The 55,857-nt window shown below is 70.9% G+C and carries 55 protein-coding genes, 1 pseudogene and 1 riboswitch (2 of these 57 cut by a window edge); of the genes and pseudogenes, 27 read left to right on the top strand and 29 right to left on the bottom strand.

Annotation, left to right across the window (positions count from 1 at the left end):
* Positions 1–480 carry the 5' portion of a DUF2231 domain-containing protein gene (locus tag ACFY1E_RS40945; protein ID WP_389085810.1) on the bottom strand. Its footprint begins 57 nt before the window's first position, so only the first 480 of its 537 coding nucleotides appear in the window; the start codon lies at positions 478–480; its stop codon lies off the left edge, out of view.
* A 187-nt stretch (positions 481–667) separates the two neighbouring features.
* Here ACFY1E_RS40945 and ACFY1E_RS40940 point away from each other — a divergent pair, with 187 nt between their 5' ends.
* From ACFY1E_RS40940 to ACFY1E_RS40915, 6 genes are all read left to right on the top strand, one after another.
* Positions 668–1,318, top strand: a complete 651-nt coding sequence (locus ACFY1E_RS40940) for a helix-turn-helix transcriptional regulator (protein ID WP_389085807.1) — start codon at positions 668–670, stop codon at positions 1,316–1,318.
* 242 nt (positions 1,319–1,560) lie between these two features.
* Entirely contained in the window at positions 1,561–2,172 is a 612-nt protein-coding gene (locus ACFY1E_RS40935; RefSeq protein WP_389085805.1) for a hypothetical protein, read from the top strand.
* Positions 2,169–3,503, top strand: coding sequence for a CopD family protein (locus ACFY1E_RS40930; protein ID WP_389085802.1), 1,335 nt, complete (start codon positions 2,169–2,171; stop codon positions 3,501–3,503). Before ACFY1E_RS40935 ends, ACFY1E_RS40930 begins: the two co-directional genes overlap by 4 nt.
* A 61-nt stretch (positions 3,504–3,564) precedes the next feature.
* Positions 3,565–4,587, top strand: coding sequence for a cupredoxin family copper-binding protein (locus ACFY1E_RS40925; protein ID WP_389085800.1), 1,023 nt, complete (start codon positions 3,565–3,567; stop codon positions 4,585–4,587).
* A 256-nt stretch (positions 4,588–4,843) separates the two neighbouring features.
* Positions 4,844–5,359, top strand: coding sequence for a hypothetical protein (locus ACFY1E_RS40920; protein ID WP_389085797.1), 516 nt, complete (start codon positions 4,844–4,846; stop codon positions 5,357–5,359).
* Entirely contained in the window at positions 5,347–6,027 is a 681-nt protein-coding gene (locus ACFY1E_RS40915; RefSeq protein ID WP_389085795.1) for a plastocyanin/azurin family copper-binding protein, read from the top strand. The genes ACFY1E_RS40920 and ACFY1E_RS40915 overlap by 13 nt, the downstream gene beginning before the upstream one ends.
* Positions 6,028–6,043: 16 nt before the next feature.
* Here the strand turns inward: ACFY1E_RS40915 and ACFY1E_RS40910 are convergent, their stop codons facing one another.
* Entirely contained in the window at positions 6,044–6,454 is a 411-nt protein-coding gene (locus ACFY1E_RS40910; protein WP_389085792.1) for a hypothetical protein, read from the bottom strand.
* Between the two features lie 196 nt (positions 6,455–6,650).
* Between ACFY1E_RS40910 and ACFY1E_RS40905 the strand changes: the two genes are divergently transcribed.
* Together ACFY1E_RS40905 and katG are read left to right on the top strand one after the other, a co-directional pair.
* Positions 6,651–7,088 (top strand): Fur family transcriptional regulator, encoded by a 438-nt coding sequence (locus ACFY1E_RS40905; protein ID WP_389085790.1) that lies wholly within the window; start codon positions 6,651–6,653, stop codon positions 7,086–7,088.
* A 23-nt stretch (positions 7,089–7,111) separates the two neighbouring features.
* On the top strand, positions 7,112–9,307 hold the full coding sequence (katG, locus tag ACFY1E_RS40900) for a catalase/peroxidase HPI (protein WP_389085787.1): 2,196 nt from the start codon (positions 7,112–7,114) through the stop codon (positions 9,305–9,307).
* Positions 9,308–9,328: 21 nt separating this feature from the next.
* Here katG and ACFY1E_RS40895 read toward each other — a convergent pair whose 3' ends face one another.
* The gene (locus ACFY1E_RS40895; RefSeq protein WP_389085785.1) at positions 9,329–10,093 is read right to left on the bottom strand and encodes a restriction endonuclease; all 765 of its coding nucleotides are present in this window, start codon (positions 10,091–10,093) and stop codon (positions 9,329–9,331) included.
* Between the two features lie 318 nt (positions 10,094–10,411).
* Here ACFY1E_RS40895 and ACFY1E_RS40890 point away from each other — a divergent pair, with 318 nt between their 5' ends.
* The 7 genes and pseudogenes from ACFY1E_RS40890 to ACFY1E_RS40860 all read left to right on the top strand — a co-directional run bounded on the left by ACFY1E_RS40890 (position 10,412) and on the right by ACFY1E_RS40860 (position 15,570).
* Complete coding sequence (locus ACFY1E_RS40890) at positions 10,412–10,858, top strand: DUF6153 family protein (RefSeq protein WP_389085782.1); 447 nt, start codon at positions 10,412–10,414, stop codon at positions 10,856–10,858.
* A gap of 96 nt (positions 10,859–10,954) precedes the next feature.
* Positions 10,955–11,875: a hypothetical protein gene (locus ACFY1E_RS40885; RefSeq protein WP_389085780.1), complete on the top strand. Its 921-nt coding sequence runs from the start codon at positions 10,955–10,957 to the stop codon at positions 11,873–11,875.
* 110 nt (positions 11,876–11,985) lie between these two features.
* Positions 11,986–12,675, top strand: coding sequence for a metal-dependent hydrolase (locus tag ACFY1E_RS40880; RefSeq protein ID WP_389085777.1), 690 nt, complete (start codon positions 11,986–11,988; stop codon positions 12,673–12,675).
* Complete coding sequence (locus ACFY1E_RS40875; protein ID WP_389085775.1) at positions 12,675–13,247, top strand: helix-turn-helix domain-containing protein; 573 nt, start codon at positions 12,675–12,677, stop codon at positions 13,245–13,247. Before ACFY1E_RS40880 ends, ACFY1E_RS40875 begins: the two co-directional genes overlap by 1 nt.
* 37 nt (positions 13,248–13,284) lie before the next feature.
* Entirely contained in the window at positions 13,285–14,694 is a 1,410-nt protein-coding gene (locus ACFY1E_RS40870) for an alpha/beta hydrolase (protein WP_389085772.1), read from the top strand.
* Positions 14,691–15,130: pseudogene (locus ACFY1E_RS40865) on the top strand (FAD-dependent monooxygenase); the annotation flags it as partial. The gene ACFY1E_RS40870 and the pseudogene ACFY1E_RS40865, both read left to right, overlap by 4 nt.
* A 14-nt stretch (positions 15,131–15,144) precedes the next feature.
* Positions 15,145–15,570, top strand: a complete 426-nt coding sequence (locus tag ACFY1E_RS40860) for an iron-containing alcohol dehydrogenase (RefSeq protein ID WP_389085770.1) — start codon at positions 15,145–15,147, stop codon at positions 15,568–15,570.
* A gap of 6 nt (positions 15,571–15,576) precedes the next feature.
* Here ACFY1E_RS40860 and ACFY1E_RS40855 read toward each other — a convergent pair whose 3' ends face one another.
* Positions 15,577–16,509 (bottom strand): LysR family transcriptional regulator, encoded by a 933-nt coding sequence (locus ACFY1E_RS40855; protein ID WP_389085767.1) that lies wholly within the window; start codon positions 16,507–16,509, stop codon positions 15,577–15,579.
* A gap of 199 nt (positions 16,510–16,708) precedes the next feature.
* Here ACFY1E_RS40855 and ACFY1E_RS40850 point away from each other — a divergent pair, with 199 nt between their 5' ends.
* Genes ACFY1E_RS40850 through ACFY1E_RS40840 form a run of 3 tightly spaced genes read left to right on the top strand, consistent with a single transcriptional unit; the run spans position 16,709 to position 20,075 of the window.
* Positions 16,709–17,950: an acyl-CoA dehydrogenase gene (locus tag ACFY1E_RS40850; RefSeq protein ID WP_389085765.1), complete on the top strand. Its 1,242-nt coding sequence runs from the start codon at positions 16,709–16,711 to the stop codon at positions 17,948–17,950.
* The gene (locus ACFY1E_RS40845; RefSeq protein WP_389085762.1) at positions 17,947–18,519 is read left to right on the top strand and encodes a flavin reductase family protein; all 573 of its coding nucleotides are present in this window, start codon (positions 17,947–17,949) and stop codon (positions 18,517–18,519) included. Before ACFY1E_RS40850 ends, ACFY1E_RS40845 begins: the two co-directional genes overlap by 4 nt.
* Positions 18,520–18,545: 26 nt before the next feature.
* Entirely contained in the window at positions 18,546–20,075 is a 1,530-nt protein-coding gene (locus ACFY1E_RS40840) for a long-chain fatty acid--CoA ligase (protein ID WP_389085760.1), read from the top strand.
* Between the two features lie 243 nt (positions 20,076–20,318).
* On the opposite strand, the gene ACFY1E_RS40835 is transcribed toward ACFY1E_RS40840, so the two are convergent.
* Together ACFY1E_RS40835 and ACFY1E_RS40830 are read right to left on the bottom strand one after the other, a co-directional pair.
* On the bottom strand, positions 20,319–21,647 hold the full coding sequence (locus tag ACFY1E_RS40835; protein WP_389085757.1) for a class I SAM-dependent RNA methyltransferase: 1,329 nt from the start codon (positions 21,645–21,647) through the stop codon (positions 20,319–20,321).
* A gap of 104 nt (positions 21,648–21,751) precedes the next feature.
* Positions 21,752–23,806 carry an APC family permease gene (locus ACFY1E_RS40830; protein ID WP_389085755.1) on the bottom strand — a complete coding sequence of 685 codons (2,055 nt, stop codon included), beginning with the start codon at positions 23,804–23,806 and terminating at the stop codon, positions 21,752–21,754.
* A 383-nt stretch (positions 23,807–24,189) separates the two neighbouring features.
* Here ACFY1E_RS40830 and ACFY1E_RS40825 point away from each other — a divergent pair, with 383 nt between their 5' ends.
* Both ACFY1E_RS40825 and ACFY1E_RS40820 read left to right on the top strand, forming a co-directional pair.
* On the top strand, positions 24,190–24,861 hold the full coding sequence (locus tag ACFY1E_RS40825; protein ID WP_030939613.1) for a TrkA family potassium uptake protein: 672 nt from the start codon (positions 24,190–24,192) through the stop codon (positions 24,859–24,861).
* Entirely contained in the window at positions 24,861–25,538 is a 678-nt protein-coding gene (locus ACFY1E_RS40820; RefSeq protein WP_389085752.1) for a potassium channel family protein, read from the top strand. The genes ACFY1E_RS40825 and ACFY1E_RS40820 overlap by 1 nt, the downstream gene beginning before the upstream one ends.
* A gap of 159 nt (positions 25,539–25,697) precedes the next feature.
* On the opposite strand, the gene ACFY1E_RS40815 is transcribed toward ACFY1E_RS40820, so the two are convergent.
* From ACFY1E_RS40815 to ACFY1E_RS40775, 9 genes are all read right to left on the bottom strand, one after another.
* The gene (locus ACFY1E_RS40815) at positions 25,698–26,447 is read right to left on the bottom strand and encodes a DUF3159 domain-containing protein (RefSeq protein ID WP_351483070.1); all 750 of its coding nucleotides are present in this window, start codon (positions 26,445–26,447) and stop codon (positions 25,698–25,700) included.
* A gap of 3 nt (positions 26,448–26,450) precedes the next feature.
* Positions 26,451–26,849 (bottom strand): OB-fold nucleic acid binding domain-containing protein, encoded by a 399-nt coding sequence (locus ACFY1E_RS40810; protein ID WP_115909545.1) that lies wholly within the window; start codon positions 26,847–26,849, stop codon positions 26,451–26,453.
* A 68-nt stretch (positions 26,850–26,917) separates the two neighbouring features.
* Positions 26,918–27,604: a response regulator gene (locus tag ACFY1E_RS40805; protein WP_389085749.1), complete on the bottom strand. Its 687-nt coding sequence runs from the start codon at positions 27,602–27,604 to the stop codon at positions 26,918–26,920.
* Complete coding sequence (locus tag ACFY1E_RS40800) at positions 27,601–30,147, bottom strand: ATP-binding protein (protein WP_389085746.1); 2,547 nt, start codon at positions 30,145–30,147, stop codon at positions 27,601–27,603. Before ACFY1E_RS40800 ends, ACFY1E_RS40805 begins: the two co-directional genes overlap by 4 nt.
* Before the next feature lie 121 nt (positions 30,148–30,268).
* Positions 30,269–30,961 (bottom strand): ABC transporter ATP-binding protein, encoded by a 693-nt coding sequence (locus ACFY1E_RS40795; protein ID WP_389085744.1) that lies wholly within the window; start codon positions 30,959–30,961, stop codon positions 30,269–30,271.
* Between the two features lie 71 nt (positions 30,962–31,032).
* Positions 31,033–32,163: an alginate lyase family protein gene (locus ACFY1E_RS40790; RefSeq protein WP_389085741.1), complete on the bottom strand. Its 1,131-nt coding sequence runs from the start codon at positions 32,161–32,163 to the stop codon at positions 31,033–31,035.
* Positions 32,164–32,373: 210 nt separating this feature from the next.
* Complete coding sequence (locus tag ACFY1E_RS40785; RefSeq protein WP_389085739.1) at positions 32,374–33,135, bottom strand: DUF3710 domain-containing protein; 762 nt, start codon at positions 33,133–33,135, stop codon at positions 32,374–32,376.
* Position 33,136: 1 nt separating this feature from the next.
* Positions 33,137–33,688: a dUTP diphosphatase gene (gene dut / locus ACFY1E_RS40780; protein ID WP_389085736.1), complete on the bottom strand. Its 552-nt coding sequence runs from the start codon at positions 33,686–33,688 to the stop codon at positions 33,137–33,139.
* Positions 33,685–34,269 (bottom strand): PaaI family thioesterase, encoded by a 585-nt coding sequence (locus ACFY1E_RS40775; RefSeq protein ID WP_389085734.1) that lies wholly within the window; start codon positions 34,267–34,269, stop codon positions 33,685–33,687. The genes dut and ACFY1E_RS40775 overlap by 4 nt, the downstream gene beginning before the upstream one ends.
* A 58-nt stretch (positions 34,270–34,327) precedes the next feature.
* On the opposite strand from ACFY1E_RS40775, the gene ACFY1E_RS40770 reads away from it, so the two are divergent.
* Positions 34,328–34,792 carry a DUF3093 domain-containing protein gene (locus tag ACFY1E_RS40770; RefSeq protein WP_389085732.1) on the top strand — a complete coding sequence of 155 codons (465 nt, stop codon included), beginning with the start codon at positions 34,328–34,330 and terminating at the stop codon, positions 34,790–34,792.
* Positions 34,793–34,806: 14 nt separating this feature from the next.
* On the opposite strand, the gene ACFY1E_RS40765 is transcribed toward ACFY1E_RS40770, so the two are convergent.
* The 4 genes from ACFY1E_RS40765 to ACFY1E_RS40750 form a co-directional block, all read right to left on the bottom strand.
* Positions 34,807–35,730, bottom strand: a complete 924-nt coding sequence (locus ACFY1E_RS40765) for a hypothetical protein (protein WP_389085729.1) — start codon at positions 35,728–35,730, stop codon at positions 34,807–34,809.
* Between the two features lie 13 nt (positions 35,731–35,743).
* On the bottom strand, positions 35,744–36,040 hold the full coding sequence (locus tag ACFY1E_RS40760) for a DUF4193 domain-containing protein (RefSeq protein WP_005481602.1): 297 nt from the start codon (positions 36,038–36,040) through the stop codon (positions 35,744–35,746).
* 393 nt (positions 36,041–36,433) lie between these two features.
* On the bottom strand, positions 36,434–37,669 hold the full coding sequence (locus ACFY1E_RS40755; RefSeq protein ID WP_389085727.1) for a sensor histidine kinase: 1,236 nt from the start codon (positions 37,667–37,669) through the stop codon (positions 36,434–36,436).
* 6 nt (positions 37,670–37,675) lie between these two features.
* Positions 37,676–38,329, bottom strand: a complete 654-nt coding sequence (locus ACFY1E_RS40750) for a response regulator transcription factor (RefSeq protein ID WP_003993508.1) — start codon at positions 38,327–38,329, stop codon at positions 37,676–37,678.
* Between the two features lie 429 nt (positions 38,330–38,758).
* Between ACFY1E_RS40750 and ACFY1E_RS40745 the strand changes: the two genes are divergently transcribed.
* Positions 38,759–38,923, top strand: coding sequence for a hypothetical protein (locus tag ACFY1E_RS40745; RefSeq protein ID WP_016432180.1), 165 nt, complete (start codon positions 38,759–38,761; stop codon positions 38,921–38,923).
* A 211-nt stretch (positions 38,924–39,134) separates the two neighbouring features.
* Here ACFY1E_RS40745 and ACFY1E_RS40740 read toward each other — a convergent pair whose 3' ends face one another.
* Entirely contained in the window at positions 39,135–39,950 is an 816-nt protein-coding gene (locus ACFY1E_RS40740) for an inositol monophosphatase family protein (protein WP_389085724.1), read from the bottom strand.
* Positions 39,951–39,958: 8 nt separating this feature from the next.
* Entirely contained in the window at positions 39,959–41,086 is a 1,128-nt protein-coding gene (locus ACFY1E_RS40735; RefSeq protein ID WP_389085721.1) for a ferrochelatase, read from the bottom strand.
* A gap of 209 nt (positions 41,087–41,295) precedes the next feature.
* Between ACFY1E_RS40735 and ACFY1E_RS40730 the strand changes: the two genes are divergently transcribed.
* From ACFY1E_RS40730 to sepH, 3 genes are all read left to right on the top strand, one after another.
* The gene (locus ACFY1E_RS40730) at positions 41,296–42,534 is read left to right on the top strand and encodes an MFS transporter (protein WP_389085719.1); all 1,239 of its coding nucleotides are present in this window, start codon (positions 41,296–41,298) and stop codon (positions 42,532–42,534) included.
* Positions 42,494–43,813 (top strand): D-arabinono-1,4-lactone oxidase, encoded by a 1,320-nt coding sequence (locus tag ACFY1E_RS40725; protein ID WP_389085717.1) that lies wholly within the window; start codon positions 42,494–42,496, stop codon positions 43,811–43,813. The genes ACFY1E_RS40730 and ACFY1E_RS40725 overlap by 41 nt, the downstream gene beginning before the upstream one ends.
* A 402-nt stretch (positions 43,814–44,215) precedes the next feature.
* Positions 44,216–45,259, top strand: coding sequence for a septation protein SepH (gene sepH / locus ACFY1E_RS40720; protein WP_389085715.1), 1,044 nt, complete (start codon positions 44,216–44,218; stop codon positions 45,257–45,259).
* A gap of 273 nt (positions 45,260–45,532) precedes the next feature.
* Here the strand turns inward: sepH and ACFY1E_RS40715 are convergent, their stop codons facing one another.
* The gene (locus ACFY1E_RS40715) at positions 45,533–46,384 is read right to left on the bottom strand and encodes a sulfurtransferase (RefSeq protein ID WP_389085713.1); all 852 of its coding nucleotides are present in this window, start codon (positions 46,382–46,384) and stop codon (positions 45,533–45,535) included.
* Positions 46,385–46,669: 285 nt separating this feature from the next.
* On the opposite strand from ACFY1E_RS40715, the gene ACFY1E_RS40710 reads away from it, so the two are divergent.
* On the top strand, positions 46,670–47,473 hold the full coding sequence (locus ACFY1E_RS40710; RefSeq protein ID WP_389085710.1) for a VOC family protein: 804 nt from the start codon (positions 46,670–46,672) through the stop codon (positions 47,471–47,473).
* A gap of 16 nt (positions 47,474–47,489) precedes the next feature.
* Here the strand turns inward: ACFY1E_RS40710 and ACFY1E_RS40705 are convergent, their stop codons facing one another.
* The 4 genes from ACFY1E_RS40705 to ACFY1E_RS40690 are packed head-to-tail and all read right to left on the bottom strand — an operon-like array spanning position 47,490 to position 52,853.
* On the bottom strand, positions 47,490–48,137 hold the full coding sequence (locus ACFY1E_RS40705) for a thymidine kinase (protein WP_389085708.1): 648 nt from the start codon (positions 48,135–48,137) through the stop codon (positions 47,490–47,492).
* 45 nt (positions 48,138–48,182) lie between these two features.
* Positions 48,183–49,376: an alkaline phosphatase family protein gene (locus ACFY1E_RS40700; RefSeq protein WP_389085706.1), complete on the bottom strand. Its 1,194-nt coding sequence runs from the start codon at positions 49,374–49,376 to the stop codon at positions 48,183–48,185.
* Positions 49,376–49,972, bottom strand: coding sequence for a DUF5998 family protein (locus tag ACFY1E_RS40695; protein ID WP_344401760.1), 597 nt, complete (start codon positions 49,970–49,972; stop codon positions 49,376–49,378). Before ACFY1E_RS40695 ends, ACFY1E_RS40700 begins: the two co-directional genes overlap by 1 nt.
* 52 nt (positions 49,973–50,024) lie before the next feature.
* Positions 50,025–52,853 carry a GNAT family N-acetyltransferase gene (locus ACFY1E_RS40690; RefSeq protein ID WP_389085703.1) on the bottom strand — a complete coding sequence of 943 codons (2,829 nt, stop codon included), beginning with the start codon at positions 52,851–52,853 and terminating at the stop codon, positions 50,025–50,027.
* Between the two features lie 208 nt (positions 52,854–53,061).
* Here ACFY1E_RS40690 and ACFY1E_RS40685 point away from each other — a divergent pair, with 208 nt between their 5' ends.
* Entirely contained in the window at positions 53,062–53,343 is a 282-nt protein-coding gene (locus tag ACFY1E_RS40685) for an HPr family phosphocarrier protein (protein ID WP_030605519.1), read from the top strand.
* Between the two features lie 140 nt (positions 53,344–53,483).
* On the opposite strand, the gene ACFY1E_RS40680 is transcribed toward ACFY1E_RS40685, so the two are convergent.
* From ACFY1E_RS40680 to ACFY1E_RS40670, 3 genes are all read right to left on the bottom strand, one after another.
* Positions 53,484–54,176, bottom strand: coding sequence for a GntR family transcriptional regulator (locus ACFY1E_RS40680; RefSeq protein WP_123967956.1), 693 nt, complete (start codon positions 54,174–54,176; stop codon positions 53,484–53,486).
* Between the two features lie 186 nt (positions 54,177–54,362).
* Positions 54,363–55,127, bottom strand: coding sequence for a M23 family metallopeptidase (locus ACFY1E_RS40675; RefSeq protein ID WP_389085700.1), 765 nt, complete (start codon positions 55,125–55,127; stop codon positions 54,363–54,365).
* Positions 55,128–55,139: 12 nt separating this feature from the next.
* A riboswitch (cyclic di-AMP (ydaO/yuaA leader) is annotated at positions 55,140–55,304 on the bottom strand.
* A 203-nt stretch (positions 55,305–55,507) separates the two neighbouring features.
* Positions 55,508–55,857 carry the final stretch of a M16 family metallopeptidase gene (locus ACFY1E_RS40670; RefSeq protein WP_389085697.1) on the bottom strand. 1,039 nt of this gene lie beyond the right edge of the window, so 350 of the gene's 1,389 nt are visible here — the last part of the coding sequence; the start codon falls outside the window, past its right edge; it ends in the stop codon at positions 55,508–55,510.

The raw sequence follows: 55,857 nt of genomic DNA, 5'->3' as shown, positions 1-55,857 counted from the left end.
GCGGACGCCGTAGCGGTAGGCGAGCTTGCCGCCCAGGTATCCGGAGACACCGAGGGCGGCCAGGGCGACGGCGGAGAGTGTCAGCTGCCCGTTGCCGACACTCTGCCCTCCCGCGTAGCCGTCGCCCTGACGCCAGGCGAAACCGGCCGCGTAAGCCGCGGTCACGGCGAGGTTCAGTGCCATGTGCACCAGCGCCGTACGGAAGGCCGGTGTCCCGGTGGGGATGGCGAACAGGTCGAGGAAGCCGACGCTCGCCGCGGCCAGGGCGCCGAGCACACCGATCGCGATCAGCCAGGCCGAGCCATGGGTCAGGAAGCCCGGCGGGTCGACGATCTTGGAGGCGATGTCGAAGACCAGGCTGCACACCCAGGCCCCGATCGGCACGGTGACCAGGATCGGATGGAACGGATGCCCGTACGGGCCTGCCAGCGCACCGCTGACCGGCTGCTTCGCCTGACGTAGCTCACTGTCGACCGTCATGGGGCCACCTCGCACGAGAGGTATTTCACCAACAAGTGTTGGTCTTATTTCGCCGAGGGTCAAGAGAAACCAGCCCGTCCGGCGCTTGAGAACGAGGCCGTTCAGGTCGAAGCGGGGGTCTGGGGGCGGCAGCCCTCAGCGAGGGGCACACCACCGCCGAGTGCCACATCGGCGTTACGGTTACCTCGTGACCGGCTCAGACCCATTCGCCGCACTGGCCGTCCTCGGCGACGAGTCACGGCGCCGGCTGCTGGAGTTCGTGCGGCGGGCCCGGCGGCCGGTGACCCGGGAGGAGGCCTCGGCGGCGGTCGGGATCTCCCGCAAGCTCGCGGCCTTCCACCTCGACAAGCTGGTGGCCTCGGGCCTGCTGCAGTCCCGGCACGGCGGCCACGGCCCGCGCCGGGTCGGCCGCGCCCCGAAGGTGTACGAGCCCACCCCGCACACCCTCTCCCTGAGCCTCCCGCCGCGCCGCCACGACCTGCTGGCCTCGCTCTTGACCGAGGCCCTGACGGCGCAGAAGCAGGGGGAGAGCGCGCAGGAGGCGGCTTTGCGCGTGGCCGGGGAGAGGGGCGAGGCCGTGGGCGCCGAGGCCCGGGACGGCGATCTCATGGCCACCCTGGAATCGCTCGGATTCGAGCCCGCCGAGGAGGGAGCCGGGCGCACGGTGCTGCACAACTGCCCCTTCCATCCGGTCGCCGCCCAGGCCCCGGATCTGATCTGCGGCATGAACCAGGCCTTCCTGCGCGGCTGTCTCGCCGCGTCCGGTCATCCCGAGACGACTGCCGTGCTGACCCCGCAACCCGGTATCTGCTGCGTCGAGTTGCACACCGAGCGATAACAACCGGCAGGAGTCGACAGGGAAATGCCGTGCGCGTTCGAATTCACGGTCCCTTCGTTTTCTCCACGGAATACCACCGGAATGCAATGCGTGCATTGGGGCGGGGAGGTCCGATCTCACAGTGATCCCCCGGCCGGAAATGAGGCAACGAAACGACCGATTAACTGACGCGTAGCGGACGGGAATCGTCACGACGGTGCACTCCTGGTCACCGCCGTTCACGCACAGCGTCAGGAGGGACCATGTCCTTCTTTGCCAGGGGATCCTGGCCAGCAGACCATCGCGACGAGATCGTCGCGGGCGCGCTCGTCGCGGCCGTCGTCGTGGTCCTCGGATACGCCTCGGGCATCGGCGCCCAGGCCCCGACGACCATCGACACCGCGTCCCCGCCCGCATCCGAGACCTCTCCGCAACCGCACCAACCCACGGCCCGCTCCGCAACCGGACCTCCCGACACCGCCGCCGGGAATTACGGCTCCGGTTCGGCGGGCGGCTATTGGCCGGGCGGCAACGACGCCGGAATTCCCGTGGGGGGTGGCATGCCCACCGGCGGGGAAAGCGGCCACGGTCACGGTACGGGCGGATCGCACGGCGGATCCACCGCCGGGCCCTCGCCCTCCCCCACTCCGACGCCCACGCCCTCGGACAACTGCGACGAGGGTGAAGTCCACCTCGTACAGCCCCTGTTGAACGGCGTGGTCACTCCGGTCACCGGCCTGCTGGACGGGCTCCTGACCCCGGCCTCCCCGAGTCCGTCGCCCTCCCCGTCCCCGTCGTCGTCGGCCGGCGCCCTCTCCTCGCTGTGCGTCGGTGTCGCCGCCTCGCCCTCGGTCGTACCGGAGGTGCTGCCGTGAGACGCCGCGCCCCGTCCCTGCTCGCCCTGCTCCTGACCGCGCTCGCGGCCCTGCTGTTCGCGGCACCCCCCGCCTCGGCCCACACGGAGTTGAAGTCCTCCGCGCCGAAGAACGGCGCCCGGCTCCTGCACACCCCCGCCACCGTGCGGCTCACCTTCAGCGAACCGGTCGAACCGGCCGACGTGCACATCAAGGCGGCCGGCAAACCGCTGGCCGTGTCCCGGGACGACCACGGCAAGGACGCCATCGAGGTCACCGTCCCGAAGATCTCGGAGCGGGAACGGAGCAAGGACCGGGGCGATCTCACCCTGGTATGGCAGGTACTTGACATGGAGGACGGCCATCTCACGTCCGGGACGCTCTCCTTCCGCCTCAGCGCGAAGCCGGGCCACCCGGCCGAGGCGGCGGCGAGCCCGGAGCCGTCCGAGGCGGTGCACTCCGCCTGGGTCGCCGTCCGCTGGGCCGGCTATCTCGCCCTCGCCCTGTTCGTCGGCGGTCTGGCGTTCCTCGCACTGCTCTGGCCGCAGGGCGCGTGGGACCGTCGTACCCGCCGCGTCCTCACCCTCTCCTGGGCCGCCGGTCTCGCGGCGAGTCTGCTCGCGCCCGGACTCCAGGGCGCCTACGGAACGATGGGCACGCTCGGCGCCGTGTTCCGGCCCGGAACCTATACCGACCTGTTGAACACCGAGGTCGGGGTCGTGGCCGCGTGCCGGGTGCTGATGTGGGTGCTCGCCGCCATCGCGCTGGCCGCCCTGCTGCAGGGCGGGGACCGGGCCGCACGGTCGCCCGGCTGGCGCGTCGGCGCGCTCGCCGTCGGCCTCGGACTGCTGCGGACGACGAGCATGACCGGCCACAACTCCGAGGGCACGCACCCCGGTTGGGGCGCGGTGGCCGACCTGGTCCATCTGCTCGGCGTCTCGCTGTGGCTCGGCGGTCTGACGGTGCTGCTGTTCGGGGTGCTGCCCCGGCGCCGCCCCGACGAGCTGTCGGCCGTCGTGACCGGCTACTCCACGCTGGCCGGGGTGTCCGTCGCGGCGATCGTGGCGGCGGGGGCGGTGCTGACCTGGCAGGTGGTCGGGTCGTTCGACGCCCTGTTCCACACCGGCTACGGGCGGCTGCTGCTGGTCAAACTCGCCGTACTGGCCGCCGTGTTGCTGATCGCCCAGCGCAGCCGCGGCTGGGTGCGGACGCGGCTCGACATCGCCGTACTGCTGCGCGGCGACCGCGCCACCGTGCGGCCCTTCGTCCACTCGGTCGCGGCCGAGACGGGGCTCGTCCTCGTCGTACTCGCCGCGACGAGTCTGCTGGTCACGTCCGCTCCCGGCCGCTGACCCGCACCCCTGTCCCACCCCTCTCCCCTCACCAGGGAACTCACAAGGGAGAAGCACCACCATGCACACAGAGGAAACCACCGCACCCGCGCCGCACCATGGGCGTTCCCGTGCGGGCAACCGGGTGCTGCTGGCCACCGGTCTCGGCGCCGGTCTCGCCGCCGTCGCGGGCCTGGGGCTGCTGCAGGCGTCCGCCGGGGCCGCGGCCCCGCAGACAGCGGCCCCTGCGGCCGAGGCCAAGTCGATGTCGGACATGGGCCACTCGTCCGGCAAGGCCGCGGCGGCCGACCACACCATCGAGATCAAGAACTACAAGTTCGCCCAGCCCAAGCTGACGGTGAAGGTCGGCGAGACCGTGAAGTGGGTCAACGAGGACTCCGCCCCGCACACCGTCACCACCACCAGCGGCCCGGCCAAGTTCGACTCCGGGACCCTGCAGAAGGGCGACAGCTGGTCGTACACCTTCACCAAGGCCGGGACGTACCAGTACTACTGCGCGGTCCACCCGGACATGACGGCGTCGATCACCGTGGTCGCGAACAGCGGCGGCGGCTCGGGCGGCTCCACCGGGGGCTCGACCGGAGGCAGCACCGGCGGCTCGACCGGAGGATCCACCGGCGGCTCGACGGGCGGTTCCACCGGCGGCTCCACGGGTGGCTCGACCGGTGGCTCCACGGGCGGTTCGACCGGTGGGGGCAGCAGCTCCGGCGGTACCGGTGGCGGCGACGGCGACTGCGTCAGCGTCCAGCAGGTCCTGCTGCCGATCCTGCAGCACATCAACAAGGCACACCTGGAGGAGTCCCCGGGCCAGCAGGTCCAGGACGCGCTCAAGCTGGACAGCTACCTCAAGATGCACACCGTCTGGCTGGAGTCGATCCTCACCCCCGCGGTGAACGGCACCGGCAGCGTCGCCGACGACACCCTCGGGGTCCTCCTGCAGCACATCAACAAGGCGCATCTGGAGGAGTCCCCGGGCCAGCAGCTCGCGGACATCCTCAACCCCGACGCCTACGTGAAGATGCACACGGTCTGGGCCGAGCACCTGCTCGCTCCGACCGAGAACTACGTCACCAACTCCTGCTGAACCGACTCCTGTCGGCTTCCTCCAGCAGGACGCGGCGGGGGGGGGGCGGGGGGGGGGGGGGGGGCCGGCCCCGGGGGGGGGGCGCCCCCCCCCCCCCCCCCCCCACACACCCAAAACCAACAACCCCCCCCCCCACCCCCCTGGGGGCCCCCCCCCGGGGGGGGGGGGGGGGGGCGGGCCGGGCCCCCCCCCCCCCCCCCCGCCGCTCGCTCCATTCTCCCCGCCCGTCACTCCGCTCGCCCATCGAGGTGCCGAGATGACCACCGAGACCCAACCCACCGCCGTCCTGCCCCCGGCCCGCCCGGGCCCCGACTGGCTGCCCGACCCCGGCACCTACGGCGCCGCCCCGGACCGGTGCATCGCCGAACTGACCGCCCGTTTCGGCCCGTTGACCACCCTGCGTCGCCGTCTCACCGCCCTGGACGCGACGCTCACCGTGGCGCCCGACTCCGACGACTGCGTGCTGAGCCTGGAGCTGGCCGGCCGGCCCCTGGGCGGCAGGGTGCTCACCTTCGTCAGCACCAGCCTCACGCCCACGGACGAGGCCACCCGGCTGCACGTCCCCGGCGAACTCGCCCTGGCCGGTGAACCGGCCCAGGCCCTCTTCGGCTTCCGTGTCGTCGAGCGCACCGCCGACCGGCTCCTGGTCCTCGGCACGCTCCGGCTGCCGTACCGCCCCCTGCGCCGTAAGACCGGCCTCGCCCTGCCCCGCATCCGTCCCGCAGACCGCATCCGGCTGCTCGTAGCCGCGGAGTTCACATGCACCGTCTGACCGCCCTCCTCGGCGCCCTCTTCCTGGCGGGCGCCGCGCTCGTCCTGCCCGCCCCCGCGGTGCAGGCGGCCGCCGGCCACCAAGTCCTCATGTCCGGCTACGCGTTCTCGCCCCGCACCCTGACCATCACCGCCGGGGACACGGTCACCTGGACCAACCAGGACCAGGCACCCCATGACGTCAAGACCACCTCCGGGCCCGCCTCCGTCCACTCCCCGATGCTCAACAAGGGCGGCAGCTGGAGCCACACGTTCACCACGCCGGGGACCTACGGCTATCTCTGCACCGTGCATCCGGGCATGACGGCCCAGCTCGTCGTGGAGGCGGCCGCCGCGCCCGCGCCCACCGTCCAGCAGCACCAGCACAAGACGCCCGCCGCACCCACCACCCGGACCGCCGGTGCGATGCCGTCGTCCATGCACATGAGCCACAGCGCCGAGGCCGCCCCCGGAGCCGCCACGAGCCCGTCCCCCTCGCCCACGGCCCCGGCATCCTCCCCCGCGGCGGCACAGCCCGCCGTGGACAACGCGGCCTCCGCCATCCGTCCCCTCAGCCCCCTCCTGCTCCTCACCGGCGTCGTGGCAGGCGTGGCCGTCCTGTGCCTGCTCCTGGTCGGCTCCCGCTCGGCCGCCGCCGCGTCCCGGAACGAGGAGGCGGGGAGGGGCTGACCTCGCACCGGGCCTGTCACGCCCGGCGCAGCACCACCAGCACGACCAGCAGCACGGTTGCGCCCGCGCTCGTCCCGTGGGCGACGACCGCCGTCAGCGGAAAGTGGCGCTCCGCGGTCCGTGCGCCCCGGGAGTGCCGGCCCGAACTGGGCAGCCGGCGCAGCAGCATCATGAAGCCGAACGCGGCGACGACCAGCACCACGGCGCAGGCCGCCCAGGCCGTGCCCCGGACCGCGCCCGCCAGGTAGGCCGTCCAGCAGGCCAGACCGGCGACGGCCGGCACGACATGCCCCACGACGAGCCACAGCGGCAGCCGCGTCACCCCCGGCGTGCGCTGCCGCAGGCCGCCGTGGCGGATCCACACCGAGGCCAGATAGCCGCCGAGCCCCGCGGTCAGCAGCCACGCGCACAGAACGAAGACCCTCACGCGCTCCAGCACAGTGCAGGGGACGAGCACAGAACGGACATCCATTCACTGATTCACCCGTAGGCGTGAACAGTGGTGCGAACCCCTTGCCGGCCATTGATCTGCGTGGGTTCCCCCCGAGGTCATCGGCCGGCCACCAAACCTGTCTCATTCGTTTTCTTGAATCATTCGTGTTTGTGCGGGTAGCTTGGGCGCCATGACTTCACCCCAGACTCCGACCACCGCCGAGGAGCTGCGCGGTGCCGGCCTGCGGGTGACGGCCGCCCGCGTCGCGCTGCTCGAGACCGTCCGCGAGGGTGACCACCTCGGTGTCGAGGCGATCGCCTCGGGCGTGCGGGACCGCGTCGGCCACATATCCCTGCAAGCCGTGTACGAGGCGCTGCACGCCCTCACCACGGCCGGACTCGTACGTCGCATCGAGCCGCCGGGCAGCCCGGCCCGGTTCGAGGGCAGGGTCGGGGACAACCACCACCACCTGGTGTGCCGCTCGTGCGCCGTCGTCCTCGACGTCGACTGCGCGGTCGGTCATGCCCCCTGCCTCACCGCTTCGGACGACCGAGGCTTCGCGATCGACGAGGCCGAGGTCATCTACTGGGGCCTGTGCCCCGACTGTTCCACCGCTCGCACGGCCTGAGCACCAACCCCGGAAGGATTCCCATGTCTGAGAACAACGCCGCTGAAGCGAAGTGCCCGGTGGCGCACGATCGCGCTCTGCACCCGACACAGGGCGGCGGAAACCGCCAGTGGTGGCCTGAGCGGCTCAACCTGAAGATCCTTGCCAAGAACCCTGCCGTGGCGAACCCCCTCGGTGAGGAGTTCGACTACGCCGAGGCGTTCAACAGCCTCGACCTGCCGGCCGTGAAGCAGGACATCGCCGCGATCCTGACGGACTCCAAGGACTGGTGGCCGGCCGACTTCGGTCACTACGGCCCGTTCATGATCCGTATGGCCTGGCACAGCGCGGGCACCTACCGCATCAGCGACGGCCGTGGCGGTGCCGGCGCGGGCCAGCAGCGCTTCGCCCCGCTGAACAGCTGGCCGGACAACGGCAACCTGGACAAGGCCCGCCGTCTGCTGTGGCCGGTGAAGAAGAAGTACGGCAAGAGCCTGTCCTGGGCCGACCTGATGATCCTCGCGGGCAACGTGGCGCTGGAGTCCATGGGCTTCAAGACCTTCGGCTTCGGCGGTGGCCGCGAGGACGTGTGGGAGTCGGAGGAGGACGTCTACTGGGGTCCCGAGAAGGTCTGGCTCGACGACCAGCGCTACACCGGCGACCGTGAGCTGGAGAGCCCGCTCGGCGCCGTCCAGATGGGTCTGATCTACGTCAACCCGGAGGGCCCGAACGGCAACCCGGACCCGATCGCCGCGGCCCGCGACATCCGCGAGACCTTCCGCCGCATGGCGATGGACGACGAGGAGACCGTCGCCCTCATCGCCGGTGGTCACACCTTCGGCAAGACCCACGGCGCGGGCCCGGCCGACCACGTCGGCCCCGACCCCGAGGCCGCCCCGATCGAGGACCAGGGCTTCGGCTGGAAGAGCACCTACGGCTCCGGCAAGGCGGGCGACGCGATCACCTCCGGCCTGGAGGTCACCTGGACCGCCACGCCGACCCAGTGGAGCAACGGGTTCTTCAAGAACCTCTTCGAGTACGAGTACGAGCTCACCGAGAGCCCGGCCGGCGCGAAGCAGTGGGTCGCGAAGGACGCCGAGGCGATCATCCCCGACGCCCACGACGCGTCGAAGAAGAAGCTCCCGACGATGCTCACCACCGACCTCTCGCTGCGCTTCGACCCGGTCTACGGTCCGATCTCGCGCCGCTTCTACGAGAACCCGGAGGAGTTCGCGGACGCCTTCGCCCGCGCCTGGTACAAGCTGACCCACCGTGACATGGGTCCGAAGTCCCTGTACCTCGGCCCGGAGGTCCCGGCGGAGACCCTGCTGTGGCAGGACCCGCTGCCGGAGGCCGAGGGTGAGCCCATCGACGCCGCCGATGTCGCGGCGCTCAAGGCCAAGCTGCTGGAGTCGGGTCTGTCCGTGGCCCAGCTGGTGTCCACGGCGTGGGCGTCGGCCTCGACGTACCGCAACAGCGACAAGCGCGGCGGTGCCAACGGCGCCCGTATCCGCCTGCAGCCGCAGGCCGGCTGGGAGGTCAACCAGCCCGACGAGCTGGCTCAGGTGCTGCGCGTCCTCGAGGGCGTCCAGCAGGAGTTCAACGCGAACTCCGGCGCGAAGAAGGTCTCCCTGGCCGACCTGATCGTCCTCGGTGGTGCCGCCGCCGTGGAGAAGGCCGCCAAGGACGCCGGTCACGACATCGAGGTGCCCTTCACGCCGGGTCGTGTGGACGCCACGGAGGAGCACACCGACGCGGAGTCCTTCGCCGCGCTGGAGCCCACCGCCGACGGCTTCCGCAACTACCTGGGCAAGGGCAACCGCCTGCCGGCCGAGTACCTGCTGCTCGACAAGGCCAACCTGCTGGGTCTGAGCGCCCCCGAGATGACCGTCCTCGTCGGTGGTCTGCGCGTCCTCGGCGCCAACTACCAGCAGACCGCGCACGGCGTCTTCACCGACACCCCCGGCAAGCTGACGAACGACTTCTTCGTCAACCTGCTCGACCTGGGCCACACGTGGTCGCCGGTCACCGAGGACCAGACGGTCTTCGAGTGCCGTGACGACGCGACCGGCGAGGTCAAGTGGACCGGTACCCGTGCCGACCTGGTCTTCGGCTCGAACTCCGAGCTGCGTGCGCTCGCCGAGGTCTACGCGGCCGACGACGCGAAGGAGAAGTTCGTGAACGACTTCGTCGCGGCGTGGGTCAAGGTGTCGAACGCGGACCGCTTCGACATCGCCTGATCCGCGCGGTCACCCACTCGGTCACCGAGCAGGGCCACTGACGTCCGGGCCGTCCCTCAGGGGGCGGCCCGGGCGTCGCCTTTTGCGCCCGTACGTCTTCCGCCACCGCGCCAGGTGACGGGCATCGCCCTGTCCGTGACCGCTGACCCCCATCAGCGAGGGCAACGGGGCACCGCTGTTCCACGCCCCGAGCAGGTCGCGGCTGACGGCGACGATGCCGTTCCTGACCGCGAACTCCATGGCCTGCCTGCTGAACCGGGTCGTCGTCACGAACACCGCGACGTCCGCCCCGAAGTGCACCTTCGACCCGAGCAGATCCCGTACCTCCCGGCCGGCGATGGCGGCACTCGGCGTATACCGCTTGCACTGCACGACCATCGTCCGCCCGTCCGGCAACCGCCCGACCACATCGGCCCCTTGGTCACCCGAGCCGCCGACGCGCCGCACCGCACGGCACCCGTCCCTGCGGCACAGCGCGGCGACCAGCTCCTCGAACTCCGTACCGCTCATGGCGTCCACTTCGGCCAACGACCGATGCCCGGCGGCGACCGCGTCCTGCTGCCGCCACGCCCGGTCCCGGCCGCGCAGGATCCGGTCCGTACGCCACAGCCACCAGCCGAGGCCGCCCAGAGCAGCCGCGACGACGACCCCGACGACGTACATCCAGATCGCCGACCAGAACACGGCCAGCACCAGCAGGCCGGCCAGACCGGCACCCGCCCGGCGCGAGAGCGCGTCCCGTCGCGCCGCCCGCCGCCTCTGCCGTCCCTTGCGCTGCGCGGCCATCCGCATCACCCCCCGATCCCTCACAGGCAGTGTGAACAGGGCCGGGACCGGCGGAAAGACCGCATACCGGCCACGACGGCGGTTGAGCAGTCCGGCCGCGGCGAGCGGAAGGGCGGCGATGTCGTAGGCGAAGGCTCACCGCCTTCCCGCGCCGCCGGCGGCAGCTACCGGGTCTTCGCCGACTTCACGCCCCGCGGCGGCGAGAGCCTCACCCTCGCACCAGGCACGTACCAGCTCGCATCAGGCACGTACCAGCCGGCACCGCTGCCCGCCCCCGCCGACTTCGGCGCGGTGCGCCCGGCTGCGTAAGGTGAACCCGTGATTGCCACGCAGCCCGCCCCGGGCACGGCCGGAGCCCGCCACCGCAGAGTGGTGCGGCCGGCCGTGCTGGTTGCGGTGCTGCTCGGGCTGTTCCTGATGCACGGCGGCCCCGCCGCGGCCGCCGGCGGCTGCCACGGGGCCATGGCGGACACGGCGGTCACGCAACCGGCGCGGACCACCATGGCAGCGCACTGGGCCGACCACTCCAGGACGGCGGGCGACAAGGCGACCACGCGCGCGGACGAGACCATGCGGGGCGCGCTGTGCCTGGCCACCCCGCCCCGCTCGGCGATCCCGCTGCCGCCGCTCGCCGCGGCCGCCTTGATCTTGCCCGTCGCCGCCCTGCTGCCACGAGCCCCGCGGGCGTACACGGGCACCCGCCGCAGGGGACCACCCCTGGGCGGACGCGAACTCCTCCTCCAGGCGTGCATCGCACGGACGTGACGAGCCCCCCGGACACCGGCTCACCGCCGTGGTCCGGCCCGGCTCCCACGTTCGTCATTCGCGCCGCTTCACGGCGCCCACCTGGAAAGACACCTCATGTCCAAGCGCTCTCGGACGCCCCGCCGCCTCCTCATGGCGGCCACCACCACCTCGGTACTCACGCTGGCGCTGGCCGCCTGCGGCTCGGGCACCGGCTCCGGCCACAGCTCCGCCATGCCCGGCATGGACCACGGCAACAGGCCGTCCTCCACCGCACCGGCCGACGCCATGGCGTCGATGCCCGGCATGGACACCGCCGCCACCGGCAACGGCCTGGCCGCCGCCCGGGACGGCTACCGCATGACCTCAGGCACCACCGGCCTCCCCGCCGGCCGGTCGGCCGACTACCGCTTCACCGTCACCGGCCCGGACGGCAGGCCGGTCACCGACTTCACCGTCGACCAGACCAAGCGGATGCACTTCTACGCCGTCCGCACCGACCTCACCGGCTTCCAGCACCTGCACCCCACCATGGCGCAGGACGGCACCTGGACCGCGCCACTCGCCGCGCTGAGGCCGGGCACCTGGCGGCTGTACACCTCCTTCACCCCGGCCACCGGCTCGGGCGAGGGCAAGGACTTCGTCCTCAGCCGCACGGTGAAGGTATCCGGCATGCCGATGCCCACGGCCCTGCCCAAGGCGTCCGGCACCACCACCGTCGACGGCTACACGATCGCGGTGAAGGGCGACCTGACGGCCGGTACGGCCGGCCGGCTGACCGCCACCGTCACCGAGAACGGCAAGCCGGTCACCGACCTCCAGCCCTATCTGGACACCTACGCCCACCTCACCGCCTTCCACCAGGGCGACCTCTCCTTCGCCCACCTCCACCCGGAGACGAAGGTCAACGGTGACCATGGCGGACCGACCCTGACCTTCCACGCCGAGTTCGCCCAGCCCGGAAACTGGCGGCTCTTCCTGCAGTTCCAGACCGCCGGGAAGCTGCACACCGCAGCGCTCACCCTCCACGTGAACTGACCGCCGCACCCGTCGAAGGCCGTCCCGTCTCCCTGCCGGGGGGACGGGACGGCCCCTACAGGATCGTTCGTTATAGTGAACGTAGAGTTCATCAAGATTAGTGAGGTGTCATGCAGGTCGCCGCCTACTACGCGGACACGTACGAGGAACGCGCCCAGACCCGGGTCGCTGCCCTGGGTGAACACGAGGGCACACCGTGGGTGGCCGTCGAGCACTGTCTGTTCCATCCCCAGGGGGGCGGTCAGCCGGCCGACCGCGGTTGGGTGGACGGTCACGAGATCGTCCCCGTACGGGATCACGACTCCGGGCTGGTGGTGTCGGTGGCCTGCGGTGAGACGGTGCTGCCGGTCTTCTCGGTCGGGCAGCCGGTCGCGGTGCGCATCGACCTTCCGACGCGCCTCGCGCATGCCGCCCTGCACACCGCCGGCCACCTGATCGAGGCGGCCGGACGGGCACAGGGCTGGGTGCCGGCCGCCAACAACCACTTCCCCGGCCAGGCCAGGATCGAGTTCACCGCGCCGACGCCGGACGCCCGCCTGGGCACCCCGGCGGGCAGGGAGGAGGCCACCGAGGCCCTGCGGACGGCGGTCGCCAAGGCCATGGCCGAGGACCTTTCCGTGACCTGGGAGAACGACGCCGAGGGGCGCCGCATCGTTCACCTGGGCCAGCTGCACTCGGCTCCGTGCGGTGGAACCCATGTGCGCAGCCTCGGCGACCTCGCCGACGTCGTACTGCCGACACTGAAGGTCAAAAAAGGCCGCATCCGCGTCTCCTACGGCGCCACCCACCGGGAGCTGTGATGACGCCACCGGAGGAGCGCCGGCCCGCCAGCAGCACCGCGATCGCGGTCGGTGCGCAGATCCGCCGGCGCCGCGAGCAGCGCGGTATGAGCAGCGCCGAGCTGGCCCGCAGGGCGGGCCTGGGCAAGGCGACGCTGTCGAAGCTGGAGGCCGGGCGGGGAAACCCGACGATCGAAACCCTCGACGCGCTCGCGATCGCCCTGCGCATCCCGTTGACCGACCTCCTGGCCCGCGACACCGACCCGGGGCCGGTGTTCGTACCCGGCACCGACCTGGCCGACGGCGAAGTGGGACGCGAACTGCTGCGCCGCATCAGCAGCGGCAACAGCCTGGAGATCTGGCGGCTGCGCATGCCCCCGGGCACACACCTGGACGGCGTACCCCACGCGACCGGCACCATCGAGCACCTGCTCGTCTCCTCCGGCCACCTCACGGCCGGGCCCGCCGACGCGCCGACCGACCTGCACCCCGGCGACCTGCTCGCCTTCGCGGGCGATGCCCCGCACGTCTACCGCACGGGCCCCGAACAGGCCGACGTCACGGTCGTCATCGCCTCTCCCCTCATCACCTGAGATCACCAACCGGCACGGAACTGCCGTGCCACGGCCAGTGGCGAGCACACGTCTGCCCTCCCGAGACCACCAGGGGCCCGCCTCGACCAGGTCGGCCCCCGTTGGAGGACGCCTCTCCGACACCGACCCGCAGCACAAACTGCCGGTCGTCGAGCAGTTGAAGGCCGCGCTCTGCACCGACGCCCTGGTCACCCTCGCCGCCACGCGCACCTTCCCGGTGAAGCAGCCGCCCTCGGGGACGCTGATGAGCGCCATGCATCACGGCGTCCCCAACCGGCATTGGACCGCCCCGGAGCCGGTCACCAATAGTGCTGGGCATGGGCGCAGACGCCGTGACGGAGGTTCGACGATGACCATCTCCCCCACACCCGCAACCACCGAGCCGGGCCGTGCCGCCCCGCCGTTGACGATCAGCGAGCAAGGCGCGTTCTGGATCGGTGTCGGGCGCAAGCCGACCGAGGCCGGGACCGCCGCCGAGGCCGCGATGTACGTCCAGTACCAGATCCCGGCCGATCTCCGGCATCCGCTGCCCGTGGTGATGGTCCACGGGGGCGGCGGCCAGGGCACGGACTACCTGTCGACGCCGGACGGACGCCCCGGCTGGGCCACCCGGTTCCTCCAGGCCGGATACGCCGTGTACGTGGTCGACCGTCCAGGTCACGGGCGCTCCCCCTACCACCCCGATGTCCTCGGACCCATCGAGGGCGCGGCGCCGACGTACGAGTTCATCCGCTGGCTGTTCTGCGAGGGGGCGGGACGACCTGGCAGCCAGTGGCCCGGCAGCGGCGAGATCAGCGACGACCCCGCACTGGACCAGTTGATGGCGAGCCAGGGCCCGACGCTGCCCACCTTCGCCGAGAACGAGGAGCAGATGCGGCGCTGCGGGGCCGAGTTGCTGGACCGTATCGGACCGGCCGTGCTGATCACCCACTCCATGGGAGGGCCGTTCGGCTGGCTGGTCGCCGATGCCCGGCCCGGGCAGGTGAAGGCCGTGGTCTCCATCGAGCCGATCGGGCCACCGTTCACCGAACTGCCCGGCCTCGGAAAGCTGGAGTGGGGGCTCACCGCGGCCCCGATCACTTACGAGCCGCCGGTACGGACCCCGGAGGAACTGCACCTCCGGCTGCGCGAGGCGGGGGGCGACGGGCTGCAGGACTGTCTCGTCCAGGACGAAAAGGCAGGCGCCGTGCGGTCCCTGCCGGGGCTCCAGGGCTTCCCGATCGCCGTGGTCGCGGCCGACCACTCGCCGTTCGCGTCGTTCCAGCACGGTGTCGCCGACTACCTCGCACAGGCCGGTGCCGACGTCGAGTTGCTGCGCCTGGCGGACCTGGGGCTCACGGGCAACGGTCACCTGCCCATGGGCGAGAAGAACTCCGACGACGTGGCCGAGGCACTGATGACCTGGCTGGACAAGCGACTGGCGGATGGGGAGGAAACGTCCCGATGACAACCGTGACAACCGTGCCGACCGTCGAGACCGAAGTGCTCGTCGTGGGCAGCGGGCCCGCGGAAGCAAGCGCCGCACTGGCGTTGAGCACCTAGGGCGTGCCGAACGTCATGGTCACCCGCCCGCTGCTCACGCCTCGCGGACACGCACCCGGGCGCACATCACCAACCAGCGCACCATGGAAGTGCTGCGTGACCTGGGTGTCGAAGAGGATGTGACCGCCCAGGCCACGCCGCAGCATCTGATGGGCAACACCGTCTTCTGCACCGCCATCGCGGGCGAGGAGCTCGCTCGGCTGAGGTCCTGGGGCAACGAACCACTCGTGCAGGCCGCGCACGAGCTCGCGAGCCCCACCCGCATGTGCGACATGCCGCAGCACCTCATGGAGCCGGTGCTCGTGAACGCAGCCGTAGCACGCGGAAGCCGACTGCGGTTCGGCCCCCTCGGGGCATGACGCGCAGCCGCGCGCTGTATGGGGCGTGGCTGCGCGGCGCCTGTCTCGGCGCGACCACCATGGGGCTGCACCACAAGCTCTGCCATGTGCTCGGCGGCACCTTCGACCTGCCGCACGCCGAGACACACGCCGTCGTCCTGCCCCATGTGCCGGCCTTCAACGCGCCGGCGGTTCCCGAGGCACTGGCGGCGCTGCGCCGGGCGCTCGATGTCCCGGATCCGGTACGGGAGTTGCACGAGCTGGGCGAGCGTCTTGGCATCCCTCGATCGCTCGCCGACCTGGGCCTGACCGCCGCCGACGTGGACCGTGCGGTCGAGGTCGCTCTCGGGGCGCCGTACGCGAATCCCCGCCCGGCCTCCGCCGACGGTCTGCGCGCCGTCCTGCACGCGGCCTGGGCGGGCGAGCCACCGTACGGCGGCTGACCGCTCCTACCGGGCGAGTTCGGCGTACGGAACGCCGGTCGCGCGTCGGGCCACCCGGCGTGCGACCTCGGCGAACGCCGGGGCGGCGGGCGAGTGGCCCGTCCTCGGATAGGCGACCGCGGCCACCGCGTGGAGGGGCTTTTTCGGAGCGACGGCCTCCACTCCCGGGTGGTGCGGGAACATCCGGGTGCCCGACAGCGGCATCAGTCCCACCATGTGCTGGTAGGCGATCTTCGAGGTCATGTCCAGGACCGAGCGGGCGTGGGAGCCGACTGTCGGGGCGTCGTGGTCCCCGTGGCGTCCCCCCACCCACAAGTCGTCGCCCGGGTGGGGGGTGACCCAGGGCTGGTCGTAGACCTCGGCCATGTCCACCGCGGCGGCCGAGGCCAGCGGGTGCCCCTTCCACAGCGCGAGGGAAACCGGCTCGGTGAAGATCGGTACGCGGGTCAGGCCCGGCATGTCGACGTTCAGACACAACAGCGCCACGTCCCACTCGCCGGCCAGCAGCGGGGCCTGCCCCTGGTGGAAGTCCGCTTCGTGCACCCGGATCGTGGCTCTGGGATACCGCTCGCAGAACGCCTCGATGACCGGATGCGTCAGCTCCGCGAGAGCCACCCCGTAGAGCGCGACCCGCACCTCGTCCCGTCGCCTGGCCCTCATGGCGTCCGCGGCGGCGGCGAGCCGGTCGGCATCGGCCAGTACCTCGCCCGCCCGTTCGAGCAGTTCCGCGCCGTCGGCGGTGAGCGCCACATGCCGTTTGTCGCGGTCGAACAGCTGGACGCCCAGCTCACGCTCAAGGGCGGCGATCGATCGCGTCAGCGCGGGCTGGGTGAGGTGCAGACGCTCGGCAGCGACCCGGTAGTTCAAGGTCTCGGCGAGCGCCGAGAAATGGCGCAGGCTCCGGAGTTCCACTCCGCCCTCCAGAAAGGCGAGGTCCACGGCGTTGTGGTCCGCGCCAGGTTACAGCGCGCTTCCCCGCACGTCACCAGGCGGAAATGTGCGGCATTCCCGCCCCCCTCCGACCTGCTGTGATGCACGGCACTTATCAAGCCCGCCGCTACCGGCATTGGACGGTCCTTCGCCGCGCTGCCAACACTCCCTTCAGGCCGACCCAGAACAGCAGCGGATGGGGTGCGAATTGTCCGAGACAACCGAGGCAGCCGAGAAAATCATCGAGATTCCGCAGCCGGAGCCGGACCTGACACCGGAGGAACTGGTGCGCCGGGCCGCAGGCATGAGGGCCTGGCTGCGTGATCACCAGGACGAGACCGAACAAGGGACCGGTATCTCCGAGGACACGCACAAGGCGTTCCTGGAGGCGGGTTTCTACCGGTCCCTCCAGCCACGCCGCTTCGGCGGCTACGAGTTCGACCTGCGGACCTACTCCCGGATGGTCACCGAGGTGGCCCGCGGCTGCCCGTCCAGCGGCTGGAACCTGTGTCTGGCCGCCTCCCACAGCCTGGTGGTGGCCGGCCGCTTCCCCGAGAGCACCCAGCGCGAGGTGTTCGGGCCGGACGGTGACTTCCGGGCCCCGCTGCCGATCGCCCCGAGCGCCACCGCGACGAGGACCCCCGACGGGTACCTGGTCAAGGGCCGCTGGGACTACGCCTCCGGGGTCAACGTCTCCACGCACTTCCTGGGTGGCGTGCTCATCATCGACGAGGAGGGCGGCATGCCCGTGCCGGGCATGGTGCTCGTGCCCTCCGGCTGGCGGATGCTCGACAACTGGGGCGAGATCCTGGGCTTCCGCGGCAGCGGCTCCAACAGCGTCGTGGCCGAGGACGTCCTCGTACCGTACGAGTACGTGTCCAGGACCCACCTCACGGCGAGCGACGTCACCGACGGGCCGGGTGTGGAACTGCACGGCAACCCGATGTACGCGGGCCGGCTGATGTCGTTCTTCAACATCCAGCTGTGTTCGATCGTGGCGGGCACCGCCTGGGCCGCGGTCGACGAGTACCGGCGGATCATCACCACCAAGAACAGCCCGCTGCCGCCCTTCAAGCCGCGCAGCCACGATCCGGAACACCAGCGCAACCTCGGCCTGGCCACGGCCCTGGCCGACAGCGCGCAGCGGATCATCCTGTCGGTCGCCGACGACTACATCACGTACGCCGCCCGGGGCCTGGCAGGGGGTGAGCCCTTCTCCGAACTGGACGACCAGGCCCTCTCCGTCACGGCCCGGCAGTCCGGCCAACTCGCCTGCCAGGCCGTGGAGATGCTGGCCGCGGCCAGTGGCTCCAGCGCGCTGGCGAACGGCGAGCGCATGCAGCGGTACCTGCGCGACGTCGCCACGTACAAGACCCACATCAACGCGCAACACGGCTCGTGGGCTACGGCGTACGCCCGTTCTCTGCTCGGGCTGGAGACCCGGGCGTGAACCGGCAGACGCCCGCCGCGACGGCGCCCGGCGGTGGCCCGGCGGACGACCCCGGCTTGTTCCGGCACGTGCTCGGCCACTACCCGACGGGTGTCACGGTGGTCACCGCCAAGGAACCCGACGGCACCCCGGTCGGCATGGTGATCGGCTCGTTCACCTCGGTGTCCCTGGACCCTCCGCTCGTCGCGTTCTTCCCCGGCTGCTCCTCCACGACCTGGCCAAGGATCATGGCCGGCGGCGCCTTCTGCGTGAACGTGCTGGCCGCCGGCCAGGAGGGCCTGTGCCGGGAGGTCAGCGCCAAGGCACCCGACGTCTTCGACCGCCACCCGTGGCGCGGCGCGGCCTCGGGCAGCCCCGTCCTGGCGGGCGTCGCCGCCTGGATCGACTGCGACATCGCCGACGTGTGGACCCTCGGCGACCACTACTTCGTCCTCGGCCGCGTCCGGGAACTCGGGGTGGAGAAGACCGGCGCCGCACCGCTGGTCTTCTCCCGGGGGCGGCTCGCGCCTTTGCCACCCCGCCGGGACCACGACGCATCCGCCGACTACACCTGGCCCGACTGGCTCTGAGAGCACTGAGAGAAGAGAGACGCACCATGCGCAATCAGGGGCTCGGCTCGTGGCCCGCGCGGCGCGCCCGCATGGCACCGGAGGCCACCGCCGTCGTGCACGATGGCGGATCCCTGTCCTACGGAGAGCTGGCCGCGCGCGTGACGCGGCTCGCTCACGCTCTGCGTGCCCTGGGGGTCGGACACGGCGACCGGGTGGCCTACCTCGGCGCGAACCATCCGGCCCTGGCGGAGACCCTGTTCGCCGCGAACGCGCTGGGCGCCGTCTTCGTCCCGCTCAACACCCGCCTCGCGGCACCCGAGTTGGCCTTCATCCTGGGCGACTCGGGAGCGTCGGTGCTGGTGTTCGCGACCGAACTCACCGACGTCGTCGACGCGTTCAGGGACGACGTCGAGGTGAAGCACTACGTCGAGGTGGGGAAGGCGTACGAGGAGCTGCTCGCGAGCGCGCCGGACAACCCCCTGGACGAGACGGTCGGCCTCGACGAGGTGTGCATGATCCAGTACACCTCGGGCACCAGCGGCCGTCCCAAGGGCGTGATGCTCACCCACGCCAACATCGCCTGGAACTGCTTCAACATGCTGCTGGACGTGGACATCGCCTCCGACGACGTCGCTCTGGTGGTGGCACCGATGTTCCACACCGCCGCCCTCAACGCCGTCTTCCTGCCGGGCTTCCTCAAAGGAGGGAAGTCGGTGCTGATGCGCGGTTTCGACCCGGAACGGGTGCTGGACGTCATCGCCGAGCGCCGGGTGACGAGGATGTTCGGCGTGCCCGCGATGTACCAGGCCATGGCCCGGTCGTCGCGGTGGGCGACGGCCGACCTGTCGTCGATCCGGATCCTGCAGTGCGCGGCGGCACCCGTACCCAAGGCCCTCATCCACACGTACCAGGACCGTGGCCTGACCTTCCTCCAGGCGTACGGCCTGACCGAGACCGCCCCCGCCGCACTGGGCCTGCGCGCACAGGACAGCATCCGCAAGGCCGGCTCAGCAGGCACACCCTGCTTCTTCACCGACGTACGCGTGGTGCGGCCCGACCTCACCGATGTCGCACCGGGCGAGGTCGGCGAGGTGATCATCGAGGGCCTCAACGTGATGAAGGGCTACTGGCAGTGGCCCGAAGCGACCAAGGACGCCTTCGTCGAAGGAAGTTGGTTCCGCTCCGGAGACGCGGCCACCGTCGACGAGGAGGGGTACGTCACGATCGTCGACCGACTCAAGGACATGTACATCTCCGGTGGGGAGAACGTCTATCCGGCCGAGGTCGAGCAACTCCTCTACCAGCATCCCGCGGTCGCCGAATGCGCGGTGATCGGCGTACCGGACGAACGATGGGGCGAAGTGGGCAGAGCGCTGGTCGTGCCCCGCGCGGGCGCCGACGTGTCGCCCGACGACATCATGGACTCCCTGTCCGGCCGACTCGCCAAGTACAAGCTCCCCAAGTCGCTCGTCCTCGTCGACGCCCTGCCCCGCAACGCCACCGGCAAGATCCTCAAGGCCCGCCTGCGCAGCCAGTACGGCTCAATGCCGGCCCGCGGCGCCGAGGAGGCATGAGGCCAGGGGACCCGAAAACGCCGGGTGGCGGCTGATCCACTTCGACCTCACGGTCGCGAAAGGGGCACGGAGGCCGTTCGCCGACGCGCTTCCCCTCACCGAAGCCCAGCGGCGACGACCTGACGTCCCATCAGAACGTGCGTCAAATGTGCGCCGGAAGAGCCTCGCGTGCGTCAAACATGCGTCGAGACATCGCCCGTAACGCCCACGGCGCACATCACACACACCCGCTGAAACAGCAGGTCAGGAGCCCTTTGCCGCCGGCTCAAGGATGGCAACGCACTCCAGGTGATGCGTCATCGGAAACAGATCGAACGCCCGCAACGTCCGCACCCGGTACCCGCCGTCCCGGAAGTACGCCAGGTCCCGCGCCAGTGCCGCCGGGTCGCAAGCCACGTAGGCGATTCGGCGGGCGCCCAGGGACGACAGGTGGGCGACCGTCTGGCGGCCGGCGCCCGATCGCGGGGGGTCCAGGACGATGAGGTCGACCTCGGTGATTCCGGTGCGCGGCAGTACGGCCTCGACCTTGCCCTGTTCGATCCGCACCCGCTCGAAGTCGGCGAGGTTGTGCCGGGCGTCCTCGACGGCCCGCTTGCCGGACTCGATGCCGAGGACCGCGCCCTTGTCGCCGAGCCGGTCGGCCAGGGCACCCGCGAACAGGCCCACACCGCAGTACAGGTCGAGCGCCATCTCACCCTTGCGCGGCAGCAGACCCTGCATGACCGCGGTCACCAGGGTGTCGGCGGCCTTCGGGTGGACCTGCCAGAAGCCTCCGCTGCCGACCCGGTACGTACGGCCGTCCGCGCGCTCTCGGACGAAGGGACGGCCGTGGACGCGGTGCACCCCGCCGTCCTTCTCCTCCACCCGCATCACGGACACCGGCTTGTCCAGCTCGACGATCGGCAGGCGGGCGCCCGGCTTCGGCGTGAGGATCACCTGGCGGTCCTGCGATCCCGTCGCCGCGATGGCGTCGATCGACGCCATGCCCGCCCAGTCCCGCTTCTCGATGCCCAACTCGCTGACGCCCTCGGCCGCGATCATGCAGTGGTCGATCGCCTCGACCTCGTGCGAGCGGTGCCGGCGCAGACCGGCACGGCCGTCGGCGTCCACCGCGTACTGCACCCGCGTCCGCCAGGCAGGCACCTCGCCCGCGGGCAGCTTGTCGCCCTCGGCCGGCATCACCGTGCCGTCCCAGCCGGCCTCCTCGGGCGTCAGGCCCGCGAGCCGCTGCAACTGCTCGGCGAGCACCTCGCCCTTCAGCCGCCGCTGAGCGCCCGGCTTGGCGTGCTGCCAGTCGCAGCCGCCGCAGCGGCCGGGGCCGGCGTAGGGGCAGGGCGCCTCGATGCGGTCCTTGGAGGCCGAGAGGACCTGGACCGCGTCGGCGCGCAGGAATCGGGCCCCCTCCTCGCCCTCCGTGACCTGGGCCACTACCCGCTCACCGGGGAGCGTGTGCCGGACGAACAGCACCTGGCCGTCGGCGGTACGGGCGATGCAGTGCCCGCCGTGGGCGACGGGGCCGATCTCGACCTCGTACTCCTCCCCGACCAGCGACTTCTTCGGTTCTGCCTGCATGGCGGGGTGACTCCACAACATCGAAAGGGAATTGGCGAAAGGAAACAGCCGGACAACAGCCCACCAGTCTACGTGGGTGCCGTCCGGCCGTTGACCGACGTGTGTCAGCCCTTGGAGCCCGAGGGCTCCTTCGGCCGGCCCTCCTGGGCCGGACCGCGCCGCACCGAGCCCGGCGCGTTCCACTCCTGCCGCTTGCGGGCCCTGCTCTTCGCCGCCTCCGAGGACTGCAGCTGGTAGGGCACGGACGTCACCATGATGCCCGGCGTGAACAGCAGCCGGCCCTTGAGCCTGAGCGCGCTCTGGTTGTGCAGCAGGTGCTCGTACCAGTGGCCGACCACGTACTCGGGGATGATCACGGACACCGCGTCGCGCGGCGACTCCTTGCGCAGGCCCCTGACGTACTCGATGATCGGCCGCGTGATCTCGCGGTACGGCGAGTCGAGCACCTTCAGCGGTACGTCGATGCCGCGCCGCTCCCACTCCTCCTTCAGCGCCTTCGTCTCCGCCGCGTCGACGTTGACGGTGAGCGCCTCCAGGCTGTCGGAGCGCATCAGCTTGGCGTAGGCGAGGGCGCGCAGCGTGGGACGGTGGATCTTCGAGATCAGGACGACCGAGTGGACGCGGGAGGGCCGTACGCTGTCGTCGCTCGGGCCCTCGGGCGCCGCGATCTCCGCGGCCACGCCGTCGTAGTGCTTACGGATCGCGGTCATCGTCGCGTAGAAGATCACCATGCCGAGCAGGGCGACCCAGGCGCCGTGCGTGAACTTGGTGACCAGGACGACGACCAGCACCAGGCCGGTGAAGAAGGCACCGAAGGCGTTGATCGCGCGGGAGCGCACCATGTGGCGGCGGGTGGCGACGTCCTTCTCGACGGCCAGATGGCGGTTCCAGTGCCGGACCATGCCGGTCTGGCTGAGCGTGAAGGACACGAACACGCCGACGATGTAGAGCTGGATCAGCCGGGTCGAGTCGGCGCCGTAGATCACGGTCAGGAGCGTGGCGGCGCCCGCCAGGAGCACGATGCCGTTCGAGAAGGCGAGGCGGTCGCCTCGGGTGTGCAGCTGGCGAGGCAGATAGCGGTCCTGGGCGAGGATCGAGCCGAGCACCGGGAAGCCGTTGTAGGCGGTGTTGGCGGCCAGGAACAGGACCAGGGCGGTGGCCGCGGCGAGCACCACGAACAGGAAGCTGCCTTTACCGAAGACGGCCTCGGCCACCTGGGTGATCACCGGGTTCTGGACATAGCCGGAGCCGATCGCGACGCCGTTCTTGAGCAGGTCGGTGGCCGGGTTCTCGGCCATGCGGACCTTGGTCGTCAGGGCGAGGGCGATGATCCCGCAGAACATGGTGACGGCGAGCAGACCCATCGCGGCCAGCGTGGTCGCCGCGTTCTTCGACTTGGGCTTGCGGAAGGCCGGCACACCGTTGGAGATCGCCTCGACACCGGTGAGCGCGGCACAGCCGGAGGAGAAGGCCCGCAGCATCAGGAAGACCAGCGCGAAACCGGCCAGCCCCTGGTGCTCCGCCTTGATCGTGTACTGCGCTGTCGGCGCCCGCATGGTGTCGTCGAGCACCAGCCCGCGGAACGCACCCCACGCGATCATGATGAACACGCCACCGACGAACACATACGTCGGGATCGCGAAGAGCTTGCCGGACTCCTTCACGCCGCGCAGGTTCATCAGCGTCAGCAGCACGATCACGGAGACGGCGCACAGCACCTTGTGCTCGACCACGAACGGGATCGCGGAGCCGAGGTTCTCGATGCCGGACGCGATCGACACGGCGACGGTGAGGACGTAGTCGACGAGCAGGGCGCTGGCCACGGTCAGGCCCGCCTTGGCACCCAGGTTGGTGGTCGCGACCTCGTAGTCGCCGCCGCCACTGGGGTAGGCATGCACGTTCTGCCGGTAGGAAGCGACCACCGTGAACATCAGCACGACGACCGCGAGGGCGATCCAGGGGCTGAAGTGGTACGCCGACACGCCCGCGATGGACAGGACCAGCAGCACCTCTCCGGGGGCGTAGGCCACGGAGGACAGCGGGTCGGAGGCGAAGACGGGGAGGGCGATGCGCTTCGGCAGGAGCGTTTCGCCCAGCCGGTCACTGCGCAGTGCGCGCCCGATCAGGATCCGTTTGGGCACGTCGGTCAGTTTGGACACAACAGGTAATCGTAGGCGTTCGAACGGGCACCCAACCACCCTCCCCCACCCATCTGCCCTCCGAGTGAAAACAAAGGGGGCTCCGGCGACGGATTCCGCAGGTCGCCACGCCCTCATGCCTATATGACAATCACCGCCCCAGTTGCCGCCCCTTGGAGGTTCCATGCATGCCACCGCAGAGCTGATCGGCGCCGCGGCGGCCCTCGTCGGCCTCGGAATCCTGACTCTTGCCAGCGTCCGCAGCATCAGCCGTCGCTGAGGCCACACGCGGTGCGGCAACCGTGCACGGGGGTGCCGTCGTCCTACCGCGCGTGTGTAGCTTGGGCGTCTGTCTGAGACCCTGATGTGGCTGAGCAGTAACTCTTGACACCGGAAGGACGGTCGTGCACATCGTCATCATGGGCTGCGGAAGAGTGGGTTCCGCGCTTGCCCAGACCCTGGAGCAACAGGGGCACACGGTCGCAGTGATCGACCAGGACCCCACGGCCTTCCGCCGCCTCGGGCCCGGATTCGGCGGCCGTCGGGTCACCGGGATCGGCTTCGACCAGGACACCCTGCGGGAGGCCGGCATCGAGGAGGCCGGTGCCTTCGCCGCCGTGTCCAGCGGAGACAACTCGAACATCATCTCCGCGCGGGTGGCCCGCGAGATGTTCGGCGTGGAGAACGTCGCCGCCCGTATCTACGACCCGCGTCGTGCCGAGGTCTACCAGCGCCTCGGCATCCCCACCGTCGCGACGGTCCGCTGGACGGCCGACCAGATGCTGCGCCGGCTGCTGCCCTCGGGCGCCGAGCCCTTGTGGCGCGACCCCACCGGCGGTGTCCAGCTCGCGGAGGTGCACGCCTCCGCCGCCTGGGTCGGCCACAAGATCAGCAAGTTGCAGGAGGAGACGGGCGTCCGCGTGGCGTTCCTGACCCGGCTCGGTGAGGCGATCCTGCCCAGCTCGCAGACGGTGCTGCAGGAGGGCGACCTGGTGCACGTGATGATGCGCACCGACGAGGTCGACAAGGTCGAGGCGTCCTTCGCCAAGGGTCCCGAAGAGGAGGGCGGTCACTGATGAGGGTCGCCATTGCCGGTGCCGGCGCGGTCGGCCGCTCGATCGCGGGCGAGCTGCTGGAGAACGGTCACGAGGTCCTGCTCGTCGACAAGGCGCCGACCGCCATCTCGGTCGAGCGCGTCCCGCAGGCGGAGTGGCTGCTGGCCGACGCCTGCGAGATCACTTCGCTGGACGAGGCGGCGCTGCAGCGCTGCAACGTGGTGATCGCCGCGACGGGCGACGACAAGGTGAACCTGGTCGTCTCGCTCCTCGCGAAGACGGAGTACGGCGTCCCGCGTGTCGTGGCCCGGGTCAACAACCCCAAGAACGAGTGGCTCTTCAACGAGTCCTGGGGCGTCGACGTGGCGGTCTCGACCCCCCGTCTGATGTCGGCCCTGGTCGAGGAAGCGGTCTCGGTCGGCGACCTGGTACGCCTGCTGCGCTTCAGCCACGGCGACGCGAACCTGGTGGAGCTGACGCTGCCGGAGGAGTCGGCCCTGGCCGGCACCCAGGTCGGGGACGTCGAATGGCCCGAGGACACGTCCCTGGTCACGATCATCCGCGGCACCCGAGTCCTCACCCCGTCCCGCGACGACTCTCTGGAGCCCGGCGACGAGCTCCTGTTCGTAGCCGCGCAGGCGCGGGAGGAGCAGCTGGAGGATCTGCTTTCGGTGCGGCGCGAGGATGCCACAGGCTGACCGCCGCGACACCGAAGGGCGCCCCGAAATTCAAGGGGCGCCCTTTGCATTTCAGCCCGTCCGGCGTTTGAGGACGAGGCCGTCAGGCCGAAAGCGGAGGTCTGGGGGCGCAGCCCCCAGGGTCGGGACGGGAAGGGGCGGCGAGGGCGAAAAACGCCTTTACGCCTCCCGACGGTGCCGCCCACCGCTCGGCTCAGCCCCCGCGGTGGCGGCCCGCTCCTTCTCGGCCTTCTCCTCCGCCTCCATCTCCGCAAACACGTCGATGGGCGCGGGCGCCTTCGCGAGGAACACCCAGGTGAGCCAGACAGCCAGCAGGAACGGCGGGATCTTCAGCGCGACCAGCACCCAGCCCAACTGCGCCGTGTTCGCCCACCAGTACAGCGGAAAGAGAATCGCGCACTTGGCGAGCAGGATGAGGCCCCAGGCCCAACTGGCCTTGGCATACGCCTTCTTGCGACCCGGATTGCGCGTCCGCCAGGAGAGGTTCTCCTTGAACACCGGCCCGAGGATCAGCCCGAGCAGCGGCACCCCGCACAGGGTCGTGACGATGTACGCCAGCGCCAGACCCAGCGTGTAGAGCATGCCGGGGAGGTAGAAGTCCTTGGCGTTGCCCGTCATCATCGCGAAGACGACACCGAAGGCGACACCGAAGACACCGCTGAACGCGTGCTTGACGGTGTCCCGCATGACCAGGCGGACCACCACGAGCAGCAGGGACACCGCGAGGGCGGCGATGGCCGACCAGTGCAGGTCCTTGTTGATCGTGAAGATGGTGACGAAGAGGAGGCCGGGCAGCACCGTCTCGACCATGCCCCGCACTCCGCCGAACGCTTCGAACAGGGCGGCCTCGGTCACCGCCCGGGCGTCGTCGGCTTGAGTGTCTTCGGTCGGCTTGTCGAGCGACGTCACCGGCTACTCCCGTCCGAGGGGTCTCAGTTCGTATTTCGGATTGAACAGCACCCGGCGGCCCCGGCTGAGCGAGACGCGGCCCGATGCGATCAGCCTGCGCCCCGGTTCTATGCCCACGATGGAGCGCCTGCCGAGCCACACCACGTCCAGGGCGGCGGAGCCGTCGAACAGCTCGGCCTCCAGGGCCGGGACGCCCGCGCGCGGCCGCAGGGTGACCGTGCGCAAGGTACCAGTAACCGTCACGATCTGCCGGTCGTGACAGTCACCGATCCGGGTGCATCCGGCGGTCTCGGTGTCCTCCCGCAGCTCCTCGGACTCCAGGTCCTCCTGCGAAGAGGAGAGCCGGTCGAGCATGCGCCGGATCCGGCCCACCGGCTTTTCGGATTGAGGAACAGCACTCATATCTGAAGCGTACCGGGGTGCACTGACAGCTACGTACCCGCGACCTCGGCGCCCGAACCGACCGCCCCTCACGTCTCGAACCGGTACCCCATGCCCGGCTCCGTGATGAAGTGCTCAGGGTGCGAAGGGTCCGCCTCCAGCTTCCTGCGCAGCTGGGCCATGTACACCCTCAGGTAGTTCGTCTCGGTCCCGTATGACGGACCCCACACTTCCTGGAGGAGCTGCTTCTGGCTCACCAGCCGGCCCGTGTTGCGCACCAGCACCTCCAGCAGATGCCACTCGGTGGGCGTGAGCCGTACGTCCTTGCCGCCCCGGTTGACCTTCTTCGCGGCCAGGTCGACGGTGAACTCCTCGGTCTCCACGGTGGTCACGTCGTCCTCACCGGCACCGACCGGCTCGGCGCGGCGGACGGCGGCCCGCAGCCGGGCGAGCAGTTCGTCCATGCCGAAGGGCTTGGTGACGTAGTCGTCGGCACCGGCGTCGAGTGCCTCGACCTTCTCGTCGGAGGTGTGCCGGGCGGACAGCACCAGGATCGGCACGCGGGTCCAGCCGCGCAGCCCGCGGATCACCTCGACGCCGTCCATGTCGGGCAGGCCCAGGTCGAGGACGACCACGTCCGGGTGGCGGGCGGCGGCGAGCTGGAGGGCGGTGGCGCCGTCGTGGGCCGCGTCGACCTCGTACTTGCGCGCCTTGAGGTTGATCACGAGGGCGCGCACGATCTGCGGCTCGTCATCGATGACCAGCACACGGGTCATGTGGCCTGCCTTTCGGGTTCCGCCGGGTGGAGAAGCTCGGGCACGCGCGTTCCCGCCGCGCGCAGGGTGAGGACCATGCTGAGGCCGCCGCCGGGTGTGTCCTCGGCGTTCAGGGTGCCGCCCATGGCCTCGGCGAAACCGCGCGCCACGGCGAGGCCGAGGCCCACGCCGGCCCCGCGCGGGGCGTCGCCGTGGCGCTGGAAGGGCTCGAAGATGCGCTCCTTGGCGTCGTCGGGGACCCCGGGTCCGCGGTCGACCACACGCACCTCGACGCGGTCGGCGATGGCGCTGGCGGCGACCAGTACCGCGCGGTCCGGCGGGCTGTACTTGACGGCGTTCTCGACCAGGTTGGCCACTGCCCGCTCCAGCAGGCCCGGGTCCACGTCGACCATGGGCAGGGTCTCCGGCACGTCCAGCTCGACGCTGTCCTCGGGCACTCCGACCAGTGCCATCGGTACGACCTCGTCGAGGTCGACCTCGCGGATCAGCGGGGTGACCGTGCCGGTCTGCAGCCGGGACATGTCGAGCAGGTTGCCCACAAGGTGGTCGAGCCGGTCGGCGCCCTCCTCGATGCCCTCCAGCAGCTCCGCCTGGTCCTCCTCGGACCACGCCACGTCGTCCGAGCGCAAGGACGACACGGCCGCCTTGATCCCGGCCAGCGGGGTACGCAGGTCATGGCTCACGGCGGCCAGCAGCGCCGTCCGGATCCGGTTGCCCTCGGCCAGCGCCCGGGCCTGTTCGGCCTCCTCCTGGAGGCGCCGGCGGTCCAGTACGACGGCCGCCTGGGCGGCGAACGCGGCCAGCACCCGGCGGTCCTCGGCGGGCAGCACCCGCCCGGTCAGCGCCAGCGCCATGTGCTCTCCGGCCGGCACGTCGACGTCCGCGTCTTCCGGCCGCTGCACCGCGGGCCCGAGGCCCGCGCGGCCCGCGCAGGTCCACGGTTCGTGGTCGCCCGCCCGCTCCAGCAGGGCCGCCGACTCCATGCCGAAGGTCTCACGGACCCGTTCGAGGAGTTCCTCCAGGCCGGTCTCGCCGCGCAGCACGTTGCCCGCGAGGAACGACAGGATCTCCGACTCGGCACGCAGCCGGGCCGCCTGGTGGGTGCGCCGGGCGGCCAGGTCGACCACCGAGGCCACCGAGACGCCGACGCCCACGAAGATCACGATGGCGACGATGTTCTTCGGGTCGGCGATGGTCCAGCGGTGCAGGGGCGGTGTGTAGAAGTAGTTCAGCAGCAGCGAGCCCAGCGCGGCCGAGGCCAGCGCGGGCAGCAGGCCCCCGAGCAGCGCCGCCGCGACCGTCACCGCCAGGAAGAGCAGCATGTCGTTGGCGAGTCCGAGATGGACGGTGTTCAGGAGCACCGCGAGGAGCGTGGGGCCGAGGACGCCGACCAGCCAGCCCGCGATGATCCGCGACCGGCCCAGCCGCGCCCCCCGGGCCACCGGCAGCCCGCGGCCCTTGCCCGCCTCGTCGTGCGTGATCAGGTGGACGTCGAGGTCGGGCCCCGAGTCGCGGGCGACCGTCGCGCCGACGCCGGGCCCGAAGACGTACTGCCAGCTCTTGCGCCGTGAGACGCCGAGCACGATCTGGGTGGCGTTGACCCCGCGAGCGAAGGCGAGCAGCGCCGCCGGTACGTCGTCGCCGACCACGTGGTGGAAGGTGCCGCCGAGGTCCTCCACGAGGGTGCGCTGCACGGCCAGTTCCTTCGGCGAGGCGGCCGTCAGTCCGTCGCTGCTGGCTATGTAGACGGCCAGGACCTCGCCGCCCGCGCCCTTCTCGGCGAGGCGCGCGGCCCGCCGGATGAGGGTGCGGCCCTCGGGTCCGCCGGTCAGACCGACCACGATCCGCTCCCGCGAACCCCATATCCTCGAGACCCGGTGGTCGCTGCGGTACTGCTTCAGATACTCGTCGACCCGATCCGCCACCCACAGCAGGGCCAGCTCGCGCAGGGCGGTCAGGTTGCCGGGCCGGAAGTAGTTCGACAGGGCCGCGTCGACCTTGTCGGGCTGGTAGATGTTGCCGTGCGCCATCCGCCGGCGCAGCGCCTGGGGCGACATGTCGACGAGCTCTATCTGGTCCGCCCGCCGCACCACCTCGTCCGGCACGGTCTCCCGCTGCCGTACACCGGTGATCGACTCGACGACGTCGCCGAGCGACTCCAGGTGCTGGATGTTGACGGTCGAGACGACGTCGATGCCGGCCGCGAGCAGTTCCTCCACGTCCTGCCAGCGCTTGGCGTTGCGGGAGCCGGGGACATTGGTGTGGGCGAGCTCGTCCACCAGGGCCACCTGGGGTTTGCGGGCGAGGACGGCGTCGACGTCCATCTCGGTGAAGGCCGTCTCCCGGTACGCCAGCTCCTTGCGGGCCACCTGCTCCAGGCCGTGCAGCATCACTTCGGTGCGCGGGCGCCCGTGGTGCTCCACAAAGGCCACCACGCAGTCGGTGCCCCGCTCCACCCGCCGGTGCGCCTCGGAGAGCATCGCGTACGTCTTGCCGACGCCCGGTGCCGCACCGAGGTAGATCCGAAGCTTGCCGCGTCCCATGGCCCCATTGTCTTCCGGTCACTGCTGCCCACGCAGCGTCGACCTTACGGCCAGCAATCGCGACAAAAGGTCCCGTCAGCGGCATCGGAGCCGTCTTTGACGGAACTCTGACGCGTGCCCCTCAGGGCTCGGCGATCTCCCCGTCGCGCAGCTCCAGCACCCGGTCGGCGAGGTCCAGCAGGGTCGCGTCGTGGGTGGCGACCAGGGCGGTGACCTGTTCGCTGTCGACGACGGCCCGCAGCAGCTCCATGACGGCATGACCGGTCTCGGCGTCCAGCTGGCCGGTCGGCTCGTCGGCGACGAGGAGCGAGGGGCTGTTGGCGAGCGCGCGGGCGATGGCGACCCGCTGCTGCTGGCCGCCGGACAGCTCGCCGGGCCGCTGTGCCGCGTGGTCGGTGAGACCGACGAGGGCGAGCAGCAGTTCGACGCGCTCCTCGCGCTCGCGCACCTCGGCCCGGCGCAGCCGCATCGGCACGCCGACGTTCTCGGCGGCCGTGAGGATCGGTATGAGCCCGAACGACTGGAACACGAAGCCGACGCGCTCGCGCCGCAGGGCCAGAAGCCCGTCCTCGCCGAGCTGTGACAGGTCGAGGCCGTCGACGCTCACCCGTCCCTCGTCCGGTACGTCGAGTCCGCCGACGATGTTGAGGAGCGTCGTCTTGCCCGACCCCGAGCGTCCCTTGAGGGCCACGAGTTCGCCGCGCGGCACCTCGAAGGAGACGCCGCGCAGGGCGTGCACCGCGGCCGCTCCCTGACCGTAGGACTTGTGGACGTTCTCGACCCGCACCATGGTCCCGGTGACCACCTGGCTCATGTGCCCTCCCCCGTGCAGCCGTCGGCCGGGCGTCAGTATCGTCAGCCGGCGCCCGGTCCTGCAACGGTCGGTCAGCTCGGATTGTCCCCGTGGGTGAGGGTCTCCCAGGCGACGAAGAGGCTGTTGGTGCCGGCCGGGCGCTGCTGCTCGGTCAGCGACTGGGTGTTGCTCATCGCGATGCCGAGGCGGTTGTGCAGGGCGTTGTAGCCGACCTCGGTGACGGGCCCGAGCCCTAGCTTCAGCGAGCCGCCGCACAGCCAGCCCGGGACGGCGGCGCCCAGCTGGTACCTGGCCTGGAACCCGAGCGCCTGCCGCAGCCGTTCGCCGACGTCGGTGCCGTACAGGTCCTGGCCCTGGATCCGGCTGGTCTCGGCGACATGCGAGATCGCGGAGATGCCGTATCCCGTGTGGGTGAAGTCGCGACAGGTCTCCTGGGTGAGCCCGGTGACGAAGGTGGACTGCCCCTGCCAGTAGCTGACGATCTTCGCCTTGGTGTCGAGGTTCTGGCCGGGCACGGTCTTCGGCAGATCACCGTCGGAGGAGAGATAGACGTAGGCGGCGGTACGGGTCCGGAATTTCGCCATGGCCTTGTCGTACGACGCCTTGTCCTCCAGGAAGACGGAGATGCCGACCGCGGCCTCCATCATCGACAGCTCCCAATTGCCGTTGGAGTGGGAGCCGTTGATGATCTCGGGGAGGTAGACGTTGCGGAGCATGGTCGCGAAGCGGCCGGAGTTCGGCCAGCTGCCGGTGTACGTGTACTTGATGATCTCGGCGGCCTTCGGCCAGGAGGAGCCCGCCCAGCCGGTCTGCAGGGGCGCGTTGCTGTTGGTGTGCTCCTTGATCACGGCGGACCAGGCGTCCATCAGCTCGATCGACTTCTTCGCGTACCGGTCGTCGCGGGTGATGTACCAGGCGAGTGCGTCGGTGTACGCGGCGATCGCGTCCTGGCGTTCGTCCGTGCAGCCGTGGTCGGGGTCGGAGTAGGAGCCGCATTCGACGGTCGCGCGGGGTTTCGGCGTGCGGTTCAGGTCGGCGTACTTGCTCGACATCATCTGGTCGAAGGCACCCTTCCAGGGCTGGGCCCCCGCGTTCACCTCGGTACGCGCGAAGTCCAACTGCGCCTTGGAGACGGTGACTCCGGGGTGCACGAAGGCGGTGGGGGCGGCGTCGGCATGGCGGGCCGCGGGCCAGGCGATCATGCACACGACAATCAGGGAGGCGCTTGCGAGGAATGCGGCACGGCGCATGGGAGGCATCCGTTCTCGTATGTGAACGCAAAGCGCCTTCATGAACAGGCGCGTTGAGCGGAGACCGTAGGTACAGACCAATGCGCCGTCAAGGGGTCACGCACGCAAAAGAGCCGCACCCGGAAGGGGTGCGGCTCTCGGACGTCGTGCCCGGCGGAACGCCTAGCGGACCTCGGTGATCTCCGGTCCGCGCTGCAGCTGCCCCATACCGCCGGAGAAGCGCGAGCCCTCCTCCTGCTGGACACCCTCGGGGACCATCTGGGCGTCGTTCGGCAGCTTCAGGACGATCGGGTCGCGGGGCGCCATCGGGCCCTCGCCGCGGACCACGACCGTGTCCCGGAAGATCTGTTCGAGCAGGCCGGCCGCCTGCGGCTGCACCGCGCCCTGGCCGGAGATCACACCGCGCAGGAACCAGCGCGGACCGTCCACACCGACGAACCGCACGACCTGGAAGCCGCCCGTGCCGTCCGGCAGCTGCACCGGCACCTGGGCGCGCAGCTCCCAGCCCAGCGGGCCCTCGACCTCGTCGATGATGCCACCCTGCTGGGTGATGCCGGAGCCGATCTCCTCGCGCACCTCGGCCCAGATGCCCTCGCGCTTGGGGGCGGCGAAGGCCTGCAGCTGGATGGCGCTGTCGCGCAGCACGACGGTCGCCGCGACGATCGCGTCGCCCGCGACCTCGACCCGCAGCTCCATGCCGTCGACGCCGGGCACGAACAGCCCGCCCAGGTCCACCCGGCCCTCGGCCGGGTCGCGCACCTCGGAGGCGTCCCAGGGCCCGTCCGGCCGCGGCTCGGGCTCGAGCCTCACACGCTCGCGCTCGCCCTCTTCGTCGTCCGCCTCAGTGTCGACAAAGTCGACGACCTGCTCGGCCTCGCCGGCCGCGTCCTCGGCGGCACCCTTCTTCTTGCGACGTCCGAACACGTCACTGTCCTTCCCGGTCGGATACGACCGAAGCGTATCGATTCCCACCCGTAGTGCCGCCCACGGCGGCCTGACCGCTTGTGCTGTTCGTTCCGGCCACCGCCGCATGACCTCCGGTGGACCCGAAGCCCCCTTCGGCCCGCGCCGAGCCGGGAAGCTCCGCGACCTCCTGGAAGCGGACCCTCTCGACCTGCTGGACTACCAGTTGGGCAATCCGGTCGAAGCGCTCGAACCGCACGGCCTCGCGCGGGTCGAGATTCACCACGATCACCTTGATCTCCCCACGGTACCCGGCATCAACCGTCCCCGGGGCATTCACCAGGGCGACACCGCAGCGGGCGGCGAGCCCGGACCGCGGGTGCACGAAGGCCGCGTACCCCTCCGGGAGCGCGATCGACACCCCCGTGGGCAGCACGGCCCGCTCGCCCGGCTCCAGTTCACACGCCTCGGTGGTACGCAGATCGGCGCCCGCGTCACCGGGATGTGCGTACGACGGAAGCGGTACGTCCGGGTCGACGCGCCGGATCGCTACGTTCACGGGGTCACGGCTCACGGATTCACCTCGAAGGCGCGGGAGCGCCGGATCTGGTCCGGGTCGTTCATGGCGGCCCGGATCTCCTCCGGGCGGCCGTTGTCGATGAAGTGGTCGACCTTCACCTCGATGAACAGCGCGTCGGCGCGCACGGCCACGGGCCCGTCCGGGCCGCCGATGCGTCCGGTGGCGGACGAGTAGATCTTGCGGCCCGCCACCGCCGTGACCTCGGCCTCCAGGTGCAGCACCGTGCCGACCGGAACGGGCCGCACGAAGTCCGTCTCCAGCCGTCCGGTCACGGCGATCGTCCTGAGCAGCCAGTTCAGCGAGCCGAGGGTCTCGTCCAGGGCGGTGGCCAGCACCCCGCCGTGGGCCAGTCCGGGCGCCCCCTGGTGAGCGGGCTGGACCGTGAACTCGGCGGTGATCGTGACGCCTTCGCCGGCCCGTGCCTCCAGGTGCAGTCCGTGGGGCTGCCCGCCGCCGCATCCGAAACACTGTTCGTAGTGGGCACCGAGCAGCTCACCGGGCGCGGGAGCATCAGGATGCCGCACCGGTTTCACCGCGTCGGCGGGAGGCTGAAGAGCTGGGGAAGTACCACTCACAGCCGCAGACCTTACCCGCGCGTCCACCAAATCCGGACACCATGCCAAGCTTGGCTGCATGCAGCCCTCCGCCACCCCTTACGAAGAACGCCTCACCGCCCCCCGCTCGTGGTGGCTGATCTCCTTCCTGGTGGGCGTCTCCTTCGCCCTGATCCTGCTGCCCTTCGGCACCCTGCCGCTGCTCGGCGGCCTGGTCGGCGGCACGGCGGCGATGGCGGTCGCGGCGAGCGCGTACGGCTCGGTCCGCATCCGGGTGGTGGGCGGCTCGCTGATCGCGGGCGAGGCGAAGATCCCGGTGACGGCACTGGGTGAGGCGGAGGTCCTGGACCCGGAGGAGGCGCGCGCCTGGCGCACCTACAAGGCCGACACCCGCGCCTTCCTGCTGCTGCGCGCCTACATCCCCACGGCCCTGCGCGTGGAGGTCACCGATCCCGAGGACCCGACGCCGTATCTGTACCTGTCGACGCGGGAGCCGGAGCGCCTGGCCCAGGCGCTGAGGACGGCCAGGGAGGCCGTGGCGTGACCCCGCTCAGCCCGCTAGCCCGCTGAGCCGTCCCCCAGCTCCAGCGGCCGCTCCGGGGCCTCCAGGGGCGGGAGTTCGGGGAGTGCGTCCCAGGGCACCTGGACCTTTCTCAGGTCCTTCCGGATCCGCGCCGCGAGCTTCTTGGTGTCCCGGCGGTTCATGACCGCACCCACGGCGGCTCCCACCATGAAGGGCATGAGGTTCGGCAGGTCGCGGACCATCCGTTTCATGATCTGCTGGCGCAGTTCGCGCTTCATGGGGCCGTTCAGCGCGGAGTTCACGGTCGACGGCTTGGTCACGTCGATCCCGCGCTCTCCCGACCAGGAGTTGAGATACGCGGTGCTGCGCTGCTTGAGGTTGCCGGGCGGGCGTACGCCGTAGACCTCGTGGAGTTCGGCGATCAGTTTCAGCTCGATCGCCGCGACCCCCGTGATCTCGGCGGCCAGTTCCGTCGGCATCGCGGGCGGTACGGGCAGCATCGCCGCCGCTCCGATCCCCGCGCCGACCGTCGAGGTGGCGGCCGCCGCACCCGCCACGAGCTTGTCCGCGAGCTGCTCGGGTCCCAGGCCCGGGAACTGCCTGCGGAGCGCCGCGAGGTCCCGTACGGGGATCCGCGGAGCGTTCTCGATGATCCGGTCCGCGATGTACGCCAGGCCCGCCCTGGCGGCGCTGCCGCCCTTGCGGACGCCTTCCCTGGCCTTGTCGCGGATCATCCCGGCGCGTCTGGCGCCGGGCACGCGTGTCCGCGGCGGGGCCGGGAGGTCGACCCGGCCGGCCGTCGGTTCGAGCGAGGCCGATCCTGTGGGCCCTGTCGTACCCGGTGTCGCACCGGATGGGCCCCGCTCGTCGTCACGCGCGCCGTGAGGGCCGCCGGGCGGCCCTTCGTCCGCTCCCTGCAAAAGGGAGCGGCGCTTCCGAGGAGGGGTCGAGCCGGTCACGGCCGACCCGGCCTCAGTCGCAGTCGCGGCAGATCGGCTGACCGTTCTTCTCGCGGGCCAGCTGGCTGCGGTGGTGCACCAGGAAGCAGCTCATGCAGGTGAACTCGTCCTGCTGCTTCGGCAGCACCCGGACGGCCAGCTCCTCGTTCGAGAGGTCCGCGCCGGGCAGCTCCAGGCCTTCGGCGGCCTCGAACTCGTCGACGTCCACAGCGGAGGTCGACTTGTCGTTACGCCTGGCCTTGAGCTCTTCAAGGCTGTCCGAGTCGACGTCGTCGTCGGTCTTGCGTGGGGTGTCGTAATCCGTTGCCATGTCGCTCTCCCCCTCTGGGTGTCTGCGGTGTCTCCAGCGCACGTAACGCGTGAGAGGCCGGACTTGTGCCCGACCCGAGGCGGAGATTTTGCCTCACATCAAGGTCTGTTACTCAATCGACACCCAACCGGACTCCTCAAGAGTGATCGGCTTGGATGGCGAACGGGACCGTACACGGTCCCCCTACCGCACTTCAAAGGCGCCTCACCCTGTACTTCCCGTGATCAGGACACCCGAAAACCCGGATTTTCCCGGCTTTACGGCGGCCCCCATGATCACGGAGAGTAGATGGCTGGAAAATCGCCCTTGTGATCGATCACACATGGGATGCTCCGTTCGGCGGCCAGGAAATTCCGCGCAAAGCGAACATCCCCGTGTGTCGGCGACATGATCTCAGATCGGCAGCGCGACGCGCATCACGAGGCCACCCCCCTCGCGGGGCCGGGCCGAAATGTGGCCGCCGTGGGCCCGGGCCACCGACCGGGCGATGGAAAGACCGAGGCCGACGCCCTTGTCGCTGCCCGTGCGCTCCGTGCGCAGCCGCCGGAAGGGCTCGAAGAGATTGTCGATCTCGTACGCCGGTACCACTGGTCCGGTGTTCGACACCACCAGGACCGCCTGACCGTGCTGGACCTCGGTGGTGACCTCGACCCAGCCGTCCTCCGGCACGTTGTACCGCACGGCGTTCTGTACCAGGTTCAGCGCGATCCGCTCCAGGAGCACGCCGTTGCCCTGCACGACCGCGGGCTTCAGGTCGCCGCGGATCACCACGCCCTTGGCGTCCGCCTCCGAGCGCACCTGGTCGACGGCCTGCTCGGCGACCTCGGAGAGGTCCACCGGCTTGCGCTCGACGATCTGGTTGTCGCTGCGGGCGAGCAGCAGCAGGCCCTCGACGAGCTGCTCACTGCGCTCGTTGGTGGCCAGCAGTGTCTTGCCGAGCTGGTGCAGCTCCGCCGGCGCGTTCGGGTCGGACAGGTGCACCTCGAGGAGCGTGCGGTTGATCGCGAGCGGGGTGCGCAGCTCGTGCGAGGCGTTGCCGACGAAGCGCTGCTGGGCGGTGAACGCGCGCTGCAGGCGCTCCAGCATGTCGTCGAAGGTGTCGGCCAGTTCCTTGATCTCGTCGTCCGGACCGTCCAGCTCGATACGGCGGGACAGGTCCGAGCCGGCCACCGCGCGGGCGGTGCGAAGGATCCGGCCGAGCGGGGAGAGCACCCGGCCGGCCATGGCGTAGCCGAAGGCGAAGGCGATGATCGCGAGGCCGAGCAGGGCGAGCAGGGAGCGGCTGAGCAGGTCGTCGAGGGCGTGCTGGCGCTGGATGGCGTCGCAGTTCTTGAGGATCGAGGCAACCTCGCTCAGCGGTGCCGAGTTCACCGCGGGGCAGGTGGTGCTGGTGATGTCGAAGTTGCCGGACACCGAGAACGCCTGGCCACTGCCCTCATGGAGGGCCTGGGCGGCCAGCAGATAGATGATCGACAGCAGCAGGATGCCGGCGATCAGGAACATGCCGCCGTACAGCAGCGTGAGGCGTATGCGGATGGTCGGGCGCAGCCAGGGGAACGGCGGCTCGGGCTTCCTGGGGTCCCAGGTGGGCTTGGGGGGCGCCGTGGGGACAGCGGGTGTTGCGGCCATCGCGCATCAGATCCGGTAGCCGGAGCCGGGCACGGTGACGATCACGGGCGGCTCGCCCAGCTTGCGGCGCAAGGTCATGACCGTCACCCGCACGACGTTCGTGAACGGGTCGGTGTTCTCGTCCCAGGCCTTCTCCAGGAGCTGCTCGGCGGAGACGACGGCGCCCTCCGAGCGCATCAGAACCTCCAGGACGGCGAACTCCTTGGGCGCGAGCTGCACCTCCTTGCCGTCGCGGAAGACCTCGCGGCGGTTCGGGTCGAGCTTGATGCCCGCCCGCTCCAGGACCGGCGGCAGCGGCACACTGGTGCGCCGGCCGAGGGCACGCACGCGTGCGATGAGCTCGCTGAACGCGAAGGGCTTGGGGAGATAGTCGTCGGCGCCGATCTCCAGGCCCTCGACGCGGTCGCTGACGTCGCCGGAGGCCGTGAGCATCAGCACGCGCGTGGGCATGCCGAGCTCAACGATCTTGCGGCAGACGTCGTCGCCGTGGACGAGCGGGAGGTCGCGGTCGAGGACGACCACGTCGTAGTCGTTGACGCCGATGCGCTCCAGGGCGGCCGCACCGTCGTACACGACGTCGACGGCCATGGCCTCCCGGCGCAGTCCGGTGGCCACCGCATCGGCGAGCAGCTGCTCGTCCTCGACGACGAGTACGCGCACGTCGCTTGTCCTTCCTGTGTCCACCCGCGTAGCGCCTGCAAGGGCATGCGCGGGCAGGGGTCTTCATGAGTGTGTGCCTCCATCCTGCCCTTTTCGGTCATAAGTCGGCGGTAAGGCGGGTGGGCTGAGGATGAGCGCAGGATGAAGGTCAGGTGTGAGACCCGGGAATGCGAGATTTTCTCGCCGGGTTGAGGTTTCCGTGGAAGGAAGCGGGGGGAGGACGGTTCATACCCCGCGATCACGCTCTGCTAGTGCCGCAACACCATGCGGCACGGCGCAATCCGCTTTCCGCAGAGTGGGCGTGGGTGTCCGGCACCGTCGCCACCCCCGGCGCCCGTGTGCCGGGCACCTGATGGAGACGTGATCGCCCCTTCCCAACCGGCACACCCCCGTGCCAACGACCCACGACCCAGGACGAGGGGGCGCAGCATGGACGCATTCACCGCAGGACTTCTGCAGCGCATAAGGACGACCGAGTCCGACCTGACGCGGGCTCGCGACGAGGGCGACGACTTCCTCGTCGAGGTGGAGCAGGGCGAGCTCGACGACCTGCGCCGCCTCGCCGCCGAGCACGGTGTGGAGGTCGGCGCCTAGCGTCTGCGTCTGATCAGCGCGTACGTACGACAGCGAGCCCCCGGCGAATCCAGCGCCGGGGGCTCGCTTGTCTGGTCGTGCGCTTCCGGGGGCGTCTCAGCCGGTGCCGCCTCTTTTGGGTCGGTCGCCTCCGGGGGCGCCTCAGCCGGTGCCGCCTCTTTTGGGTCGGTCGCCTCCGGGGGTGCAGTGGGCGCCAGAGGGCCTGTGCCCCTCAGTCGTGCCAGGCGCCGAAGTCCTCCAGGAGGCGCTGGAGGGGCTCGAAGACGCCCGGGGTGCCGGCGATCGTCAGGGCGTGTGCGGGGCGCTCTCCGGGGCGTCCACCGGTCAGCGCGCCCGCTTCCCGGGCGATGAGGTCGCCGGCCGCGAGGTCCCACGGGTGCAGCCCGCGCTCGTAGTAGCCGTCGAGGCGGCCGGCCGCGACGTCGCACAGGTCGACGGCGGCCGAGCCGCCGCGCCGGATGTCACGCAGCAGCGGAATCAGCCGCTGCGCGACCTCGGCCTGGTGGGTGCGGACCTCGGTGACGTAGTTGAAGCCCGTGGAGACCAGGGCCTGGTCGAGGGGCGGCGCGGGGCGGCACGCCAGCTCGCGCTCCCCCTCCCAGGCGCCCGTGGCGCGCGCTCCGCCGCCGCGGACCGCGTGGAACGTCTCGCCGCGCATCGGGATCGCGACGACCCCGACGACGGTCTCGCCGTCCTGCTCGGCCGCGATGGAGACGGCCCAAGTGGGCAGCCCGTACAGGTAGTTGACCGTGCCGTCGAGCGGGTCGATCACCCAGCGGATCCCGCTGGTGCCCTCGGTGGAGGCACCCTCCTCGCCGAGGAAGCCGTCGTGCGGGCGGTGCTCGGAGATCAGGTCCGTGATCAGCTTCTCCGCCGCGATGTCCATCTCGGTGACCACGTCGATCGGGCTCGACTTGGTCGCGGCGACCGCGAGGTCGGCCGGGCGGCCGTCCCGCAGCAGCGCCCCGGCGCGGCGGGCGGCCTCCTGGGCCAGTGCGAGCAGTTCCTGATGCAGGGGGTCGGTCACGGGGCTCCTCACGCGTAGGGGCTGTCGACGCCCGCGGCGGCCGGGCGGGGGGCACGGGCCGGGCAGCAGCCGACCGGGCAGACGTTGTGGCTCGCGCCGAGCGTGCCCAGGGCGCAGGGCGTGACCTCCTCGCCGCGCTCCACGGACGCCCGCTCCAGGACGAGGTCGCGGATCGCGGCGGCGAAGCGCGGGTCGGCGCCGACGGTGGCCGAGCGGCGCATCGGCAGACCCAGCTCCTCGGCCTTCGCCTTGGCCTCCGTGTCGAGGTCGTAGAGGACCTCCATGTGGTCGGAGACGAAGCCGATGGGGGCGATGACGACGGCCGGGACGCCGGCCGCGTGCCGCTCCTCCAGGTGGTCGCAGATGTCGGGCTCGAGCCACGGGATGTGCGGGGCTCCGGAGCGCGACTGGTAGACGAGCTGCCAGGGGTGGTCGATGCCCGTGCGCTCGCGGACCGCGTCGGCGATCAGCTGAGCGACCTCCAGGTGCTGCTCGACGTACGCGCCGCCCTCGCCGTGGTCCTCGACCGGGCCGGAGGTGTCCGCGGACGCGGTGGGGATCGAGTGCGTCGAGAACGCGATGTGCGCTCCGTCCCGGACGTCCTCGGGCAGGTCGGCCAGGGACTGCAGGACACCCTCGATCATGGGCTCCAGGAAGCCCTCGTGGTTGAAGTAGTGCCGGATCTTGTCGATCTTCGGCAGCTCCAGGCCCTCGGCCGCCAGTTCGGCGAGCGAGTCGGCGAGGTTCTCGCGGTACTGGCGGCAGCCCGAGTACGAGGCGTAGGCGCTGGTGGCGAGGACCAGGATGCGGCGGTGGCCGTCGGCGACCATCTCGCGCAGGGTGTCCGTCAGATAGGGCGCCCAGTTGCGGTTGCCCCAGAAGATCGGCAGGTCCAGGCCGTGGTCCGCGAAGTCCTTGCGGAGGGCGTCCAGCAGGGCGCGGTTCTGGTCGTTGATGGGGCTGACCCCGCCGAACTGGAAGTAGTGCTGCCCGACTTCCTTCAGGCGTTCCTTGGGGATGCCCCGCCCGCGCGTCACGTTCTCCAGGAACGGGACCACGTCGTCCGGGCCCTCCGGGCCGCCGAACGAGAGCAGGAGCAGGGCGTCGTAGGGGGTGGCATCGAGCGCGTCTGACATGGGTCGATCCTGCCACCCGGCACTGACGGCCGGGAAACGGCGGGGTGACGAGCGGGGGCATGCCGCATTCCGGACACGTTCACCCGCCGAAATGCCGGGTGCATCGGGGTCACCTCACCCGTAAGCTGTATCAGCTCCAGTCGCACCTTACTGAGTTCCAGTACCTTCCCTCGCCAGCACCTTTCTGAGCCGTAGCCATCGGAGACCCCGTGCCCAGCCCCTACCGCGCCCTGTTCGCCGCCCCCGGCACCAAGGGTTTCTCCGCCGCGGGCCTCCTCGGCCGGATGCCGCTGTCGATGATGGGCATCGGCGTGGTCACCATGATCTCCCAGCTCACCGGGCGCTACGGGCTCGCGGGTGGCCTGTCGGCGACCATCGCGCTCGCGGCCGCGGCGATCGGGCCGCAGATCTCGCGGCTGGTGGACCAGTACGGGCAGCGCAGGGTGCTGCGGCCCGCGACGCTCGTCGCCCTCGTCTCGGCGGCCGGGCTGCTGCTCGCCGCGCACTTCCGGTGGCCGGACTGGGTGCTGTTCGTGTGCGCCGCAGGCATCGGCTCGGTGCCGAGTCTCGGCGCGATGATCCGCGCCCGCTGGGCCGCCCTGTACCGGGGCACTCCGCAGCTGCACACCGCGTACTCCTTCGAGTCGGTGGTGGACGAGGTGTGCTTCATCTTCGGGCCGATCATCTCCATCGGCCTGTCCACGGCCTGGTTCCCGGAGGCGGGGCCGCTGCTCGCCGGCGGCTTCCTGGCGACCGGCGTCTTCTGGCTGACCGCACAGCGTGCCACCGAGCCCGAGCCGCACCCCAGGGAGAAGCACGGCGGCGGTACGGCACTACGCGCGCGTGGCCTGCAAGTGCTGGTGGCCACCTTCGTGGCGACCGGGACGATCTTCGGATCCGTGGACGTGGTCACCGTGGCCTTCGCCGACGAGCGGGGCCACAAGGCGGCCGCGAGCGTCGTGCTCGCGCTGTACGCAGCGGGTTCCTGCACGGCGGGAGTCGTGTTCGGGCTGCTGCACTTCAAGGGGGCGCCCGCACGCCGCTGGCTGCTGGGCATATGCGCGATGGCCGTGAGTATGATCCCCCTCCTACTGGTCGGAAACTTGCCGTTTCTGGCCGTGGCGCTGTTCGTTGCGGGCATGGCCGTCGCTCCCACGATGATCACCACCATGTCCCTGATCGAAGAGCACGTACCACGCGCACAGTTGACCGAGGGCATGACCTGGGTGAGCACCGGCCTCGCGGTAGGTGTCGCACTCGGCTCCTCGATCGCCGGCTGGGTCATCGACGCGGCCGGCGCACGTGCCGGGTACGGGGTTCCGGCGGTGTCCGGGGCCGTCGCGGTCACGGTCGGTTTCCTGGGGTACCGCCGGCTCAGCAGGCCGGCTCCGCGTCGGGGAGGCACCGTTGAGCAGCACAGCGAGCGGGAAGAACGGCACGTGGCGTAACTGGGGCGGCAACGTCACGGCCCGTCCCGCGCGGGAGGTCGAGCCGGCCTCCGTGGAGGAACTGTCGGCGGCCGTACGGCAGGCCGCCGAGGACGGGCTGACGGTGAAGGCCGTCGGCACCGGGCACTCCTTCACGTCCATCGCCGCCACCGACGGCGTGTTGATCCGCCCTCAACTGTTGACCGGCATCCGCAAGATTGATCGCGACGCCATGACGGTCACGGTGGAGGCCGGCACCCCGCTCAAGAGGCTCAACATGGCTCTGGCCCGCGAGGGTCTGTCGCTGACCAACATGGGCGACATCATGGAGCAGACGGTCTCCGGCGCCACCAGCACCGGCACCCACGGCACCGGCCGCGAGTCGGCCTCGATAGCCGCCCAGATCAAGGGACTTGAGCTGGTCACGGCCGACGGTTCGGTGCTCACCTGCTCCGAGAAGGAAAATTCGGACGTCTTCGCGGCCGCCCGGATCGGCCTCGGCGCCCTCGGCATCGTCACCGCGATCACCTTCGCCGTGGAGCCGATCTTCCTGCTCACCGCGCGCGAAGAACCGATGCCCTTCGACAGGGTGCTCGCCGAGTTCGACCGACTGTGGGCCGAGAACGAGCACTTCGAGTTCTACTGGTTCCCGCACACCGGCTCCACCAACACCAAGCGCAACAACCGCAGCGCCGGCCCCGAGAAGCCGGTGAGCCAGATCGCGGGCTGGTTCGAGGACGAGTTCCTCTCCAACGGCGTCTTCCAGGTCGCCCAGTGGGTCGGTCGCGCGGCACCCGCGACCGTCCCGACGATCGCCCAGATCTCCAGCAAGGCCCTCTCTGCGCGCACTTACACCGACATTCCGTACAAGGTCTTCACTTCGCCGCGCCGGGTGCGCTTCGTGGAGATGGAGTACGCCGTCCCGCGCGAGGCCCTCACCGAGACGCTGCGGGAACTGAAGACGATGGTGGAGCGCTCCGGTCTGCGGATCAGCTTCCCGGTCGAGGTGCGCACGGCGCCCGCCGACGACATCACCCTGTCCACTGCATCGGGCCGCGACAGCGCGTACATCGCCGTCCATATGTTCCGGGGGACGCCCTATCAGGCGTACTTCACCGCCGCCGAACGCATCCTCACCGCGCACGAGGGTCGGCCGCACTGGGGCAAGGTGCACACACGGGACGCCGAGTACTTCTCCGAGGTCTATCCGCGCTTCGGCGAGTTCACCGCGCTGCGGGACCGGCTGGACCCGGACCGGCGCTTCCAGAACGACTACCTGCGGCGGGTGTTGGGGCCGTAGCCATTGGTTCCGTTTCTGTCGATTCCGTGAAGTACGCCACGTTCAAGATCCCGGAAAGCGTGCAACGGGGGGCCGGGTCCGGTCCGTTGCCAGAAGTTGGGCGGCGCGCCAATCCACGCACGTGGCCCGAATGGAGTACTGTTGCGAGCCCTGGGTCCGGTCTCCCGCCAGGGCGTCCGCGACCTTCAAGGACCGCCGGGAGGGGGCTAGTTGCACAGGGTGACGGAGTTGGTCACTTAGCGTTGCGAATAGGTAACCGTGCCATAACGGCGATCCAGGGCCCTGGCCCGACACGCCGGGCAACTCGGCAAGGTTGTGGCAGGCTGCACCCGGGCAGGCCACACTCGACTAGCGGAAGCAGCGACGCACGTGACGTCGGCAGGCACCACCCGGGAGGTCCCCATGCCCGAACTGCGTGTCGTGGCCGTCTCGAATGACGGCACACGGCTGGTGCTGAAGGCTGCCGACGCAACGGAGTACACGCTTCCGATCGACGAACGGCTGCGCGCCGCCGTCCGCGGCGACCGGCCCCGCCTCGGCCAGATCGAGATCGAGGTGGAGAGCCATCTCCGCCCCCGTGACATCCAGGCGCGTATACGCGCCGGTGCCTCCGCGGAAGAAGTCGCCCAGCTCGCCGGCATCCCCGTCGACCGCGTACGGCGCTTCGAGGGCCCGGTGCTCGCGGAGCGCGCGTTCATGGCCGAGCGGGCCCGCAAGACGCCCGTCCGCCGGCCCGGTGAGAACGCCGGACCCCAGCTCGGCGAGGCCGTCCAGGAGCGGCTGCTCCTGCGCGGTGTCGAGAAGGACACCGTGCAGTGGGACTCGTGGCGCCGCGACGACGGCACCTGGGAGGTCCTGCTGGTCTACCGGGTCGCGGGCGAACCGCACTCGGCGAGCTGGACGTACGACCCGCCCCGGCGGCTCGTCCAGGCCGTCGACGAGGAGGCGCGTTCGCTGATCGGCGAGTCCGAGGACCTCGCCGCGCCGGAGCCCAGCTTTCCGTTCGTGCCGCGTATCGCACGGCTGCCGCGCGACCGTCCGCTGGACCGTGCCCTCGACCGGCCGAGCCTGCCGGCGCAGGCCTCCGAGCCCGCAGAGGAGAGCTCGGGTGAACGGGACTCGCTGACCAGCCTGCTGGAGGCGGTACCGAGCTTCCGCGGCGATCTGGTGGTCCCGGAGCGCCCCGCAGAAGCGTCTCCTCCTCCGCCACCGCCGGAGGAGCCCGCCGCCGAACCCGAGGAGGAGGAGCCCCCGGCCCCCGCGGCCTCTGCCGGTTCCGCCTACGCGGACGTTCTCATGCCCCGCTCCGTCACCAGCCACCGCGACCGTCTCGTCGGCGCCACGGACCGCCAGGCCGAGGCCGACGGCGTCCGCCCGGGCCGCCGCGCGGCGGTCCCCAGCTGGGACGAGATCGTGTTCGGGACGCGCCGCAAGAAGCAGGAGTAGTCGGTCGTACGGCCGTGCAGACGGCCGTACGTGCATGGGGGCCGCGCCGACAGCGCGCGGCCCTCACTCATGCACCCTCTACGTAGCCTGCGGGCATGCGTGCCGCCTGGGGCAGCCCCCGACCCTGCGTGGCCTGCGCGCAGTCGTACCACCAGGGGCGGCATCCAACCCTGCACAGCCTGCGGGCATTCGTGCCGCCTAGGGCGGCACGGGTGGGGGCAGGCGGCACCCGGCCAGGGCCGGCGAGCGACACCACCCTGCAGCAACCCAGGGCTACTGAGGATCAGGCCCCACAGCAACAGGGCGAGTCGGGTCCGACGACCACTCCGACCACGAGCCCACGTACAGCGCCGCATCGATCCCTGCGACCGCCAGCGCCAACACCTCGTGCGCTCCGGAGACACCCGAGCCGCAGTACACGCCGACCGGCGAACCGTCGGCCGCGCCGAGTGCCTTGAACCGCTCGGCGAGTTCCTCCGCGGGCAGGAACCGGCCGTCCGCCCCCACGTTCTCGTTCGTGGGCGCCGACACCGCCCCGGGAATGTGTCCGCCGACCCGGTCGATCGGCTCCACCTCCCCGCGATACCGCTCCCCCGCCCGGGCGTCGAACAGCACTCCGGCCCGCGCCAGCGCCGCCGCGCCGTCGGCGTCCAGCAGCCCCGCCGCGCCCGCAACCGGCTCGAAGTCGCCCTCCCTCGGCGCGGGTGCCGACGTCTCCAGCGGCCCTTCCCAGGACGGCAACCCGCCGTCGAGGACCCGCACGTCCGGGTGACCCGTCCAGCGCAGCAGCCACCAGGCACGGGCCGCCGCCCAGCCCTGTCCGCCGTCGTACACGACCACCGGCGTCCCGGACGAGACACCCGCCTGTCGCATCGCCGCGCCGAAGACCCCGAGGTCGGGCAGCGGGTGACGGCCGCGTTCGCCGGGCGCGGAGGCGAGCTCCGAGTCCAGGTCGACATAGACGGCACCGGGGAGGTGCCCGGCCTCGTACTCTGCCCGGCCGTCGAAGGGCGGCTCGCCGGCCGCCTTGGCCACACTGAGCTGCCAGCGGACATCGAGCAGTACGGGCGGGCGCGGCCCTGCAAGCTCGCTCGCGAGTTCGGAAGCGGAGATGATGGCGTTCATGGCCCCCATCCTTGCGCACGGGGTGGCCGCATCGTCCACGTCCGGCTACTCTGCTCGGCCGGACAGGCCCGATCACGAGGCGTACGGGTTCGGGCACATGCTGTACAGCTGATCGACCCCCGTCGGCAATCGCACAGAAACGGACCACAAACCGCACACCAGGCATCCTCCTGGCATGCGGCGCGCCCGGAGCGCGCGGTCGCATCTGTGGTGCGAGCATCTGCACGGAGATCCGGAGTGCGGAAGCGACACGGCGACCGCGAGGGGTCGAGGAGAGAGTTGACGATGACGGAGGCACGGGGGTCCGCCGGCCCGAACAGCGAGACGCACGCTCGGCACGCGCCCGGCACGCCCTGCTGGGTGAGCCTGATGGTGCACGGTCTGGCCGCGACCCAGGACTTCTACGGTGAGCTGTTCGGCTGGGAGTTCCAGCCGGGCCCCCAGCAGCTCGGCCCGTACGCGCGGGCCCTGCTCGACGGCTACGAGGTGGCCGGCATCGGCCAGCTGCCACCGGACCGCCATCTGCCGATCGCCTGGACGCCCTACCTCGCCTCGGACGACGTGGACCTGACCGCGGAGACGGTACGGCTGTGCGGCGGCACCGTCGGGGTGGGGCCCCTGGACGCCGGCGAGGCCGGCCGTCTCGCGATCGGCTCGGACCCCGTCGGTGCCGTCTTCGGCATCTGGCAGGCGGCCGAGCACCTCGGCACGGCTCTCACGGGCGTACCCGGCACCCCGGCCTGGAACGAGCTGCTGACCTTCGAGTCGGTGAGCGTGGCCAAGTTCTACGAGACGGTCTTCGGCTACGAGGAGGAGCCGGTCGTCTCCGCCGACTTCGACTACGTGAGCCTGCACATCGAGGGCCGCCCGGTCGCCGGCATCCACGGCGTGGGCACCGCCCTGCCGCGCGACCGCGGCCCGCACTGGATCACGTACTTCGAAGTCGCCGACACGGACGAAGCCGTCGTCCGCCTGGTGGACCTGGGCGGCCACGTCCTCAAGTCCCCCAGGGACAGCGCCCACGGGCGGGTGGCCACGGTCGCCGACCCGGAGGGCGCCCGCTTCTCACTGATCCAGAGCCCGCAGTAGGGGCCGGGCAGTCCTTCTAGCTCTGCGACACCGGCAGCACGTCCGGGGACAGGGCCGCCGAGCCCGACGTCGCCGCCGTCATGCGGCGGCGGTGGTGGCGGCGGCACAGCACCTCGTAGCCGACGGCCTCCGGCTGGTTGACATCGCCGACGACGACCTGTGCACCCTCGACGACCATGGCGCCGCCCACCGTGCGGGCGTTGTGCGTGGCGCGGGCGCCGCACCAGCACAGGGCCTCCACCTGGAGGACCTCGACGCGGTCGGCCAGTTCCACCAGGCGCTGGGAGCCGGGGAACAGCTTGGTGCGGAAGTCGGTCGTGATGCCGAAGGCGTAGACGTCCAGGCCCAGGTCGTCGACCACGCGCGCGAGTTGGTCTATCTGCTCCGGGGCCAGGAACTGCGCCTCGTCCGCGATGACGTAGTCCGCGCGGCCGCCCTGCGAGAGGTGGTCGACGAGGTAGGCGTACAGGTCCTGTCCGTCCTCGACCTCGACCGCGTCCGTGACCAGGCCGAGGCGGGAGGAGAGCTTGCCCTCGCCCGCGCGGTCGTCACGGGTGAAGATCATCCCTGCCAGGCCGCGCGCCGAGCGGTTGTGCTCGATCTGCAGAGCCAGCGTCGACTTCCCGCAGTCCATGGTTCCGGAGAAGAACACCAGCTCGGGCATGGGGAGTTGAGCACCTTTCGGTGGAGGGGATCGGAGGAGTGGGCCTCAGGAGCGTACTTCGAGCAGGGGGACCAGTTGTTCGGCAGGGGTCATCGAGCCGTGGTTGCCGACCATCGCCGACTCCTTGGGCTCCCGCTCGGAGGCGATGATCAGGACGTCGTCTCGGGCGGCCGCCACCACATCGCCGATGCGGGCGTACACGCGTTCGTCGATGTGCGGTCCGAACCAGCCCGCAGCGATCGCCTCGTCCCGCGAGGCCACCCAGAACTGCTCGCCGAGCACCTCGCGCCAGACGGTGAGTACGTCGTTCCCGGCGCCCGGGACCGCGTACACGTGCCGGGCGCGGCCCTCGCCGCCCAGCAGGGCGACGCCGGCGCGCAGTTCCCAGTCCTCGTCGAAGTCGATGCGGTGCTCTTCGTCGAAGGGGATGTCGACCATGCCGTGGTCGGCGGTGACGTACAGCGCGGTGCGCGGCGGGAGTTGCTCGGCGAGGCGCTGGACGAGGCGGTCGACGTGCATGAGCTGGCCGCGCCAGGTGTCCGACTCGACGCCGTAGCGGTGGCCGGCGCCGTCGAGTTCGGCGTAGTACGTGTAGACCAAGGAGCGGTCGCCGGCGGCCAGTTGCGCGGCTGCGAGGTCCATGCGGTCCTCGCCGGACAGCCGGCCGTGGAACGTTCCGCCGCTGAGGGCGACCTGGGTCAGCGGGGTGTTCTCGAAGGTCGGCGACGTCACCTGGGCCGCGTGCACCCCGGCCTGTTCGGCCAGCTGGAAGACGGTGGGGTACGGCTGCCAGGCGCGCGGTGACGCCCACGGCCGCCAGCGCAGCTGGTTCATCAGCTCGCCGGTCTCCGGATTGCGCACGGTGTAGCCGGGCAGGCCGTGCACACCGGGCGGCAGACCGGTGCCGACGGAGGCGAGGGAGGTCGCGGTGGTCGCCGGGTAGCCGGTGGTCAGGGGGCGGCCGGTGCCGCCGCGCGAGGTGCCGAGGAGCGAGGTCATGAAGGGCGCCTCGTCCGGGTGCGCCTTCAGCTGCTCCCAGCCGAGCCCGTCGATCAGGAACACGCAGTTCCGGTCGGCGGGGGTCAGCTCGGTGATCGCGGCGGTCATGTCCGGTACGGCCATGCCGGCGGCCAGTGTGGGCAGCAGGTCGGCGAGGGAGCCGCTGCCGTACTCGGGCTGTGGCGCGGAGTCGACGGCGAGGGGTTCCGGGTGGGTGTCCCAGGGAGCGGACTGCGACATCAGCGGGTGGTGTCCGCGGTGGCCTCGGAGAGCGACTGGGCGAAGGCGAGCGCCTGGCGGACGGTCTCCGGTCCGTCACCGGCCTCGCTGACGCGCAGGCTGAGGTCGTCCGCCGTCGAGTTGCCCGTGTAGCCGTGGTCGGCCTCGCAGTTGGGGTCGCCGCAGGCGGCCGGCTCGAGGTCGATGCGCGAGACGGCGCCCCAGCCGATGGTGAGGACGACCTCGCGGGGCAGGGTGCCCGGCTGGTACTGCTCCGGGTTGGCGACCACGCGGCTGACCACGACCGAGGAGATCCGGCCGAGCTTCACGGACTCCGTCGAGGTCGTGGCGTAGGGGGTGGGGGAGGTGGTGTCCGCGGCCTGCTCGTCGGTGTGGCTGACGATGAAGCGGTTGCCGGTGAGGACGAGCACCGTGACGTGGCGCCGCACCTCGTTCGCGTCGAACGTGGTCTCCTGGTGGACCAGGTACGACCGGATGGGCTCGCCGCCCACGGCGGCCTCCACCGCCTCGGCCACGAGGGCCGGGTAGTAGCCGCTGCGCTCGATCGCCGCGCGCAGCCCCTGGGTCGTCGTACTGGTCTTGGCCATGACGTCCATCCTACGGGGGTGCACTGACTGCGAGGCACCGGTCAGCGTCTCCGTGGACGTCTCAGTAGACGGGAAGGGTGCGCGGCCCGAGGTCGTCGCGGGCCGGTGGCGGCGCGAGGCGGACGGAGGCGCCGAGGACGGTGAGACCTCGGGGTGCGACGACGACCGGCTCCAGGGTCACGGCGACGACCTCGGGGTGGTCGTCGACCAGTCTGGACACCCTGAGCAGCAGCTCCTCCAGTGCAGGGGTGTCGACCGGGGTGGAGCCGCGCCAGCCGAACAGGAGCGGTGCCGTCCGGATCGACCGGACCAGCGAGGCCGCCTCCCGGTCGGTGACCGGGACCAGCCGGTGCGCCATGTCGCCGAGCAGCTGGGAGGCGGCCCCGGCGAGCCCGAAGGACAGGACGGCCCCGGCCGCCGGGTCGATGACGGCCCGTACCACCGTGTCCACGCCGCGTGGTGCCATCCCCTGCACCACCGGCCGAAGCTCCTCCGGCTTCCCGAACAGCTCGGTCAACTCGGCGTACGTGCGCCGCAGTTGCTCCTCGTCCGCGAGATCCAGACGTACGCCGCCGAGGTCGGCGCGGTGGCGCAGGTGCGGGGCGGTGGCCTTGAGGGCGACGGGGTAGCCGAGGGACTCGGCGGCCCGGACGGCGTCGTCCGGGGTGAACGCGGGCACCGCTCTGCGCACGGGGATGCCGTACTGCCCGAGCAGCTCGCAGGTGTCCTCGGTGCCGAGTGTGAGCCCCTGCCCGCGCGCGAGCATCCGGCCGATGAGCCGGGCGGCTCCCTTCTCGTCGATGTCCTCGTACTCGGGCACCTTGCCGGGGTCGGCGCTGTCGCGGCGCCACTGCGCGTACTTCACGGCTTCGCCGAGGGCACGGACGGCGCGCTCGGCGGCGGGGTAGGCGGGGATGAGGCGGGAGCAGCCGGCGGGGGCCGGGGGTTCCTGTGCGCGGGCCGGAGGGGGCAGTTGCTGTGAGGGGCGCAGCCGGCGGGTGGCGGTCGCCGTGGTGTCCGGCTGCGGTGCGGTGCTGGTCGCGGCCGACAGGGCCTCCGCGAGGCCGCCGAGCTCCACGTGCACCACCAGTACGGGCTTGCCCGGAACGGACTCGGCGGCCGATCGCAGCGCCTCCGCCAGCTCGGCGTCCCCCGGCGACCCCTCACCGATCGCCGGGATAGCCGTCACCACCACCGCATCGCACGCGTCGTCCCCGAGGGCCCGCAGCAGCGCCTGGTGGAAGTCCTCGGCCGAGGCCCCGGTGGTCAGGTCCAGTGGCCTGAGGGGCCTGAGCCCCTCGGAGAGGCAGGCGTCGTACGTCAGCAGCCCGAGGGACTCGGAGTTCCCGAGGATCGCGACCCGTGGACCCGCAGGCAGGGGCTGCCGTGCGAGCAGCAGGCCCGCGTCGACCAGCTCGGTGATCGTGTCCACGCGGATCAGGCCGGCCTGCCCGAGCAGCGCGGACACCGTCGCGTGCGGCAACCGGGTGGCCCGTACGGCATGTCCCTGTGGGGCGGAACCTGCGCCCTGGACCACGACCAGGGGTTTCGCGGCGGCCGTGCGACGGGCGAGGCGGGTGAACTTGCGCGGGTTGCCGATGGACTCCAGGTACATGAGGACGACATCGGTGTCGGGGTCGTCGTACCAGTACTGGATGACGTCGTTGCCGGACACGTCCGCGCGGTTGCCGGACGACACGAAGGTGGACACGCCCGTGACTCCGGTGACACCGCCGCCGCGTCGCTGCAGCCGGGACAGCAGCGCGATGCCGATGGCGCCGGACTGGGCGAACAGACCGATCCGGCCGGGGCGGGGCATCTCGGGGGCGAGTGAGGCGTTCAGCCGTACCTCGGAGGACGTGTTGATGATCCCGAAGGCGTTCGGCCCGATGATCCGCATGCCGTACGTGCGCGCGCGCCGTACGAGTTCGCGCTGGCGCTCGCGCCCCTCGGGCCCGCTCTCGGCGTACCCGGCGGAGACGACGACGAGTCCCTGCACGCCGTGCTCTCCGCACTCGGTGACGGCCTCGGGGACGTGCTCGGCAGGCACGGCGACGACCGCGAGGTCGACGGGGCCGTCGATGTCCCGCACGGAGCGGTGGGCGGGGACGCCGTCGAGCTCCTTGACGTCTTCGGGGAGCGCCTTGTTCACGGCGTACAGCGCCCCGGTGAAGCCTGCGTCTCGGATGTTGTCGAGGATGCTGCGGCCCACGCCTCCGGGGGCGCGGCCGGCGCCGACGACGGCGACCGAGCCGGGCACGAGCAGCCGTCGTACGGACCGCGCCTCGGCGCGCTGCTCACGCGCGCGCTGGACCGCGAGGGAGCGGTCGGTGGGTTCGAGGTCGAACTCCAGGCGTACGACGCCGTCCTCGAAGCTGCGCTTCTGGGTGTACCCGGCGTCCGTGAACACCTTGATCATCTTGGTGTTGGCGGGCAGCACCTCGGCGGCGAAGCGGCGGATGCCACGCTCCCTGGCGACCGCGGCGATGTGTTCGAGGAGAGCGGAGGCGACACCGCGCCCCTGGTGGGCGTCCTGCACGAGGAAGGCGACCTCGGCCTCGTCGGCCGGGGCCGACGCGGGCATGCCGTCGGCGCCGATGCGGTCATAGCGTACGGTGGCGATGAACTCGCCGCCGACCGTGGCCGCGAGTCCCACCCGGTCCACAAAGTCGTGGTGCGTGAAGCGGTGGACGTCCTTGGCGGACAGACGAGGGTAGGGCGCGAAGAAGCGGTAGTACTTCGACTCGTCCGAAACCTGCTCGTAGAAGCTGACCAGGCGCTCGGCGTCATCAACGGTGATGGGGCGGATGCGCGCGGTGCCGCCGTCGCGCAGCACCACGTCGGCCTCCCAGTGGGCGGGGTACTCGTGCCGGTCCGGCGAGGTCTGCATGGGCCCCAGAGTACGGCTCGCGTCCGACAACGGCGCGGGGCAGTCTGTGGAGAACAGGGCAGTCCGTCGGGAAGAGAACAAGGACGGAAGTCGGGCCGAGGCCGCGGCCCGACTGCCCACCCCGGACGGGACACAGGACCGCTCCGGAGACGCTTCACGTATGGGAAACTGGTCTAGACAACCCTGAGACTCTGAAGGGCAGCATCACATGGCTGAGCGCCGCGTCAACGTCGGCTGGGCCGAGGGCCTCCACGCCCGCCCCGCTTCCATCTTCGTCCGGGCCGCCACGGCCGCAGGTATCCCGGTGACGATCGCCAAGGCCGACGGCAACCCCGTCAACGCGGCCTCCATGCTGGCCGTTCTCGGCCTGGGCGCCCAGGGCGGCGAGGAGATCGTCCTCGCCTCCGAGGCCGAGGGTGCGGACGTCGCCCTCGACCGGCTGGCCAAGCTGGTCTCCGAGGGGCTCGAGGAGCTTCCCGAGACCGTCTGATCACGGCACCACAGAAGGGCTCGTCCGAATTGCCGGGCGAGCCCTTTGCTTTTCCCGCACAGGGGCGATGGAATTACCGATCGCGGGCAGCAGAAATAATGCCCCCGCGAATTGTTCCCTCTTTGTATACGGCGCCCGTGTTAATGCCGCAGGCCCGACATGTTTACGGCATGTTGCGAGTTCCTCACACCGTTCGCCCGCTCGGGGCCGCCGAACCGCAGCCGGTGCACGGCGCTCGAACGCTCGGTGTGCAACGTCGTCACCGCCCGCGCGCGCTCGCTGTCGCCGCGGGCCACGGCGTCGACGATCGCGCCGTGCTCCGCCCAGGACTCCACGGGGTTGGCCGGCGCCTCCACGGCGTACATCCAGGCGATCTTGTGGCGCAGCTGGGTCAGCATCGAGGTCAGCGCGGGGCTGCCGGAGGCCTGGGCGAGCGTCTCGTGGAACCAGCCCCCCAGGGAGCGCAGATCCTCGCTGTTGCCCCTCCTGGCCCGCTCCTGGCCCAGTCTGACCAGGCCGCGCAGCACCTTGAGATGGGCGTCGGTGCGCCGCTGGGCGGCCCGGGAGGCGCCGAGCGGTTCCAGCAGCATGCGCATCTCCAGCAGGTCGGCGGCCTCCTGCTCGGTCGGTTCCGCGACGCACGCGCCCGCGTGCCGCCGGGTCACCACGAAGCCCTCGGCCTCCAGGGTGCGCAGGGCCTCGCGCACGGGGACGCGCGAGACGCCGTAGCGGCGCGCGAGGAGTTCCTCGGTGAGCCGGCTGCCGCGCTCGTAGACACCGGCGACGATGTCGTCCCGGATCGCCGTGCACACCGAGTGCGCCGGAATACGCATGACCGACCTCCGACTTAATCCCCGTGAAACGTCGATGATTGACGTGTATCGGTGACTCTATTGCACGGAGCCGGAATTTCCGACGGCGGGCCGGAATCCATGGATATTTTTTGGACAGCAGGGTGGCAGAAACGCCGAAAGCCCCGGCTCGGGAGCCGGGGCTTCAGCAGATCTTGCGATCCGTCGTCAGACGTTCACGCCGTGCGAGCGCAGGTAGGCGACGGGGTCGATGTCCGAGCCGTACTCGGGGGTCGTACGGGCCTCGAAGTGCAGGTGCGGTCCGGTGGTGTTGCCGGTCGCGCCGGAGAGGCCTATCGGCTGGCCCGGCGTGACCCTCTGGCCCACCGAGACGCCGATGGACGACAGATGGCCGTACTGGGTGTAGGTGCCGTCGTTCATCTTGATCACGATCTGGTTGCCGTAGGCGCCGCCCCATCCGGTCTGGACGACGGTGCCGGCGCCGACCGCGTGGACGGTCGTGCCGCTCGCGGCGTGGAAGTCGATGCCGGTGTGGCTGCCGGAGGACCACAGGGAGCTGCTGGCCCGGTAGCCGGTGGAGACGTACGAGTTCGATATCGGCGCCACGAACGTGTTGAGGCGCTTGCGCTCGGCCTCGCGGGCGGCGCGCTCCTTGGCCTCGCGCTCCTGCTTGGCCTGGGCGGCGGCCTTCTCGCGTGCCGCCTCCAGGGCCGCCTTCTTGAGCGCGGCCTCCTCGGCGGCCTGCTTCTGGGCGTCGGCCTGGGCGTCGATCTTGTCGGCGATGGTGTCGCCGATGGTGATGACGGGGGTGAGGCCGGTCTGCTCGACGGCGGTGTCGGCGGCGAGCGCGGGGGCTGCGAGGGTGCCGATGACGCCGGTGGCGGCGAGAGCCGCGACGCCGGCGGCGCGGGTGGTGGTGCGGTGCATCCGTGTGGGACGCCGGTGCTTCCCGGTGGCGCGCGTGAACGCCATGTAGTGGCTGATCCTTTCCTTCCCTCTCGCCTACCGGGTTAGCTGACGGGTTCGGAGCAGGAAGGTCTCCTACGGACCCCCTCGCTGCACGCGCGGGCGTCCGATTCACCCCAGGGACTGCGGTGGGTCCCCGGCTCCCCTGGCTCGCGCCGTACGGGGACTCGGCGATGGCTGTCCGGTGCCGCGGATGCGGCGCGGTGCCTGACGGACAGCCCGGAAGACGCTAAGCGGGGTCGCTTTCAATCCCCAAACAGATCACGGCGTTTGTAGCGCATCCCACAGGGCAGACAGGCAACTCTCCTTCGATTCTCTGCCAATTCGGACATAAGACGGCCCTGGTGACGCATCCGTCACCAGGGCCACGCCACGCGCGCGTGCCGCTACTCGGCCGACACCACCGTGACTTCACCGATCCCGAGCGCCTCGACGGGCTCCTTGATCTGGGCCGCGTCACCGACGAGAACGGTCACCAGACGGTCCACCGGGAAGGCGTTCACGACCGCCGCGGTGGCCTCCACGGTGCCGGTCGCGGCGAGCTGCTGGTACAGCTTCGCCTGGTAGTCGTCGGGCAGGTGCTGCTCCACCTGGTCGGCCAGCGTGCTCGCGACGGCCGCCGCCGTCTCGTACTTCAGCGGCGCCACACCGACGAGGTTCTGCACGGCGACATCGCGCTCGGCGTCGGTGAGGCCGCCCTCGGCGAGCGTGCGCAGCACCTTCCAGAGGTCGTCGA

The organism is Streptomyces sp. NPDC001604 (assembly GCF_042893475.1).
GTDB lineage: Bacteria > Actinomycetota > Actinomycetes > Streptomycetales > Streptomycetaceae > Streptomyces.
This window is presented reverse-complemented; position numbering and strand designations above follow the sequence as displayed.

Coding starts and splice junctions, on each gene's coding strand:
- ACFY1E_RS40760 (WP_005481602.1), bottom strand. CDS start 36,040: ATGGCAACGGATTACGACACCCCACGCAAGACCGACGACGACGTCGAC.
- ACFY1E_RS40695 (WP_344401760.1), bottom strand. CDS start 49,972: ATGGACGTCATGGCCAAGACCAGTACGACGACCCAGGGGCTGCGCGCG.
- ACFY1E_RS40880 (WP_389085777.1), top strand. CDS start 11,986: ATGCAGGTCGCCGCCTACTACGCGGACACGTACGAGGAACGCGCCCAG.
- ACFY1E_RS40790 (WP_389085741.1), bottom strand. CDS start 32,163: ATGATCGCCTGGCCCGCGGCCCGCCATGCCGACGCCGCCCCCACCGCC.
- ACFY1E_RS40935 (WP_389085805.1), top strand. CDS start 1,561: ATGTCCTTCTTTGCCAGGGGATCCTGGCCAGCAGACCATCGCGACGAG.
- ACFY1E_RS40895 (WP_389085785.1), bottom strand. CDS start 10,093: ATGGCCGCGCAGCGCAAGGGACGGCAGAGGCGGCGGGCGGCGCGACGG.
- ACFY1E_RS40735 (WP_389085721.1), bottom strand. CDS start 41,086: ATGTCAGACGCGCTCGATGCCACCCCCTACGACGCCCTGCTCCTGCTC.
- ACFY1E_RS40755 (WP_389085727.1), bottom strand. CDS start 37,669: ATGGCCGCAACACCCGCTGTCCCCACGGCGCCCCCCAAGCCCACCTGG.
- ACFY1E_RS40885 (WP_389085780.1), top strand. CDS start 10,955: ATGTCCAAGCGCTCTCGGACGCCCCGCCGCCTCCTCATGGCGGCCACC.
- ACFY1E_RS40795 (WP_389085744.1), bottom strand. CDS start 30,961: ATGAGCCAGGTGGTCACCGGGACCATGGTGCGGGTCGAGAACGTCCAC.
- ACFY1E_RS40770 (WP_389085732.1), top strand. CDS start 34,328: ATGCAGCCCTCCGCCACCCCTTACGAAGAACGCCTCACCGCCCCCCGC.
- ACFY1E_RS40915 (WP_389085795.1), top strand. CDS start 5,347: ATGCACCGTCTGACCGCCCTCCTCGGCGCCCTCTTCCTGGCGGGCGCC.
- ACFY1E_RS40675 (WP_389085700.1), bottom strand. CDS start 55,127: ATGGCGTTCACGCGCGCCACCGGGAAGCACCGGCGTCCCACACGGATG.
- ACFY1E_RS40680 (WP_123967956.1), bottom strand. CDS start 54,176: ATGCGTATTCCGGCGCACTCGGTGTGCACGGCGATCCGGGACGACATC.
- ACFY1E_RS40800 (WP_389085746.1), bottom strand. CDS start 30,147: ATGGGACGCGGCAAGCTTCGGATCTACCTCGGTGCGGCACCGGGCGTC.
- ACFY1E_RS40860 (WP_389085770.1), top strand. CDS start 15,145: ATGACGCGCAGCCGCGCGCTGTATGGGGCGTGGCTGCGCGGCGCCTGT.
- ACFY1E_RS40805 (WP_389085749.1), bottom strand. CDS start 27,604: ATGACCCGTGTGCTGGTCATCGATGACGAGCCGCAGATCGTGCGCGCC.
- ACFY1E_RS40875 (WP_389085775.1), top strand. CDS start 12,675: ATGACGCCACCGGAGGAGCGCCGGCCCGCCAGCAGCACCGCGATCGCG.
- sepH (WP_389085715.1), top strand. CDS start 44,216: ATGCCCGAACTGCGTGTCGTGGCCGTCTCGAATGACGGCACACGGCTG.
- ACFY1E_RS40840 (WP_389085760.1), top strand. CDS start 18,546: ATGCGCAATCAGGGGCTCGGCTCGTGGCCCGCGCGGCGCGCCCGCATG.
- ACFY1E_RS40905 (WP_389085790.1), top strand. CDS start 6,651: ATGACTTCACCCCAGACTCCGACCACCGCCGAGGAGCTGCGCGGTGCC.
- ACFY1E_RS40700 (WP_389085706.1), bottom strand. CDS start 49,376: ATGTCGCAGTCCGCTCCCTGGGACACCCACCCGGAACCCCTCGCCGTC.
- ACFY1E_RS40690 (WP_389085703.1), bottom strand. CDS start 52,853: ATGCAGACCTCGCCGGACCGGCACGAGTACCCCGCCCACTGGGAGGCC.
- ACFY1E_RS40920 (WP_389085797.1), top strand. CDS start 4,844: ATGACCACCGAGACCCAACCCACCGCCGTCCTGCCCCCGGCCCGCCCG.
- ACFY1E_RS40710 (WP_389085710.1), top strand. CDS start 46,670: ATGACGGAGGCACGGGGGTCCGCCGGCCCGAACAGCGAGACGCACGCT.
- ACFY1E_RS40820 (WP_389085752.1), top strand. CDS start 24,861: ATGAGGGTCGCCATTGCCGGTGCCGGCGCGGTCGGCCGCTCGATCGCG.
- ACFY1E_RS40925 (WP_389085800.1), top strand. CDS start 3,565: ATGCACACAGAGGAAACCACCGCACCCGCGCCGCACCATGGGCGTTCC.
- ACFY1E_RS40810 (WP_115909545.1), bottom strand. CDS start 26,849: ATGAGTGCTGTTCCTCAATCCGAAAAGCCGGTGGGCCGGATCCGGCGC.
- ACFY1E_RS40715 (WP_389085713.1), bottom strand. CDS start 46,384: ATGAACGCCATCATCTCCGCTTCCGAACTCGCGAGCGAGCTTGCAGGG.
- katG (WP_389085787.1), top strand. CDS start 7,112: ATGTCTGAGAACAACGCCGCTGAAGCGAAGTGCCCGGTGGCGCACGAT.
- ACFY1E_RS40685 (WP_030605519.1), top strand. CDS start 53,062: ATGGCTGAGCGCCGCGTCAACGTCGGCTGGGCCGAGGGCCTCCACGCC.
- ACFY1E_RS40705 (WP_389085708.1), bottom strand. CDS start 48,137: ATGCCCGAGCTGGTGTTCTTCTCCGGAACCATGGACTGCGGGAAGTCG.
- ACFY1E_RS40835 (WP_389085757.1), bottom strand. CDS start 21,647: ATGCAGGCAGAACCGAAGAAGTCGCTGGTCGGGGAGGAGTACGAGGTC.
- ACFY1E_RS40745 (WP_016432180.1), top strand. CDS start 38,759: ATGGACGCATTCACCGCAGGACTTCTGCAGCGCATAAGGACGACCGAG.